50 protein-coding genes and 1 pseudogene (1 of these 51 running past the window's edge) are annotated in these 57,671 nt (G+C 55.2%); 35 read left to right on the forward strand and 16 right to left on the reverse strand.

Annotated features, from left to right (window positions below; genetic code table 11):
* Positions 1 to 153 precede the first annotated feature (153 nt).
* The 5 genes from leuD to leuL all read right to left on the reverse strand — a co-directional run bounded on the left by leuD (position 154) and on the right by leuL (position 5,003).
* Positions 154 to 759, reverse strand: a complete 606-nt coding sequence (gene leuD / locus NR201_RS17480) for a 3-isopropylmalate dehydratase small subunit (protein ID WP_256850033.1) — start codon at positions 757 to 759, stop codon at positions 154 to 156.
* Between the two features lie 3 nt (positions 760 to 762).
* The gene (gene leuC / locus NR201_RS17485) at positions 763 to 2,169 is read right to left on the reverse strand and encodes a 3-isopropylmalate dehydratase large subunit (RefSeq protein ID WP_010671818.1); all 1,407 of its coding nucleotides are present in this window, start codon (positions 2,167 to 2,169) and stop codon (positions 763 to 765) included.
* 4 nt (positions 2,170 to 2,173) lie between these two features.
* Positions 2,174 to 3,265, reverse strand: coding sequence for a 3-isopropylmalate dehydrogenase (gene leuB, locus NR201_RS17490; RefSeq protein WP_022625403.1), 1,092 nt, complete (start codon positions 3,263 to 3,265; stop codon positions 2,174 to 2,176).
* 2 nt (positions 3,266 to 3,267) lie between these two features.
* On the reverse strand, positions 3,268 to 4,830 hold the full coding sequence (gene leuA, locus NR201_RS17495; RefSeq protein ID WP_256850034.1) for a 2-isopropylmalate synthase: 1,563 nt from the start codon (positions 4,828 to 4,830) through the stop codon (positions 3,268 to 3,270).
* 89 nt (positions 4,831 to 4,919) lie between these two features.
* Positions 4,920 to 5,003, reverse strand: coding sequence for a leu operon leader peptide (leuL, locus tag NR201_RS22765; RefSeq protein WP_099257765.1), 84 nt, complete (start codon positions 5,001 to 5,003; stop codon positions 4,920 to 4,922).
* Positions 5,004 to 5,734: 731 nt separating this feature from the next.
* On the opposite strand from leuL, the gene ilvI reads away from it, so the two are divergent.
* The 22 genes from ilvI to mutT all read left to right on the forward strand — a co-directional run bounded on the left by ilvI (position 5,735) and on the right by mutT (position 31,585).
* Positions 5,735 to 7,456: an acetolactate synthase 3 large subunit gene (ilvI, locus tag NR201_RS17500; protein ID WP_031594410.1), complete on the forward strand. Its 1,722-nt coding sequence runs from the start codon at positions 5,735 to 5,737 to the stop codon at positions 7,454 to 7,456.
* Positions 7,457 to 7,458: 2 nt separating this feature from the next.
* A complete protein-coding gene (gene ilvN / locus NR201_RS17505; protein WP_003854770.1) occupies positions 7,459 to 7,950 on the forward strand; it encodes an acetolactate synthase small subunit in 492 nt (163 codons plus the stop codon).
* Between the two features lie 196 nt (positions 7,951 to 8,146).
* The gene (gene cra / locus NR201_RS17510) at positions 8,147 to 9,157 is read left to right on the forward strand and encodes a catabolite repressor/activator (RefSeq protein ID WP_010253851.1); all 1,011 of its coding nucleotides are present in this window, start codon (positions 8,147 to 8,149) and stop codon (positions 9,155 to 9,157) included.
* 494 nt (positions 9,158 to 9,651) lie between these two features.
* Positions 9,652 to 10,110, forward strand: a complete 459-nt coding sequence (gene mraZ / locus NR201_RS17515; protein ID WP_009092149.1) for a division/cell wall cluster transcriptional repressor MraZ — start codon at positions 9,652 to 9,654, stop codon at positions 10,108 to 10,110.
* A 2-nt stretch (positions 10,111 to 10,112) separates the two neighbouring features.
* Positions 10,113 to 11,054 carry a 16S rRNA (cytosine(1402)-N(4))-methyltransferase RsmH gene (rsmH, locus tag NR201_RS17520; protein ID WP_010253859.1) on the forward strand — a complete coding sequence of 314 codons (942 nt, stop codon included), beginning with the start codon at positions 10,113 to 10,115 and terminating at the stop codon, positions 11,052 to 11,054.
* The gene (ftsL, locus tag NR201_RS17525) at positions 11,051 to 11,371 is read left to right on the forward strand and encodes a cell division protein FtsL (protein ID WP_003854764.1); all 321 of its coding nucleotides are present in this window, start codon (positions 11,051 to 11,053) and stop codon (positions 11,369 to 11,371) included. The genes rsmH and ftsL overlap by 4 nt, the downstream gene beginning before the upstream one ends.
* 16 nt (positions 11,372 to 11,387) lie before the next feature.
* Positions 11,388 to 13,154 carry a peptidoglycan glycosyltransferase FtsI gene (locus tag NR201_RS17530; RefSeq protein WP_010671821.1) on the forward strand — a complete coding sequence of 589 codons (1,767 nt, stop codon included), beginning with the start codon at positions 11,388 to 11,390 and terminating at the stop codon, positions 13,152 to 13,154.
* On the forward strand, positions 13,141 to 14,628 hold the full coding sequence (gene murE / locus NR201_RS17535; RefSeq protein ID WP_010253868.1) for a UDP-N-acetylmuramoyl-L-alanyl-D-glutamate--2,6-diaminopimelate ligase: 1,488 nt from the start codon (positions 13,141 to 13,143) through the stop codon (positions 14,626 to 14,628). Before NR201_RS17530 ends, murE begins: the two co-directional genes overlap by 14 nt.
* Positions 14,625 to 15,983 carry a UDP-N-acetylmuramoyl-tripeptide--D-alanyl-D-alanine ligase gene (gene murF / locus NR201_RS17540; protein ID WP_010671823.1) on the forward strand — a complete coding sequence of 453 codons (1,359 nt, stop codon included), beginning with the start codon at positions 14,625 to 14,627 and terminating at the stop codon, positions 15,981 to 15,983. The genes murE and murF overlap by 4 nt, the downstream gene beginning before the upstream one ends.
* A complete protein-coding gene (mraY, locus tag NR201_RS17545) occupies positions 15,977 to 17,059 on the forward strand; it encodes a phospho-N-acetylmuramoyl-pentapeptide-transferase (RefSeq protein WP_003854755.1) in 1,083 nt (360 codons plus the stop codon). The genes murF and mraY overlap by 7 nt, the downstream gene beginning before the upstream one ends.
* A 2-nt stretch (positions 17,060 to 17,061) precedes the next feature.
* Positions 17,062 to 18,378, forward strand: a complete 1,317-nt coding sequence (murD, locus tag NR201_RS17550; protein ID WP_010253876.1) for a UDP-N-acetylmuramoyl-L-alanine--D-glutamate ligase — start codon at positions 17,062 to 17,064, stop codon at positions 18,376 to 18,378.
* Positions 18,378 to 19,592 (forward strand): cell division protein FtsW, encoded by a 1,215-nt coding sequence (gene ftsW, locus NR201_RS17555; RefSeq protein WP_010253879.1) that lies wholly within the window; start codon positions 18,378 to 18,380, stop codon positions 19,590 to 19,592. The genes murD and ftsW overlap by 1 nt, the downstream gene beginning before the upstream one ends.
* On the forward strand, positions 19,589 to 20,647 hold the full coding sequence (gene murG, locus NR201_RS17560) for an undecaprenyldiphospho-muramoylpentapeptide beta-N-acetylglucosaminyltransferase (protein ID WP_256850035.1): 1,059 nt from the start codon (positions 19,589 to 19,591) through the stop codon (positions 20,645 to 20,647). The genes ftsW and murG overlap by 4 nt, the downstream gene beginning before the upstream one ends.
* Positions 20,648 to 20,717: 70 nt before the next feature.
* Complete coding sequence (gene murC, locus NR201_RS17565) at positions 20,718 to 22,196, forward strand: UDP-N-acetylmuramate--L-alanine ligase (RefSeq protein ID WP_010253883.1); 1,479 nt, start codon at positions 20,718 to 20,720, stop codon at positions 22,194 to 22,196.
* Positions 22,186 to 23,106, forward strand: coding sequence for a D-alanine--D-alanine ligase (locus NR201_RS17570; RefSeq protein ID WP_010671826.1), 921 nt, complete (start codon positions 22,186 to 22,188; stop codon positions 23,104 to 23,106). The genes murC and NR201_RS17570 overlap by 11 nt, the downstream gene beginning before the upstream one ends.
* A gap of 1 nt (position 23,107) precedes the next feature.
* Positions 23,108 to 23,947 (forward strand): cell division protein FtsQ, encoded by an 840-nt coding sequence (gene ftsQ, locus NR201_RS17575; protein WP_010253887.1) that lies wholly within the window; start codon positions 23,108 to 23,110, stop codon positions 23,945 to 23,947.
* Positions 23,944 to 25,200 carry a cell division protein FtsA gene (gene ftsA / locus NR201_RS17580; RefSeq protein WP_010253890.1) on the forward strand — a complete coding sequence of 419 codons (1,257 nt, stop codon included), beginning with the start codon at positions 23,944 to 23,946 and terminating at the stop codon, positions 25,198 to 25,200. The genes ftsQ and ftsA overlap by 4 nt, the downstream gene beginning before the upstream one ends.
* 71 nt (positions 25,201 to 25,271) lie before the next feature.
* Positions 25,272 to 26,426: a cell division protein FtsZ gene (gene ftsZ, locus NR201_RS17585; RefSeq protein WP_010253892.1), complete on the forward strand. Its 1,155-nt coding sequence runs from the start codon at positions 25,272 to 25,274 to the stop codon at positions 26,424 to 26,426.
* Between the two features lie 101 nt (positions 26,427 to 26,527).
* Complete coding sequence (gene lpxC, locus NR201_RS17590) at positions 26,528 to 27,445, forward strand: UDP-3-O-acyl-N-acetylglucosamine deacetylase (protein WP_010253894.1); 918 nt, start codon at positions 26,528 to 26,530, stop codon at positions 27,443 to 27,445.
* A 300-nt stretch (positions 27,446 to 27,745) separates the two neighbouring features.
* Entirely contained in the window at positions 27,746 to 28,252 is a 507-nt protein-coding gene (gene secM, locus NR201_RS17595; protein WP_231113919.1) for a secA translation cis-regulator SecM, read from the forward strand.
* A gap of 74 nt (positions 28,253 to 28,326) precedes the next feature.
* Entirely contained in the window at positions 28,327 to 31,035 is a 2,709-nt protein-coding gene (gene secA, locus NR201_RS17600) for a preprotein translocase subunit SecA (RefSeq protein ID WP_010671827.1), read from the forward strand.
* A 154-nt stretch (positions 31,036 to 31,189) separates the two neighbouring features.
* Positions 31,190 to 31,585, forward strand: coding sequence for an 8-oxo-dGTP diphosphatase MutT (gene mutT / locus NR201_RS17605; protein WP_010253900.1), 396 nt, complete (start codon positions 31,190 to 31,192; stop codon positions 31,583 to 31,585).
* Between the two features lie 35 nt (positions 31,586 to 31,620).
* On the opposite strand, the gene yacG is transcribed toward mutT, so the two are convergent.
* Genes yacG through coaE form a run of 3 tightly spaced genes read right to left on the reverse strand, consistent with a single transcriptional unit; the run spans position 31,621 to position 33,183 of the window.
* Positions 31,621 to 31,818: a DNA gyrase inhibitor YacG gene (gene yacG / locus NR201_RS17610; protein WP_010253903.1), complete on the reverse strand. Its 198-nt coding sequence runs from the start codon at positions 31,816 to 31,818 to the stop codon at positions 31,621 to 31,623.
* Between the two features lie 8 nt (positions 31,819 to 31,826).
* Positions 31,827 to 32,570, reverse strand: coding sequence for a cell division protein ZapD (zapD, locus tag NR201_RS17615; protein ID WP_033756556.1), 744 nt, complete (start codon positions 32,568 to 32,570; stop codon positions 31,827 to 31,829).
* Between the two features lie 4 nt (positions 32,571 to 32,574).
* Positions 32,575 to 33,183 (reverse strand): dephospho-CoA kinase, encoded by a 609-nt coding sequence (coaE, locus tag NR201_RS17620; protein ID WP_172608967.1) that lies wholly within the window; start codon positions 33,181 to 33,183, stop codon positions 32,575 to 32,577.
* Between the two features lie 234 nt (positions 33,184 to 33,417).
* Here coaE and NR201_RS17625 point away from each other — a divergent pair, with 234 nt between their 5' ends.
* Positions 33,418 to 34,458: a GMP reductase gene (locus tag NR201_RS17625; RefSeq protein ID WP_256850036.1), complete on the forward strand. Its 1,041-nt coding sequence runs from the start codon at positions 33,418 to 33,420 to the stop codon at positions 34,456 to 34,458.
* Positions 34,459 to 34,483: 25 nt separating this feature from the next.
* On the opposite strand, the gene hofC is transcribed toward NR201_RS17625, so the two are convergent.
* The 4 genes from hofC to nadC form a co-directional block, all read right to left on the reverse strand.
* Entirely contained in the window at positions 34,484 to 35,683 is a 1,200-nt protein-coding gene (hofC, locus tag NR201_RS17630; RefSeq protein ID WP_256850037.1) for a protein transport protein HofC, read from the reverse strand.
* Positions 35,676 to 37,061: a type II secretion system protein GspE gene (gene gspE / locus NR201_RS17635; RefSeq protein ID WP_010253919.1), complete on the reverse strand. Its 1,386-nt coding sequence runs from the start codon at positions 37,059 to 37,061 to the stop codon at positions 35,676 to 35,678. The genes hofC and gspE overlap by 8 nt, the downstream gene beginning before the upstream one ends.
* Complete coding sequence (gene ppdD, locus NR201_RS17640; protein ID WP_033767922.1) at positions 37,048 to 37,503, reverse strand: prepilin peptidase-dependent pilin; 456 nt, start codon at positions 37,501 to 37,503, stop codon at positions 37,048 to 37,050. The genes gspE and ppdD overlap by 14 nt, the downstream gene beginning before the upstream one ends.
* Before the next feature lie 174 nt (positions 37,504 to 37,677).
* Positions 37,678 to 38,574, reverse strand: a complete 897-nt coding sequence (gene nadC, locus NR201_RS17645; RefSeq protein WP_256850038.1) for a carboxylating nicotinate-nucleotide diphosphorylase — start codon at positions 38,572 to 38,574, stop codon at positions 37,678 to 37,680.
* Positions 38,575 to 38,772: 198 nt separating this feature from the next.
* Here nadC and ampD point away from each other — a divergent pair, with 198 nt between their 5' ends.
* Positions 38,773 to 39,324 carry a 1,6-anhydro-N-acetylmuramyl-L-alanine amidase AmpD gene (ampD, locus tag NR201_RS17650; RefSeq protein ID WP_256850039.1) on the forward strand — a complete coding sequence of 184 codons (552 nt, stop codon included), beginning with the start codon at positions 38,773 to 38,775 and terminating at the stop codon, positions 39,322 to 39,324.
* 16 nt (positions 39,325 to 39,340) lie between these two features.
* Positions 39,341 to 40,195, forward strand: a complete 855-nt coding sequence (gene ampE, locus NR201_RS17655) for a beta-lactamase regulator AmpE (protein WP_022625416.1) — start codon at positions 39,341 to 39,343, stop codon at positions 40,193 to 40,195.
* Here the strand turns inward: ampE and NR201_RS17660 are convergent.
* The 3 genes from NR201_RS17660 to aroP form a co-directional block, all read right to left on the reverse strand.
* Positions 40,177 to 41,136 (reverse strand): family 43 glycosylhydrolase, encoded by a 960-nt coding sequence (locus NR201_RS17660; RefSeq protein WP_033756565.1) that lies wholly within the window; start codon positions 41,134 to 41,136, stop codon positions 40,177 to 40,179. The genes ampE and NR201_RS17660 overlap by 19 nt on opposite strands.
* Complete coding sequence (locus NR201_RS17665; RefSeq protein WP_154209893.1) at positions 41,133 to 42,545, reverse strand: glycoside-pentoside-hexuronide (GPH):cation symporter; 1,413 nt, start codon at positions 42,543 to 42,545, stop codon at positions 41,133 to 41,135. The genes NR201_RS17660 and NR201_RS17665 overlap by 4 nt, the downstream gene beginning before the upstream one ends.
* Positions 42,546 to 42,743: 198 nt before the next feature.
* Positions 42,744 to 44,099 carry an aromatic amino acid transporter AroP gene (aroP, locus tag NR201_RS17670; RefSeq protein ID WP_033756570.1) on the reverse strand — a complete coding sequence of 452 codons (1,356 nt, stop codon included), beginning with the start codon at positions 44,097 to 44,099 and terminating at the stop codon, positions 42,744 to 42,746.
* Between the two features lie 515 nt (positions 44,100 to 44,614).
* Here aroP and pdhR point away from each other — a divergent pair.
* From pdhR to NR201_RS17710, 8 genes and pseudogenes are all read left to right on the forward strand, one after another.
* Positions 44,615 to 45,379 carry a pyruvate dehydrogenase complex transcriptional repressor PdhR gene (pdhR, locus tag NR201_RS17675; protein WP_010253942.1) on the forward strand — a complete coding sequence of 255 codons (765 nt, stop codon included), beginning with the start codon at positions 44,615 to 44,617 and terminating at the stop codon, positions 45,377 to 45,379.
* Positions 45,380 to 45,480: 101 nt separating this feature from the next.
* Complete coding sequence (gene aceE / locus NR201_RS17680) at positions 45,481 to 48,147, forward strand: pyruvate dehydrogenase (acetyl-transferring), homodimeric type (protein ID WP_010253944.1); 2,667 nt, start codon at positions 45,481 to 45,483, stop codon at positions 48,145 to 48,147.
* Positions 48,148 to 48,161: 14 nt separating this feature from the next.
* Positions 48,162 to 50,075, forward strand: coding sequence for a pyruvate dehydrogenase complex dihydrolipoyllysine-residue acetyltransferase (gene aceF, locus NR201_RS17685; RefSeq protein WP_256850040.1), 1,914 nt, complete (start codon positions 48,162 to 48,164; stop codon positions 50,073 to 50,075).
* Between the two features lie 160 nt (positions 50,076 to 50,235).
* A complete protein-coding gene (lpdA, locus tag NR201_RS17690) occupies positions 50,236 to 51,660 on the forward strand; it encodes a dihydrolipoyl dehydrogenase (protein WP_010253950.1) in 1,425 nt (474 codons plus the stop codon).
* Positions 51,661 to 51,842: 182 nt separating this feature from the next.
* Entirely contained in the window at positions 51,843 to 52,022 is a 180-nt protein-coding gene (locus NR201_RS17695) for a type II toxin-antitoxin system HicA family toxin (RefSeq protein WP_010253953.1), read from the forward strand.
* A gap of 26 nt (positions 52,023 to 52,048) precedes the next feature.
* Positions 52,049 to 52,474, forward strand: coding sequence for a type II toxin-antitoxin system HicB family antitoxin (locus NR201_RS17700; protein WP_010253955.1), 426 nt, complete (start codon positions 52,049 to 52,051; stop codon positions 52,472 to 52,474).
* A gap of 81 nt (positions 52,475 to 52,555) precedes the next feature.
* Positions 52,556 to 52,645: pseudogene (locus tag NR201_RS17705) on the forward strand (CRISPR-associated protein Cas1); the annotation flags it as partial.
* A 236-nt stretch (positions 52,646 to 52,881) separates the two neighbouring features.
* On the forward strand, positions 52,882 to 53,811 hold the full coding sequence (locus tag NR201_RS17710; RefSeq protein ID WP_256850041.1) for an Rpn family recombination-promoting nuclease/putative transposase: 930 nt from the start codon (positions 52,882 to 52,884) through the stop codon (positions 53,809 to 53,811).
* A gap of 427 nt (positions 53,812 to 54,238) precedes the next feature.
* Here the strand turns inward: NR201_RS17710 and NR201_RS17715 are convergent, their stop codons facing one another.
* On the reverse strand, positions 54,239 to 55,138 hold the full coding sequence (locus NR201_RS17715) for a LysR family transcriptional regulator (RefSeq protein WP_122459250.1): 900 nt from the start codon (positions 55,136 to 55,138) through the stop codon (positions 54,239 to 54,241).
* 105 nt (positions 55,139 to 55,243) lie between these two features.
* Here NR201_RS17715 and NR201_RS17720 point away from each other — a divergent pair, with 105 nt between their 5' ends.
* Together NR201_RS17720 and acnB are read left to right on the forward strand one after the other, a co-directional pair.
* Positions 55,244 to 55,753, forward strand: coding sequence for a phenolic acid decarboxylase (locus NR201_RS17720; RefSeq protein WP_010253965.1), 510 nt, complete (start codon positions 55,244 to 55,246; stop codon positions 55,751 to 55,753).
* 553 nt (positions 55,754 to 56,306) lie between these two features.
* Positions 56,307 to 57,671: the 5' portion of a bifunctional aconitate hydratase 2/2-methylisocitrate dehydratase gene (gene acnB / locus NR201_RS17725; protein ID WP_256850042.1), read on the forward strand. The gene runs 1,233 nt beyond the window's last position; only the first 1,365 of its 2,598 coding nucleotides appear in the window; its start codon is at positions 56,307 to 56,309; the stop codon falls past the right edge of the window.

Genomic DNA, 57,671 nt, shown 5'->3' on the forward strand with positions numbered 1-57,671 from the left:
GCGAGGACGGCCCGGCAGCAGCAGAGGTGCGCTGGCCCGCACTGCGGCTCGCTCGCCCGGAAAAAAAGCTGCCACGTTTGACCGTGACAGCCTTTACAAATCTAATCTTAACTGATCAGCATTACGACCCGATGTCGCCCTGCTTTAACTCAATCAGCGCAGGAAGGCGGGCTGATTCTGCTCAAACTGCGAAATGGAGGCTTCGTGCTGCAGCGTCAGACCGATGCTGTCCAGGCCGTTAATCATGCAGTGGCGGCGGAAGCTGTCGAGCTCGAACGAATAGACTTTATCGCCAGCGGTGACCGTCTGCGCTTCCAGGTCTACCGTAAAGCTGATGCCGGGCTGGTCCGCAACCAGTCTGAACAGCTCATCCACTTCCTCTTCGCTTAACTTCACCGGCAGCAGCTGGTTGTTGAAGCTGTTGCCATAAAAGATATCCGCGAAGCTCGGCGCAATCACCACGTGAAAACCAAAATCGGTCAGTGCCCAGGGCGCATGCTCACGTGAAGAGCCGCAGCCAAAGTTTTCACGCGCCAGCAGGATACTGGTGCCTTTGAACTCAGGCTTGTTCAGCACAAAGCCGGGCGTTGGCACGGTGCCCGCGTCATCTTCAAAACGCCAGTCGTGGAACAGATGCTGTCCAAAACCGGTGCGCGTAACCTTCTGCAAAAACTGCTTGGGAATGATCGCGTCGGTATCGACGTTCGCGGCATCCAGCGGCGCAACAATGCCGGTGTGCTGAGTAAATTTATTCGCCATGACTTAAGCTCCTGTCGTCAGTTCACGGATGTCGGCAAAGTGGCCGGTTACGGCAGCCGCCGCGGCCATTGCCGGGCTGACCAGATGAGTACGTCCACCACGGCCCTGACGGCCTTCAAAGTTACGGTTGCTGGTTGACGCGCAACGCTCGCCCGGATTCAGGCGGTCATTGTTCATCGCCAGACACATTGAGCAGCCTGGCAGACGCCATTCAAAGCCCGCTTCAAGGAAGATTTTGTCCAGACCTTCCGCTTCGGCCTGCGCTTTCACCGGGCCGGAACCCGGCACCACCATGGCGACCACGCCAGGCGCGACTTTGCGGCCTTTGGCGATGGCGGCGGCGGCACGCAGATCTTCAATACGTGAGTTGGTGCAGGAGCCGATAAACACTTTATCAATCGCCACATCGGTCAGTTTGATGCCTGGCTGCAGGTTCATGTAGGCCAGGGCTTTTTCGGCTGAGGCGCGCTCAACCGGATCGGCGAACGAGGCCGGATTTGGGATCACCTGATCAACGGCAATAACCTGACCCGGATTGGTGCCCCAGGTGACCTGCGGTGCAATCTCTTCAGCATGCAGCGTTACTACCGCATCATATTTCGCGCCTTCGTCAGACTTCAGGGTGCGCCAGTAATCAACGGCCTGCTCCCATTTCTCACCCTGCGGCGAGAACTGACGACCTTTCAGATAGTTGAAGGTGGTCTCATCCGGTGCCACCAGGCCCGCTTTCGCACCCATCTCAATCGCCATGTTGCACAGGGTCATACGACCTTCCATGCTCAGCGCCTGAATCGCCGGACCGCAGAATTCGACCACATAGCCGGTTCCGCCTGCGCTGCCGGTTTTGCCAATGATCGCCAGCACGATATCTTTAGCCGTAATGCCGGTTGACGCCTGGCCCAGCACTTCAATCTTCATGGTTTTTGCCCGACCCTGCTTCAGGGTCTGGGTAGCAAACACATGTTCAACTTCAGAGGTGCCGATACCAAAGGCCAGCGAGCCAAACGCACCGTGCGTGGCGGTGTGCGAGTCGCCGCACACAATCGTCATACCCGGCAGCGTCATGCCCTGCTCAGGACCGATAACGTGGACGATGCCCTGGAACGGATGATTCAGGTCATACAGCTGTACGCCAAACTCAGCGCAGTTTTTCATCAGCTCCTGCATCTGAATACGCGCCATCTCGCCCGATGCATTGATATCTTTGGTCTGCGTAGAAACGTTGTGATCCATAGTGGCAAAGGTTTTGCCCGGCTGACGGACTTTACGTCCGTGGGCGCGCAGACCATCAAAGGCCTGGGGCGAGGTCACCTCATGGATCAGATGGCGATCAATGTAGAGTAACGGCGTTTCTTCTGGCGTTTCGTGGACGACATGTGCATCAAATAACTTCTGGTATAAGGTTTTCATTTTTTTATTTTTCCTCGGCGATAAAGCGGGCAATGATGCTGCCCATCTCATCTGTGCTGACCGCTGGACCATCACCGGCTAAATCTTTGGTGCGGTAGCCCTGTTCCAGCGCACGGCTGATGGCACGTTCGATACTGTCGGCAGCCTCATCGGCATTCAGGCTGTAACGCAGCAGCAGCGACAGTGACAGGATCTGGGCGACCGGGTTGGCAATATTCTGACCGGCGATATCCGGCGCCGAGCCACCCGCGGGTTCGAACAGGCCAAAGCCCGCTTCATTCAGGCTGGCGGAAGGCAGCATCCCCATCGAGCCGGTAATCATGGCGCACTCATCAGAGAGAATATCGCCGAACAGGTTGGAGCAGAGCAGCACGTCAAACTGCGACGGGTCTTTGATCAACTGCATGGTGGCGTTGTCGATATAGATGTGGCTCAGCTGCACGTCCGGATACTCTTTGGCCACTTCGTTGACGATTTCACGCCACATCACGGAGGTCTGCAGCACGTTGGCTTTATCAACCGAGGTGACTTTGTTACGGCGTTTGCGCGCCGATTCAAACGCGATGCGGGCAATACGCTCAATTTCGAAACGGTGATAAACCTCGGTATCAAATGCACGCTCTTCCGGGCCGCTGCCTTCACGTCCTTTCGGCTGACCAAAGTAGATGCCGCCGGTCAGTTCACGCACGCACAGAATGTCGAAGCCTTTGGCAGCAATGTCGGCGCGCAGTGGGCAAAATGCCTCCAGTCCGCTGTAGAGCGCAGCCGGACGCAGGTTACTGAACAGCTTAAAATGTTTGCGCAGCGGCAGCAGCGCACCGCGCTCCGGTTGCGATGCCGGCGGTAAGTGCTCCCACTTCGGGCCGCCAACGGAACCAAACAGGATCGCGTCGGCCTGCTCGCAGCCTGCAACCGTTGCGGGTGGCAGGGGTTCGCCATGCTGATCGATAGCAATGCCGCCGACCGCATACTCCTGGGTGGTGATCTGCATATCAAAGCGCTGACGAATGGCATCCAGCACTTTCATAGCCTGCGCCATCACTTCCGGGCCGATACCATCACCGGGTAAAACTGCGATATGAGATGAGCTGGACATGGTTATACGGTTTCCTTCTGATCTTTAAATTTGCGCTGCAATTCTTGTTCAACCTGACGGGCACGCCAGATATTGTTCAGAGCGTTGACCATCGCTTTGGCGGAGGACTCCACAATATCGGTCGCCAGACCAATGCCGTGGAACTTGCGGCCGTTGTAGCTCACGACGATATCGACCTGACCCAGCGCATTCTCGCCGTGGCCTTTCGCGGTCAGCTTGTAGTTAACCAGCTCAGCGTCGAACTGGGTGATACGGTTAATCGCCTGGTAGACCGCGTCAACCGGGCCGTTACCGGTGGCTGCATCCGATTTAGCGACATCGCCGCAGCCCAGATTGACAGAGGCGGTGGCGGTGATGCTGGAACCGGTCTGGACGTTAAATTCGTGCAGCTGGAAATGTTCCGGCTCTTCATTCTGCTTGTTGATAAAGGCCAGCGCTTCCAGGTCGTAATCGAAAACCTGACCTTTTTTATCGGCCAGTTTCAGGAAGGCGTCATACAGCGTATCCAGATTGTAATCCTGCTCGGCATAGCCCATCTCTTCCATACGATGTTTTACCGCCGCGCGGCCAGAACGTGAGGTCAGGTTCAGCTGGATTTTGTGTAAGCCGATCGATTCCGGCGTCAGGATTTCATAGTTCTCGCGGTTCTTCAGCACGCCATCCTGATGGATACCCGAGGAGTGAGCGAAGGCGTTAGAGCCGACCACTGCCTTGTTCGCCGGGATCGGCATGTTGCAGATCTGGCTGACCATCTGGCTGGTACGGTAGATTTCCAGATGATTGATATTGGTATGCACGTTCATGATCTGCTGGCGGGTTTTAATCGCCATGATCACCTCTTCCAGCGCACAGTTACCGGCACGTTCACCCAGGCCATTCATCGTTCCTTCCACCTGACGCGCGCCCGCCTGTACGGCAGCCAGGGCGTTGCCCGTTGCCATACCCAGGTCATCGTGGGTGTGAACAGAGATAATTGCTTTGTCGATGTTAGGAACGCGATTCATCAGCTCGCCGATGATGTGGGCATACTCGCCTGGCAGGGTGTAGCCAACGGTATCCGGGATGTTGATGGTGGTGGCACCGGCGTTAATCGTGGCTTCTACCATCCGGCACAGGTCATCAATCGGGGTACGGCCGCCATCTTCGCAGGAGAACTCAACGTCGCTGGTGTAATTGCGCGCACGCTTCACCATATGCACCGCACGCTCAATCACTTCCGGCAGCGTGCTGCGCAGTTTGGTGGCGATGTGCATCGGCGAGGTGGCGATAAAGGTATGAATACGGAAGGCTTCGGCAACGCGCAGTGATTCGTACGCCGCATCAATATCTTTTTCCACACAGCGTGCCAGACCGCAGACCCGACTGTTTTTAATGGTGCGCGCAATGGTCTGCACAGACTCAAAGTCGCCCGGTGAGGAGACCGGGAAACCGACTTCCATCACATCCACGCCCATGCGCTCCAGCGCTAAAGCAATCTGCAATTTTTCTTTCACACTCAGGCTGGCCTGTAATGCCTGCTCACCGTCGCGCAGAGTGGTATCGAAAATAATGACTTGCTGGCTCATCGTAATCATCCTTATGCTTTTTCTGGCCTGGCAACGAGCATAAAAAAACCCGCGACAGGCGCGGGTTTTTAACTTTCAGCAGGTTTGAATCAGTGTTTGATTCCGCCCACAAGTCTACCGCGCAAGCTGAGTGCGTTTAGTAGTAGACCGAGAAGGCGAACAGAACGAAACATGGATTCAAACCTTATAAAATGTTGTGCTATACATATTGGTACTGGAATCACTCAGGGATGTCAACCTTCAATGCAGGGGTATTCTTAGTGGTGCCAGAGGAAGATATTCTGTTATTTAACGGTCAGGCAGCGTAATGAACAGCGCCGTAGTGGCTGCGGAGGCAATCGACCCGGGAATGAGCACTGATTCTGCGGGTCTTTGATTTTATTATGTTGAAAATTAAAGACTTTATCGGAAGGGTGCCGCACGAGGATACAGGATATATCACCTGCTCTTTAGCATAATCGAATGCGCTTCAGCGATTTACTGGTTAATTACGCCAGAAAAGAAAAGTGTCAGGCGATTGTGGGCCAGGGCAGCCGGGTAATAAGTTTTCGTTATTTCTTAGATCACGCTGAAAATAATTTCTTAATCAGCATTTTCCTCTGCGGTTCTGCCGCGTAATTAGTTTAATCCGCGCAGCCAATTCTTATCGGGCAGAGCCTTTACGCCCCTGCCTTTTAATTTACGTGGGTTTGCGGTTTGCCTGCCCGGTTAACTGCGGTTATGGTAATCGACCTACTCTCAGAAAAATAAACTCAACAGATTTCTCTGTAACCGGACAGCGGCAGTTGTTTCCGCTGTCATGCATAAACATAAGATTTTGATTGGCAAAGCAGGCACCGGGGCTTTGTGGTACGCGCTAACGAGCGTATTAACAGAGCCGGGTCCGCAAGCCTGGAGGCAGAAGATGGAGATGTTGTCAGGAGCCGAAATGGTCGTCCGTTCGTTAATCGATCAGGGCGTTAAGCAGGTATTCGGTTATCCGGGTGGCGCAGTGTTGGATATCTATGATGCGCTGCAAACCGTCGGGGGTATCGATCACATTCTGGTGCGTCATGAGCAGGGTGCGGTGCACATGGCTGACGGCCTGGCGCGCGCCACCGGTGAAGTCGGCGTGGTGCTCGTCACCTCCGGACCCGGCGCAACCAATGCGATTACCGGTATCGCCACCGCCTATATGGACTCGATTCCGCTGGTGATCCTCTCGGGTCAGGTTCCCTCGTCGCTGATTGGCTATGACGCCTTTCAGGAGTGCGACATGGTCGGCATCTCTCGTCCGGTAGTGAAGCACAGCTTCCTGGTGAAAAGTACCGAAGAGATCCCAACCGTGTTGAAAAAGGCGTTCTGGCTGGCTTCCACCGGACGTCCGGGGCCGGTGGTGATCGATCTGCCGAAAGATATTCTGAATCCGGCCAACAAGTTGCCTTATCACTGGCCGGATACGGTGAGCATGCGCTCCTACAATCCGACTATTCAGGGCCATAAAGGCCAGATTAAGCGTGCGCTGACCACATTGCTGGCCGCGAAGAAGCCGGTGATCTACGCCGGTGGTGGTGCCATTACCGCCGGCTGCGAAGCGGAACTGTTAAAGCTGGCCGAAAGCCTGAATATTCCGGTGACGACCTCGCTGATGGGCCTGGGCGCGTTCCCTGGCACTCATCGTCAGTGCGTTGGCATGCTCGGTATGCACGGCACATACGAAGCCAACATGACGATGCACAACACCGACCTGATTTTTGGTATCGGTGTGCGCTTTGATGACCGCACCACCAACAACCTGGCGAAGTATTGTCCCAACGCCACGGTGATGCATATCGATATCGACCCGACCTCTATCTCTAAGACGGTGGCGGCGGATATCCCGATTGTCGGTGATGCGAAGCAGGTGCTGCAGCAGATGCTGGAGTTACTGGCACAAAGCGAAAGCCAGCGCGCTGAGAGCCTGCACGACTGGTGGCAGGAGATTGAGGGCTGGCGCAGTCGTCACTGCCTGGAATTTGATCGCACCAGCGACAAAATCAAGCCGCAGGCGGTGATTGAAACCATCAGCCGTCTGACCAAAGGCGATGCGTATGTGACCTCGGATGTGGGCCAGCACCAGATGTTTGCTGCGCTCTATTATCCTTTCGATAAACCGCGCCGCTGGATCAATTCCGGCGGTCTGGGCACCATGGGCTTTGGCCTGCCTGCTGCGCTGGGTGTGAAGATGGCGCTGCCGGACGAAACAGTCATCTGCGTAACGGGCGATGGCAGTATCCAGATGAACATTCAGGAGCTTTCCACCGCGCTGCAGTACGATCTGCCGGTGCTGGTGCTGAACCTGAATAACCGGGTGCTGGGCATGGTGAAGCAGTGGCAGGATATGATCTACTCCGGTCGTCACTCCCAGTCTTATATGGAGTCACTGCCTGACTTCGTGCGTCTGGCGGAAGCTTACGGCCACGTCGGGATCGCGATTGAGCATCCGGCTGAGCTGGAAGAGAAGCTGACGCTGGCGCTGGAAACCCTGGCGAAGGGACGTCTGGTATTTGTGGATGTCACCGTTGACGGTAGCGAGCATGTTTACCCGATGCAGATTCGCGGTGGCAGCATGGATGAGATGTGGTTGAGCAAAACGGAGAGGACATAATTATGCGTCGTATTTTATCAGTTCTGCTGGAGAACGAATCCGGCGCATTATCCCGTGTCGTCGGCCTGTTCTCGCAGCGCGGCTATAACATTGAGAGCCTGACCGTGGCGCCAACGGATGATCCTACGCTGTCGCGGATGACCATTCAGACGGTGGGCGATCAGAAGGTGCTGGAGCAGATTGAAAAGCAGCTGCACAAGCTGGTAGATGTGCTGCGCGTTACCGAGCTGGGGCAGGGCGCCTATGTTGAGCGCGAAATCATGCTGGTGAAGATTCAGGCGAGCGGTTATGGCCGCGAAGAGGTGAAGCGTAACGCCGAGATCTTCCGTGGTCAGATCATCGACGTAACGCCGACGCTGTACACGGTTCAGCTGGCAGGCACCAGTGACAAACTGGATGCCTTCCTGAGTACCGTTCGCGATGTGGCTGAAATTGTTGAAGTGGCACGCTCCGGTATCGTCGGCGTTTCACGCGGCGATCGTATCATGCGTTAATCACGCAGCGTCATCATCAATCCTCACCTAACCCGGCGAAATGCCGGGTTTTTTTATTTTTTATGCGCCAGGCGAGTTACATTCAGAAAAGCGGTTGCTCCGCGCACTTTTCTGCTGTTAGATGATAGCCATGAGTTATCCATAGCTTAACTGCGGCTATTTCTGCCGTAAAAGCGGATTTGATGGTGGGGTTATCGTGAAACTGGATGAAATTGCGCGTTTGGCAGGCGTGTCGCGCACCACGGCCAGTTATGTGATCAATGGCAAAGCGCGGCAGTATCGTGTCAGCGACAAAACCGTTGAGAAAGTCATGGCGGTGGTACGTGAGCATAATTATCACCCCAATGCGGTGGCTGCCGGGCTGCGCGCCGGGCGTACGCGCTCAATTGGGTTAGTGATCCCCGATCTGGAAAATACCAGTTATACCCGTATTGCGAACTATCTTGAGCGGCAGGCCCGTCAGCGCGGCTATCAGCTGCTGATCGCCTGTTCTGAAGATCAGCCCGATAACGAGATGCGCTGCATTGAGCATCTGTTACAGCGCCAGGTCGATGCGATCATCGTTTCTACCTCGTTACCGCCAGAGCATCCCTTTTATCAGCGCTGGATCAACGATCCCCTGCCGATTATTGCGTTAGATCGCGCGCTGGATCGTGAACATTTCACCAGCGTAGTGGGTGCCGATCAGGACGATGCCCATATGCTGGCGGCTGAACTGCGTCAGCTTGAGGTCAAAAATGTGCTGTTCCTCGGTGCGTTACCCGAGCTGTCGGTAAGTTTCCTGCGCGAGCTGGGTTTCCGCGATGCATGGAAAGACGATCCCCGGCCGATTGACTACATCTACTGCAATAGCTTCGAACGCACAGCCGCCGCGGCACTGTTTGAACAATACCTTGAAGATCACCCGATGCCGGAGGCGCTTTTTACCACCTCATTTGGTCTGCTGCAGGGTGTGATGGATGTGACGCTGAAACGAGACGGACGGCTTCCGACCGAGCTGGCCATCGCCACCTTTGGCGACCACGAATTACTGGACTTTCTTGAGTGTCCGGTGCTGGCGGTGGGTCAGCGTCATCGCGACGTGGCAGAGCGCGTGCTGGAATTAGTTTTAGCCTCGCTGGATGAACCCAGAAAACCAAAACCCGGGTTAACCCGCATTCGCCGTAATTTATACCGTCGCGGACAATTAAGCCGAAAAGTTAAATGAGTCACGGGCAGTATTACGCTGCCCGCCCATTTTATTTAACGATTTAACTGATTAAATAAACAGGTCGACGTAAAAAAGCGTAAATTCTGCTCATCAAATCTAACAAAGCAGAAAGGGTTATTTTTATTATCTGCTTACAACTTCAACAAACTTACTTTCCCGTCTGGCCTGAAGCCGCTGGGCTTCCTTTCGGAAATCCCCTAAAATGCCGCCGCTGTCTCAGAAACCACGATTAATATTTAGCCCTTTACATTGTTTCATTTTTAGTCGTTTTTTTCCGGGCAGTTTTTTTTATTCAGGTATTCATCGGCTTAATTTTTACTTTCCCCTTTTATTCGTTTATATCGTCGCCAGAGATTAATTCTTCACTCTGTAAATAGTGATATTCACCTGCCGCTCCGGCTTGACAAGGATTTCATGGGATCCTTAAACTCGTTTCGTGGTAAAAAGTGGGATAAAGTGGCGTAAATGGGTGATGAGGAGAAGAGACTGGCATGTTCCGCGGAGCAACGTTAGTCAATCTCGACAGCAAAGGGCGGCTCGCCGTACCCACGCGATATCGCGATTTGCTGATTGGGGAGTCTCAGGGGCAGATGGTCTGTACCATCGACCTCCACCAGCCATGCCTGTTGCTTTATACCCTGCCCGAATGGGAAATCATTGAAAAAAAGCTGGCACGCCTTTCCAGTATGAATCCACTTGAGCGCCGCGTGCAGCGTTTGCTGCTGGGGCATGCCAGTGAATGTCAGATGGATAATGCAGGCCGCCTGCTGCTGGCGAATACGCTTCGGCAGCACGCAAAATTAACCAAAGAAGTGATGCTGGTTGGACAGTTCAATAAGTTTGAGCTGTGGGATGAACAGACCTGGTATCAACAAGTCAGGGACGATATTGACGCAGAACAGTCGGCTCAGGAGCCTTTATCTGAGCGGTTGCAGGACTTGTCGCTATAGCTATGCAGGAAAATTTCAAACATACCACCGTGCTGTTGGATGAGGCGGTTAACGGCCTCAATATCAGGGAAGACGGTATTTACATCGACGGCACTTTTGGTCGTGGTGGCCATTCACGCCTGATTCTTTCGCAGCTGGGAGAGAAGGGAAAGCTGATCGCCATCGATCGTGATCCGCAAGCTATCGCCGCTGCCGCAGAGATCACCGACCCGCGTTTTTCAATTATTCATGGCCCTTTTTCTGCGCTGGCAGAGTATGTCTCTGAACGGGATCTGGTCGGAAAGATTGACGGCATTTTGCTGGACCTGGGGGTTTCATCACCGCAGCTGGATGACGCCGAACGTGGCTTCTCCTTTATGCGTGACGGACCGCTGGATATGCGAATGGACCCGTCGCGCGGGCACTCCGCCGCAGAATGGTTGCTGCACGCAGAAGAGGCGGATATCGCGTTTGTCCTGAAGACATACGGTGAAGAGCGATTCGCCAAACGCATCGCCCGGGCCATTGTCGAGCGTAATCGTGAACAGCCGATGACCCGGACCCGGGAACTGGCTGAGGTGATCTCAATTGCCATGCCGGTAAAAGATAAGTTTAAGCATCCGGCCACGCGCAGCTTCCAGGCGATTCGTATCTGGATTAACAGCGAACTGGAAGAGATCGATATTGCCCTGAAAGGCGCTGTTGAAGTGCTGGCCCCGCAGGGCCGCCTCTCTGTTATCAGCTTCCATTCACTGGAAGATCGGCTGGTGAAGCGCTTTATGCGCGATCAGAGTCGCGGACCGCAGGTGCCGCCTGGGATTCCCATGACTGAACATCAGCTGCGTGCCCTGGGTGGGCGTGAACTGAAGTTGCTCGGCAAAATGTCGCCGGGTGACGCTGAAGTCTCTGAAAACCCACGTGCGCGCAGCTCGGTATTACGTATCGCGGAGAAAACCGACGCATGATCGGTAATGAGCGTCACAGTCTGCCTGCCGTTATCGGCGGGGATCTGCTGCGAAAAGGCAAGATTCCGGTGCTGTTGCTGATCGCTGTGGTGGTTTCTGCCGTGCTGGTGGTGACTACCACCCATAAAACACGACTGTTAACCGCGCAGCGCGAACAGCTGGTGCTGGAGCGTGACGCACTCGATATCGAGTGGCGCAACCTGATCCTGGAAGAGAATGCACTGGGCGATCACAGCCGTGTTGAACGCATCGCCACCGAGAAGCTGCAACTGCAGCACGTTGATCCTTCACAAGAAAATATCGTGGTGCAGAAATAAGGACCTCAGATAGCGAATGAGCGGCACAGGCAGAACGCTGAAATTGAAGAAACCGGAAGATAAAGCCAGCTTTGTAAGCTGGCGTTTTGCGTTGCTGTGCGGCTGTATTTTACTGGCGCTGGGTGGATTGCTGTCACGTGTGGCCTGGCTGCAGGTGATTAATCCTGGCAAGCTGGTAAAAGAGGGCGATCTGCGCTCGCTGCGTGTTCAGGCGGTGCCCACCTCACGCGGCATGATCAGCGATCGCGCCGGACGCCCGCTGGCAGTCAGCGTGCCGGTCAACGCTATCTGGGCCGATCCCAAAGAGCTGCACGCCGGTGGCGGCGTGACGCTGGACAGCCGCTGGAAGGCGCTTTCCGATGCGCTCTCTATTCCCCTTGATCAGCTGGCCGCCCGCGTGAATGCCAATCCCAAAGGCCGCTTTGTCTATCTGGCGCGCCAGGTCAATCCGGCTATCGGTGACTACGTTAAAAAACTCAAACTTCCCGGTATTCATCTGCGCGAAGAGTCGCGCCGTTACTATCCTGCCGGGCAGGTCACCTCCCATCTCATTGGCTTTACCAACATCGACGGGCAGGGCATTGAAGGCATCGAGAAGAGCTTTGATAAGTGGCTGACCGGTGCACCCGGCGAGCGGACGGTGCGCAAAGATCGGTACGGTCGGGTCATCGAGGATATCTCTTCGGTGGACAGCCGGGCCGCTCATAACCTGACGCTGAGCATTGATGAGCGGTTACAGGCGCTGGTTTACCGTGAACTGAATAACGCCGTTGCCTTTAACAAAGCGGAATCGGGTACGGCGGTGCTGGTGGATGTCAATACCGGTGAAGTGCTGGCGATGGCCAACAGCCCGGCTTACAACCCGAACAATCTCGGCAACACGCCAAAAGATCTGATGCGTAACCGCGCCATCACCGACATTTTCGAACCTGGCTCTACCGTGAAGCCGATGGTGGTGATGACGGCGTTGCAGCGTGGTGTGGTGAGAGAGAACAGCGTCCTGAATACCGTGCCGTACCGCGTCAATGGTCATGAGATCAAAGATGTGGCGCGCTACAACGAATTGACCCTGACAGGGGTTTTACAGAAGTCGAGTAACGTCGGTGTTTCACGTCTGGCGTTAGCGATGCCTTCCTCAGCGCTGGTAGAAACTTACGCGCGCTTTGGACTGGGCAAACCGACCAATTTGGGGCTGGTCGGGGAAAGCAGTGGCTTATACCCTAAAAAACAACGGTGGTCTGACATAGAGAGGGCCACCTTCTCTTTCGGCTACGGGCTAATGGTAACGCCGTTACAGTTAGCGCGAGTCTACGCAACGATTGGCAGCTATGGCATTAATCGCCCGCTGTCGATCACCAAAGTGGATCCGCCCGTCGCGGGACAACGCGTTTTCGATGAGTCACTGGTGAAAACCGTGATGCACATGATGGAAAGCGTGGCGCTGCCCGGTGGTGGTGGCGTCAAAGCGGCAATCAAGGGTTATCGCATTGCGATAAAAACCGGTACGGCGAAAAAGGTCGGGCCGGACGGACGCTACGTCAATAAATACATTGCCTACACCGCAGGCGTCGCGCCTGCCAGTCATCCCCGATTCGCGCTGGTGGTGGTGATCAACGATCCCCAGGCCGGCAAGTATTACGGCGGTGCGGTCTCTGCACCGGTATTTGGAGCCATCATGGGTGGCGTACTGCGTACCATGAACATCGAGCCGGACGCGTTACCGACCAATGACAAGAATGAGCTGGTGACTAACAGAAGTGAGGAATCAAGTGACAGATCGTAACCTGCGCGATTTACTCGGCCCCTGGGTGCCAGGCGCGCCGGCGCGCCCACTGCGTGACATGACCCTGGATAGCCGCATTGCGGCTTCTGGCGATCTGTTTGTCGCTGTTGCAGGCCATCAGGTTGATGGACGCCGTTTCATTCCGCAGGCAATTGCGCAGGGCGTTGCCGCTGTGGTGGCGGAAGCTGAGGGTGAAGCGGTCGACGGCGAAATCCGTGAAATGCACGGCGTACCGGTTATCTATCTGGCGCAGCTGCATCAGCGCCTTTCGGCCCTGGCAGGCCGTTTTTATCAGCAGCCGGGCGAAAAACAGAAGCTGATTGGCGTCACCGGCACCAACGGTAAAACCACCACCACCCAGCTGCTGGCGCAGTGGGCGACGCTACTGGGTGAGACCAGCGCGGTGATGGGCACCGTCGGTAATGGGCTGGTAGGTCACTTAGCGGCGGCAGAAAATACCACGGGTTCAGCGGTTGATGTTCAGCATCTGCTGCACGATCTGGCTGAAAAAGGGGCGACCCTGACCGCAATGGAAATCTCGTCACACGGATTGGTTCAGCATCGTGTCGCTGCGCTGCCGTTTGCCGCGGCGGTCTTCACCAATCTCAGTCGCGATCACCTCGATTACCACGGTGATATGCAGAGCTATGAGTCAGCTAAATGGCTGCTCTTTTCTGAGCATCAGGTTGGGCAGGCGATTCTTAACGCGGATGACGAAGTCGGTCGTCGCTGGCTGGCGCGCTTACCTGATGCCGTTGCGGTCACCATGGAGGATAACCTCCAGCCGGGCTGCCACGGGCGCTGGCTTAAAGCCGATGCGGTGGATTACCACGATAACGGCGCACATATTCGTTTCAGCTCCAGCTGGGGCAACGGCGAAATCGACAGTCCGCTGATGGGTGCCTTCAACGTCAGCAATCTGATGCTGGCGCTGGCGACGCTGCTGTCACTGGATTATCCGCTGGCGACGCTAATCAGCGTTGCACCGCAGTTGCAGCCGGTCAACGGGCGTATGGAAGTGTTCAGCGCCGCAGGAAAACCGACGGTTGTCGTGGATTATGCCCACACCCCGGATGCGCTGGAAAAAGCGCTGGAAGCGGCACGTCTGCACTGCAAAGGAAAACTCTGGTGCCTGTTTGGCTGCGGCGGTGACCGTGACAAAGGCAAACGCCCGTTAATGGGCGCGATTGCTGAGCAATATGCGGATGTGGTGGTGATTACGGATGACAATCCGCGCAGCGAAGATCCGCAGGCGATTGTAAAAGATATTCTGACCGGTTTGCTGGACCCAGGCCGCGCCCGCGTGGTCTCTGGTCGTGCGCAGGCGGTCACTAACACCATTATGCAGGCGCAGCCCGACGATATCGTACTGGTGGCTGGCAAAGGCCATGAAGATTATCAGATCATTGGCAACCGCCGTCTCGACTACTCCGATCGTGCCACCGTTGCGGCACTGCTGGGAGGCGTTGCATGATTCCGGTTTCATTAAAAACCCTGGCAGAGATCACCGGCGGCACGCTGCACGGCAGCGATTTAACGCTGAGTGACGTGACCACCGATACCCGCAAAGTGACGGCGGGCAGCCTGTTTGTTGCGCTGGTGGGCGAACGCTTTGATGCGCACGACTTCGCCGGCGATGCCATTGCGAATGGCGCACAGGCGCTGCTGGTAAGTAAGCATTTACCTGTCGCTGTGCCACAGGTGGTGGTTGAAGATACCCGTCTCGCCTTTGGCAGGCTGGGCGCATGGGTTCGTCAGCAGTCGAACGCCCGTGTAGTGGCGCTGACCGGCTCCTCCGGCAAAACCTCGGTTAAAGAGATGACGGCGGCGATTCTGCGTGAGTGTGGCGAAACGCTCTACACCGCAGGCAATCTCAACAACGATTATGGCGTACCGATGACGCTGCTGCGGCTGACCGCAGAACATCAGTATGCGGTCATCGAACTCGGTGCGAATCATCAGGGCGAAATCGCCTACACCACCGGACTGGTTCAACCGGAAAGCGCGCTGGTGAATAACCTGGCCGCGGCGCATCTGGAAGGCTTTGGTTCGCTGGCCGGTGTTGCTAAAGCCAAGGGCGAGATTTTCCAGGGCTTACCGGCTCACGGCATTGCGATTCTGAACGCAGAGAGCAATGACTGGCCCAACTGGCAGCGCACGCTGCAGGATAAAACCGTGTGGCGTTTCTCACCGCAGGCGGCAGAGTGTGAATTCTCCGCCCGTGATATCCGCATTGCTCAGGATGGTACTCATTTTGTGATGATAACGCCGCATGGCGAAGCTGAGATCGTGCTGCCATTGCCGGGTCGGCATAACATCGCCAACGCCCTGGCGGCGGCGGCACTGGCTCTGTCAGTGGATGCACCGCTTAGCGCCGTTCAGCAGGGGCTGAAAAACCTGCAGTCGGTGCCAGGTCGTTTGTTCCCGGTTCGCCTCTCTGCGCATCAGCTGCTGCTGGATGACAGCTACAACGCTAACGTCGGTTCGATGACAGCAGCTGTTCAGGTCCTGTCAGAGATGCCGGGTTACCGGGTGCTGGTCACGGGTGATATGGCGGAACTGGGTGAAGAGACCGAAAGTTGTCACCGCGAAGTGGGGCAAGCGGCACGTGACGCAGGCATTGATCGCGTGCTGAGCACCGGAAAATTCAGCCATTTCATCAGTGAAAGCAGTGAAGTTGGCGAACATTTCAGCGATAAGACTGCGCTGACTGAACGTTTGCGTCAATTGTTGTCCGAACACTCAGAAATTACCGTCCTGATAAAAGGTTCACGTAGTGCCGCCATGGAGCAGGTAGTACAGAGCTTAAAGGAGAAAGGAACATGTTAGTTTGGCTGGCCGAGCATCTGGTCGCTTTTTATTCGGGATTTAACGTCTTTTCCTATCTGACGTTTCGCGCCATTGTCAGCCTGCTGACCGCGTTATTCATCTCTCTCTGGATGGGGCCGCGCCTGATCGCCTGGCTGCAGAAATTACAGATTGGCCAGGTCGTCCGTAACGATGGCCCGGAATCGCATTTCAGTAAGCGCGGCACGCCGACCATGGGCGGCATCATGATTCTGACCTCCATCACCATTTCGGTGCTGATGTGGGCCTATCCGTCGAATCCTTATGTCTGGTGCGTGCTGTTCGTGTTAATCGGCTTTGGCATCATCGGCTTTGTCGATGACTACCGCAAAGTGGTACGCAAAGACACCAAAGGCCTGATCGCCCGCTGGAAATATTTCTGGATGTCGGTGATTTCGCTGGGCGTCGCGTTCGGGCTCTATGCGGCGGGTAAAGATACCCCCGCGACCCAACTGGTCGTGCCCTTTTTCAAAGACATCATGCCGCAGCTAGGTCTGTTTTATGTGCTGCTGGCTTACTTTGTGATTGTCGGAACGGGTAATGCGGTCAATCTGACCGATGGCCTGGATGGGCTGGCGATTATGCCAACCGTCTTTGTCGCCGCGGGCTTTGCGCTGGTTGCCTGGGCCACCGGTAACGTGAAGTTTGCTGAATATCTGCACATTCCCTATCTGCGTCACGCCGGTGAGCTGGTGATTGTCTGTACCGCCATTGTCGGGGCAGGGCTGGGCTTCCTGTGGTTCAACACCTATCCGGCTCAGGTCTTTATGGGCGACGTGGGTTCGCTGGCGCTGGGCGGCGCGCTGGGCACCATTGCGGTGTTGCTGCGTCAGGAATTTTTACTGGTGATCATGGGCGGCGTGTTTGTGGTTGAAACGCTGTCGGTGATCCTGCAGGTGGGATCGTTTAAGTTGCGCGGCCAGCGTATTTTCCGCATGGCGCCGATCCATCACCACTATGAACTTAAGGGCTGGCCGGAACCGCGCGTCATTGTGCGCTTCTGGATTATTTCGCTAATGCTGGTGCTGATTGGCCTGGCCACGCTGAAGGTGCGTTAATCATGGCTGACTATCGGGGTAGAAAAGTCGTCATCATCGGGCTGGGCCTCACCGGGCTCTCCTGTGTTGATTTCTTTTTAGCGCAGGGCGTAACGCCTCGCGTGATGGACACCCGTGTCTCGCCGCCGGGGCTGGATAAATTGCCCGGGCAGGTTGAACGCCATCTGGGCGGCATCAACGGCGACTGGCTGCTGGCGGCCGATCTGATTGTTGCCAGCCCTGGCGTCGCGCTGGCGCATCCGATTCTCAGCGAAGCCGTCGAAGCCGGCATCGAAATTGTCGGTGACATTGAGCTCTTTTGCCGCGAGGCGCAGGCGCCGATCGTGGCGATCACCGGCTCCAACGGTAAAAGCACGGTCACGACGCTGGTGGGTGAAATGGCGAAAGCTGCGGGCTGGCAGGTGGGCGTCGGTGGCAATATTGGTCTGCCCGCGCTGAGTCTGCTGCAGTCACCGGCGCAACTCTATGTACTGGAACTCTCGAGTTTTCAGCTGGAGACCACGCACAGTCTGAAAGCTGCGGCGGCAACCATACTTAACGTCAGCGAAGATCATATGGATCGCTATCCGCTGGGTATGCAGCAGTATCGCGCCGCTAAGCTGCGGGTCTATGAGAATGCACAGGTCTGCATCGTTAACGCCGATGATGCCCTGACGATGCCGGTACGCGGCGCGGACACCCGCTGCGTCAGCTTTGGTGTCGATTTCGGGGACTACCACCTTAACAAGCAGCAGGGCAGTATCTGGCTGCGGGTGAAAGGCGAGAAGGTCCTGAACACGGCTGAAATGAAGATGGTGGGACAGCACAACTACACCAATGCGCTGGCTGCGCTGGCGCTGGCCGATGCGGTGGGTCTGCCACGCGCCTCCAGTCTGGCCGCCTTAACGCACTTTAACGGTCTGGCGCATCGCTTCCAGCTGGTTCATGAGCATCAGGGCGTGCGCTGGATCAATGACTCCAAAGCCACCAACGTCGGCAGCACCGAAGCAGCGCTGAATGGCCTGCAGGTGAAGGGAACGCTGTGGCTGCTGATGGGCGGTGATGGCAAGTCGGCCGACTTTACGCCGCTGATCCCCTGGCTGCAGGGCGACAATGTGCGCCTTTACTGCTTTGGTCGCGATGGCGATGCGCTGGCAGCGCTGCGTCCGGAGATCGCCGTGCGCACTGAGACCATGCGCCAGGCGATGGAGCAGATTGCGCCGCAGGTTAAAGCAGGCGATATGGTTCTGCTGTCGCCAGCCTGCGCCAGCCTTGACCAGTTCCGTAACTTTGAGCAGCGCGGTGAGCAGTTCGCGCAACTGGCGAAGGAGCTGAGCTGATGCGTATTCCTGGCGCCGGACTGGCGGGATATTTCTCAGGACGCCTGAAAGACTGGGTCATGGGCGCACGCGAAAGTGATGACTCTTCGCTGGTGCTCTATGACCGCACACTGCTATGGCTGACGCTGGGCCTGGCGGTGATTGGTTTCGTGATGGTGACGTCGGCTTCAATGCCGGTGGGTCAGCGTCTGAATGACGATCTCTTTTATTTTGCCAAGCGCGATGCCTTCTACATCGTGCTGGCTGTATGTATGGCGCTGGTCACGCTGCGGGTGCCGATGGATTTCTGGCAGCGCTACAGCAACGTGATGCTGATGGTCACGGTCGCGATGCTGCTGATTGTTCTGGTAGTCGGTAGCTCGGTTAACGGTGCATCGCGCTGGATCGCGCTGGGTCCGCTGCGTATTCAGCCTGCAGAGCTGTCGAAGCTCTCTCTGTTCTGCTATCTCGCCAGTTATCTGGTGCGCAAAGTGGAAGAGGTGCGTAACAACTTCTGGGGCTTCTGTAAGCCGATGGGCGTGATGGTGGTGCTGGCCGTGTTACTGCTGGCGCAGCCGGATCTCGGTACGGTGGTTGTGCTGTTTGTGACGACCCTGGCGATGCTGTTCCTGGCGGGCGCCAAACTGTGGCAGTTCCTGGCAATCATCGGTTCCGGCATCTTTGCGGTGATCCTGCTGATCATTGCAGAACCCTACCGTATGCGCCGTGTGACCTCGTTCTGGAACCCGTGGGAAGATCCCTTTGGCAGCGGCTACCAGCTGACCCAGTCACTGATGGCATTTGGTCGCGGGGAATTCTGGGGCCAGGGGCTCGGTAACTCCGTGCAAAAGCTGGAATATCTGCCCGAAGCGCATACCGACTTTATTTTCGCCATCATCGGGGAAGAACTCGGCTACGTCGGTGTGGTAATGGCACTTTTAATGGTATTCTTCGTCGCTTTTCGTGCGATGTCGATTGGCCGTCGTGCTCTGGAACTGGATCAGCGTTTTTCCGGCTTTTTAGCCTGTTCAATCGGAGTCTGGTTCAGCTTCCAGGCGCTGGTTAACGTCGGTGCGGCAGCCGGTATGTTACCGACCAAAGGTCTGACCTTACCGCTGATCAGTTACGGTGGGTCAAGTCTGATCATTATGTCGACTGCCATCGTCTTTTTATTACGCATAGATTATGAAACGCGCCTGGCGAAAGCGCAGGCGTTTACCCGAGGTGGTCGATGAGCGGTAAGCGATTGATGGTGATGGCAGGCGGAACCGGCGGACATGTTTTTCCCGGTCTGGCTGTCGCCCATCATCTGATGGAACAGGGCTGGCAGGTCCGCTGGTTAGGCACTGCCGACCGTATGGAAGCCGATCTGGTGCCAAAGCACGGCATCGACATCGACTTCATCCGCATCAGCGGATTACGTGGTAAAGGCATGAAGGCGTTGCTGCTGGCACCGCTGCGCATCTTTAATGCATGGCGTCAGGCCCGTCGCATCATGAAGGCCTGGCAGCCGGATGTCGTGCTGGGCATGGGTGGCTACGTTTCCGGTCCTGGCGGCTTAGCGGCCTGGAGTTGCGGTATTCCGGTGGTGCTGCATGAGCAGAACGGTATTGCCGGGCTGACCAACAAATGGCTGGCGAAAATCGCCACGAAAGTATTGCAGGCGTTCCCGGGCGCGTTTCCCGCCGCCGATGTGGTGGGAAATCCGGTTCGCACTGATGTACTGGCACTGCCTTTACCCATGCAACGTCTCGCGAATCGTCATGGCCCGATACGGGTGCTGGTGATCGGTGGCAGTCAGGGTGCGCGGATACTGAACCAGACGCTGCCGCAGGTTGCCGCGCTGGTGGGTGATGAGATCACCCTGTGGCATCAGACCGGTAAAGGGTCGTTGCCCGAAACAGAGAAAGCTTATCAGCAGGTCGGGCAGACGCAGCACAAGGTGACCGAGTTTATTGATGACATGGCTGCCGCCTACGCCTGGGCTGATGTGGTGGTGTGCCGCTCCGGCGCGTTAACCGTGAGCGAAGTCGCTGCCGCTGGGTTACCGGCGATTTTCGTGCCATTTCAGCATAAAGATCGCCAGCAATACTGGAACGCGCTGCCGCTGGAGAAAGCGGGCGCCGCCAGAATTTTTGAGCAGCCGCAATTTACTGCGGAGGCTGTAGCGGATCAGCTACGCCACTGGGATCGCGCAACACTGCTGACGATGGCTGAGCAGGCCCGTCAGGTGGCGATCCCTGATGCGACTGAACGGGTCGCTCAGGAAGTGGCTCGCGCCGCAAAGTAATCATTCCGGTCAGCGTGTCTGGCCTGTACCCGGACTGGGTACAAACTGAAATAGCAGGTAACTGAGAGCGATGAATACACAACAATTGGCAAAACTGCGTTCTATCGTGCCCGAGATGCGTCGCGTCCGGCACATCCACTTTGTCGGCATCGGCGGTGCTGGCATGGGCGGTATTGCCGAAGTGTTAGCAAATGAAGGCTACCATATCAGCGGTTCAGATCTGGCCCCTAACCCGGTGACGCAGAACCTGATTGCGCTGGGTGCCACCATTTATTTTAACCATCGCCCCGAAAACGTGACCGATGCCAGCGTCGTGGTGGTTTCCAGCGCCGTTTCGCAGGATAACCCAGAACTGGTGGCGGCACGTGAACAGCGTATCCCGGTGATCCGTCGTGCGGAGATGCTGGCTGAGCTGATGCGTTTTCGTCACGGCATCGCCGTTGCGGGTACCCATGGCAAAACGACCACCACGGCGATGGTGTCGAGTATTTATGCGGAAGCGGGTCTCGATCCGACTTTTGTTAACGGCGGACTGGTCAAAGCAGCAGGCACCCATGCCCGTCTGGGTCACAGCCGGTATCTGATTGCTGAAGCGGATGAGAGTGATGCGTCGTTCCTGCATCTGCAGCCGATGGTGGCGATTGTGACTAACATCGAAGCTGATCATATGGACACTTATCAGGGCGATTTTGAGAACCTGAAGCAGACGTTTATTAACTTCCTGCACAACCTGCCGTTTTACGGTCGTGCGGTGATGTGTGTGGATGATGCGGTTATTCGTGACCTGATCCCACGCGTGGGACGCCATATCACCACGTACGGTTTCAGTGATGATGCTGACCTGCGCATTGAAAATTATGAACAGAGTGGCGCGCAGGGGCATTTCACCTTGATCCGTCAGGATAAAGCACCGCTGCAGATTACGCTGAACGCGCCGGGTCGCCACAACGCCCTGAATGCGGCAGCCGCCGTCGCCGTCGCCAGTGAAGAGGGCATTGAAGACAATGCTATCCTGGCTGCGCTGGAGAGTTTCCAGGGCACGGGCCGTCGCTTTGATCTGCTGGGTGAATTCCCGACAGAGCCGGTCAACGGACAGCCGGGCACCGCGATGCTGGTTGATGATTACGGTCATCATCCCACCGAAGTGGACGCGACAATTAAAGCCGCGCGTGCAGGCTGGCCGGATAAAAAACTGGTGATGGTGTTTCAGCCGCACCGTTACAGCCGTACCCGCGATCTGTTTGATGATTTCGCCAACGTACTGTCGCATGTGGATGTGTTGCTGATGCTGGATGTTTACTCTGCCGGTGAAACCGCTATTCCGGGTGCTGACAGCCGTTCGCTGTGCCGTGCGATTCGTAATCGCGGCAAGGTGGATCCGATTCTGGTGCCGGAACATGACGCGCTGCCAGAGATGCTGGCACCGCTACTGTCAGGCAATGACCTGATTCTGGTGCAGGGAGCCGGTAACGTCGGCAAGGTTGCCCGCAAGCTGGCTGACACTAAGCTCCAGCCGGAACGCAAAGCGGAGGATCGTCATGGCGGATAAAGTTGCAGTATTAATGGGTGGCACCTCGGCAGAGCGCGAGGTTTCGCTGAACTCAGGTCAGGCCGTCCTCGCCGGATTACGGGAAATGGGCATTGATGCGCATGGCATCGATACCCGTGATGTCTCTGTGCTGACGCTGAAAGAGCAGGGCTTTACCAAAGCCTTTATCGCACTGCATGGCCGGGGCGGAGAAGATGGCACGCTGCAGGCGGTGCTGGAGTTCCTGCAACTGCCGTACACCGGCAGCGGCGTGATGGCATCGGCCGTGACTATGGATAAGCTGCGCACCAAGCTGCTGTGGCAGGGACGCGGTTTACCGTCAGGAAAGTTTGTCTGGCTGACGCGTCAGCAGTTTGATGCCGGTCTGGACGCAGAAAACAACGCGGCAATTGCGGCGCTTGGCCTGCCACTATTTGTGAAGCCAGCCTGTGAAGGCTCCAGCGTAGGCATCAGTCGGGTTAACGATCTGAGCGCGCTGCCGGCGGCACTGGACATGGCGTTTAAGCACGACAATGACGTGCTGGTCGAAGCGTTTCTCAGCGGCGCGGAGTACACCGTCGCGATTGTGGGCGATCGTATTCTGCCCTCGATTGAAATAAAGAGCGCCAGCGAGTTCTATGACTATGAAGCTAAATACATTTCTGACGATACTCAGTACGTCTGTCCGGCCGATATAAGCGCTGAACGTGAAGCGGAATTACAGCAGTTGGTACTGGCGGCCTGGCGTGCGCTGGGATGTCGCGGCTGGGGACGGGTTGATGTGATGACCGACGGGGAAGGGCGCTTTCAGTTACTGGAAGCCAATACCTCACCGGGCATGACCAGCCACAGTCTGGTGCCAATGGCAGCGAAACAGGCGGGCATGAGCTTCCCGCAGCTGGTTGCCCATATTCTGGAGCTGGCCGACTGATATGTCACAGGCGGCGATGAGAGTTCGAAACCGTGAACCGCAGGAGCGTATTCGCACCGGGCGCAGTAACGGTGCCCGACTGTTCGGCATTATTTTTCTGCTGATCGTCATCGGGATTATGGTTGCCGGCGGGCTGGTGGTACTGAAGTGGATGAACGATGCGTCCCGGCTGCCATTGTCAAAACTGGTGGTGACAGGACAGACGCACTACACCACACACGATGATATTCGTCAGGCGATTTTGTCGCTGGGTCCGCCTGGTACGTTTATGTCTCAGGACGTGGACATCCTGCAGCAGCAGATTGAGCGGCTGCCCTGGATTAAGCAGGTCAGCGTACGTAAGCAGTGGCCGGACGAACTGAAGATCCACCTTGTGGAGTACACACCGGTGGCGCGCTGGAACGATTTGCACATGGTGGATGCTGAGGGTGTCTCCTTCAGCGTACCCGCCAGTCATGTCGGCAAAGAGACAATGCCGATGTTGTACGGGCCGGAAGGGAGTGAGAAAGAGGTCCTGGCGGGCTATCACAGCATGGATGATGTGCTGAAAGCCCGGAAGTTTACTCTGAAGGTGGCGTCGATGACGGCGCGGCGTTCATGGCAGCTGGTCACCAGCGACGATGTTCGTATCGAACTGGGCCGCAGCGACACCATGAAACGACTGAATCGCTTTATTGAGCTCTACCCGGTGCTGCAACAGCAAGGTCAGAACGAGAGCAAACGTATCAGCTACGTGGATTTACGATACGACTCTGGCGCTTCTGTTGGCTGGACACCGATCGTGATGGAGCCACAGGACAGTAATCAGCAACAGAACCAGGCACAGGCTAAACAACAATGATCAAGGCAACGGACAGAAAACTGGTAGTTGGACTCGAAATCGGCACTGCGAAGGTTGCCGCCCTGGTTGGGGAAGTTCTGCCCGATGGTATGGTCAACATTATTGGGGTGGGCAGCTGCCCTTCCCGCGGTATGGATAAAGGTGGCGTAAACGACCTTGAGTCGGTGGTGAAATGCGTTCAGCGCGCCATCGATCAGGCTGAGCTGATGGCAGACTGCCAGATCTCCTCCGTCTACCTTGCTTTATCGGGCAAACATATTAGTTGTCAGAACGAAATCGGGATGGTTCCGATTTCCGAAGAGGAAGTGACTCAGGATGATGTAGAGAACGTCGTACATACCGCCAAATCGGTGAGAGTACGTGACGAGCATCGCATCCTGCACGTCATTCCTCAGGAATACGCCATCGACTATCAGGAAGGGATTAAAAATCCGGTCGGGCTTTCCGGCGTGCGTATGCAGGCGAAAGTGCATCTGATCACCTGCCACAACGATATGGCGAAGAACATCGTTAAAGCCGTTGAACGTTGCGGGCTGAAAGTGGATCAGCTGATTTTTGCCGGTCTCGCCTCCAGTTTTGCCGTTCTGACTGAAGACGAACGTGAGCTGGGCGTGTGTGTTGTCGATATTGGTGGCGGTACAATGGACATAGCCGTATATACCGGCGGCGCTTTACGGCACACTAAGGTTATTCCGTATGCAGGCAACGTCGTTACCAGCGACATCGCCTATGCGTTTGGCACACCACCAACGGATGCTGAGGCGATCAAAGTGCGCCATGGTTGCGCGCTGGGCTCGATTGTCGGCAAAGACGAGAACGTTGAGGTGCCGAGTGTGGGCGGACGTCCACCACGTAGCCTGCAACGTCAGACGCTGGCTGAAGTGATTGAGCCGCGTTACACCGAACTTTTGAATCTGGTCAATGACGAGATTCTGCAGTTACAGGAACAACTGCGTCAGCAGGGCGTGAAGCATCACTTAGCCGCAGGCATTGTCCTGACCGGTGGTGCAGCGCAAATCGAAGGACTGGCGGCCTGTGCGCAACGCGTATTCCATACGCAGGTGCGTATCGGACAGCCGCTGAATATTACCGGCCTGACTGACTATGCGCAGGAATCGTACTACTCCACTGCCGTGGGACTGTTGCATTACGGCAAAGAGTCGCACATGAACGGTGATGCAGAGACCGAAAAACGGGTCTCAGTAGGTAACTGGTTCAAGCGTATTAACAGTTGGTTAAAAAAAGAGTTTTAATTTTTGTGAAAGGGGATCATGCTGTTTTCTTTAGTGATCTCCAGGCGACAGGCACATAACGGAGAGAAATCATGTTTGAACCTATGGAATTAACCAACGACGCGGTGATTAAAGTCATCGGCGTCGGTGGCGGCGGCGGTAACGCCGTAGAGCACATGGTACGCGAGCGTATCGAAGGTGTGGAATTCTTTGCTGTGAATACCGACGCGCAAGCGCTGCGTAAAACAGCTGTCGGCCAGACCATTCAGATCGGTAATAACATTACCAAAGGTCTGGGTGCGGGTGCGAACCCGGAAGTGGGCCGTAACTCTGCAGAAGAAGATCGCGAAGCACTGCGTTCTGCGCTGGAAGGGGCAGACATGGTCTTCATCGCAGCAGGTATGGGCGGCGGTACCGGTACCGGTGCAGCGCCTGTCGTGGCTGAAGTGGCTAAGGAGCTGGGTATCCTGACGGTGGCGGTTGTCACCAAGCCGTTCAACTTCGAAGGCAAAAAGCGCATGGCGTTTGCCGAGCAGGGGATCGCCGAACTCTCTAAGCATGTCGATTCACTGATCACCATTCCAAACGACAAGCTGCTGAAAGTGCTGGGCCGTGGTATCTCTCTGCTGGATGCGTTTGGTGCAGCTAATGACGTGCTGAAAGGCGCCGTTCAGGGTATCGCTGAGCTGATTACCCGTCCTGGCCTGATGAACGTCGACTTTGCTGACGTGCGTACCGTCATGTCCGAAATGGGCTATGCGATGATGGGTTCAGGCGTCGCGTGCGGTGAAGATCGTGCGGAAGAAGCGGCTGAAATGGCGATCTCCAGCCCACTGCTGGAAGATATCGACCTTTCTGGTGCGCGTGGCGTGCTGGTCAACATTACGGCGGGCTTCGACCTGCGTCTGGATGAGTTCGAGACCGTGGGTAACACTATCCGCGCCTTCGCCTCTGACAACGCGACCGTCGTGATCGGTACTTCACTGGATCCGGAAATGAATGACGAACTGCGCGTCACCGTGGTGGCAACCGGTATCGGCATGGACAAGCGTCCTGAAATCACCCTGGTAACCAACAAGCCAGCCAGTCAGCCAGTGATGGATCATCGCTATCAGCAGCACGGTATGTCACCGCTGCCGCAGGAGCAGAAACCTGCTGCCAAAGTCGTTAACGACCAGGCTGCGCAGTCGAACAAAGAGCCCGATTATCTTGATATTCCGGCCTTTTTACGTAAGCAGGCCGATTAGGATTAACCCTATAATTGGGATTCTCCGCTCTTTGTGCTAAAGTCTCTGTCCGCTGGTAAAGTATACTGGCGGTCGGACAGGTGATATTGCGAGATAATACGATGATCAAACAAAGGACATTAAAACGTATTGTTCAGGCGACTGGTGTCGGTTTACATACCGGCAAAAAAGTCACCCTGACATTACGCCCTGCGTCGGCTAATACCGGGGTCATCTATCGTCGCACCGACTTGAATCCACCGGTAGATTTTCCGGCTGATGCAAAATACGTGCGCGACACCATGCTGAGTACCTGCCTGGTGAATGATGAAGGCGTGCGTATTTCCACGGTTGAACACCTCAATGCCGCCCTGGCGGGTCTGGGTATCGACAACATTATTGTTGAAGTCGATGCGCCAGAAATCCCGATCATGGATGGCAGCGCAGCACCGTTTATCTATCTGCTGATGGATGCGGGTATTGAGCAGCTCAACAGCGCGAAGAAATTTGTGCGTGTTAAGCAGACCGTGCGTGTGGAAGAGGGTGACAAATGGGCCGAGATCAAACCGTTTAACGGCTTCTCACTCGATTTCACCATCGACTTCAAACACCCGGCTATCGATTCCAGCTCACAGCGTTATGCGATGAACTTCTCTGCTGACGCCTTTGTTCGTCAAATCAGCCGGGCGCGTACATTTGGCTTTATGCGTGAAATCGAATATCTGCAGTCTAAAGGCCTGTGCCTGGGCGGTAGCTTAGATTGTGCGATAGGTCTGGATGATTTCCGCGTACTGAATGAAGAAGGCCTGCGTTTTGAGGACGAGTTTGTCCGTCACAAAATGCTGGACGCGATTGGCGACTTGTTTATGTGTGGTCACAACATCATTGGCGCATTCACTGCGTTCAAATCGGGCCACGCGCTGAACAACAAGCTGCTGCAAGCGGTTCTGGCTAAGCAGGAAGCCTGGGAATGGGCAACCTTCGAAGACGAAGCTGAACTGCCGCTGGCATTCAAAGCACCGAATCTGGTTCTGGCTTAATTACCCCGGAACGTGAAACGGCTGGTTATGCTGACACCCTCTCCGGTCAGCGGCGCCAGCCGTTTTTTATTGCCTCTCATCACACGCCTGATGACTGCGACCTCGCTCGCAAAGCGTTGTCTGTTCTGCTGATTTGCTGAACAATCACACGCGTTTTCTCTCGCCATCACTTTAATCCCAGGTGTGGATGCCCCACATTAATGATACTATCTGTGGCGCTTTTACAGGCCGAAATCCGTTGCGGCTCGCGGCGGGTACCAGAAAACAAGAGCGCAACAGAGCATGCGCGATGGAAAGGTTGTGATCGGGATTCTTCTGCGCTGGCGACAATTAGGTAGACGCTACTTCTGGCCTCATCTCCTGTTAGGGATGGTAGCGGCCAGCTTTGGCCTGCCAGCCTGTGCGCAAAGCTCCGAACTCAACGCCTCGTCTGAATCTCCGGCCAGCAGTCTCTTTCTTGGCAATGCCACACGCTTTGATCACCTGATCCGGCTGCAGGAAGCGTCCCGACGCCCGAGCTTCAGCGTGGATTACTGGCATCAGCACGCCATCCGTACCGTTATTCGTCATCTTTCTTTCACGCTGGCGCCCCAGGCGCAGGCGGAGCAACAGGCATTACCGCTGGCGGCACAAAAGCTGGCGCTGATCGACTCACTGCATAGTTTACTGACATCACATTCTGCGCTGCACACTGCACCGCAGCAGATCTCTACGCCGCCTCTTTTCACGGCCGTTACCCGTTCATGGGTAGAGTGGCATGCCAGCGTGCATGGCATTCGCGCCGGACCTGCCCGATTGTTCTGCTAATATTTTTGGTTTTATTCACTCTGTTAAGATTTCGCAGTCCGGAATGCTCCGGCTGAATTGAGAATATATTTACTATGTTAAGCAAAATTTTAACCAAGGTTTTTGGTAGCAGTAACGATCGTACCCTGCGTCGTATGCGTAAAGTGGTGGACGTCATCAATAAGATGGAGCCCGATTTTGAGAAGCTCTCTGATGATGAACTGAAAGCGAAAACTGACCTGTTCCGCGAACGCCTGAAAAAAGGTGAATCGCTGGAAAGCCTGATCCCGGAAGCGTTCGCAACCGTGCGTGAAGCGAGTAAACGCGTGTTCGGGATGCGTCACTTCGACGTGCAGCTGATCGGCGGTATGGTGCTGAACGATCGCTGCATTGCTGAGATGCGAACCGGTGAAGGTAAAACGCTGACCGCAACGCTGCCAGCCTACCTGAACGCGCTGTCCGGCAAAGGCGTTCACGTGGTTACCGTCAACGACTATCTGGCACAGCGTGATGCGGAAAATAACCGTCCGCTGTTTGAGTTCCTGGGTTTAACTATTGGTATCAACATGTCGGGCCTGCCGGCGGTGGCAAAGCGTGAAGCTTACGCAGCAGACATCACCTACGGCACCAACAACGAATATGGCTTCGACTACCTGCGCGACAACATGGCTTTCAGCCCGGAAGAGCGTGTACAGCGTAAACTGCACTATGCGCTGGTGGATGAGGTCGACTCCATCCTGATCGATGAAGCGCGTACACCGCTGATCATCTCTGGTCCGGCAGAAGACAGTTCTGAGCTTTACACCAAAGTGAACAAGATCATCCCTCATCTGGTTCGCCAGGATAAAGAAGATACCGAAACCCATCAGGGTGAAGGCGACTTCTGGGTCGATGAAAAAGCGCGTCAGGCTCACATGTCTGAGCGCGGTCTGGTCAAAGTGGAAGAGTTGCTGGTCAGCGAGGGCATCATGGAAGCGGGCGAGTCACTCTACTCTCCGACCAACATCATGCTGATGCACCACGTCACTGCGGCGCTGCGTGCGCACGCACTCTTTACCCGCGATGTTGATTACATCGTGAAAGATGGCGAAGTGGTGATTGTTGATGAACACACCGGCCGTACCATGCAGGGCCGTCGCTGGTCTGATGGTCTGCATCAGGCGATTGAAGCGAAAGAAGGCGTTGAGATCCAGAACGAGAACCAGACGCTGGCCTCTATCACCTTCCAGAACTACTTCCGTATTTACGAGAAGCTGGCCGGTATGACAGGTACCGCAGATACCGAAGCATTTGAATTCAGCTCCATTTATAAGCTCGACACCATTGTCGTGCCGACCAACCGTCCGATGGTGCGTAAAGATCTGGCTGACCTGGTCTACATGACCGAGAAAGAGAAGATCGATGCCATTATCGAAGATATCCGTGAGCGCACCGCCAATGGTCAGCCGGTGCTGGTGGGAACCATCTCGATTGAGAAATCAGAAGTGGTCTCTAACGAACTGACCCGTGCCGGTATCAAACATAACGTCCTGAACGCCAAATTCCACGCCCGCGAAGCGGATATCGTGGCGCAGGCTGGTCAGCCGGGTGCGGTCACTATCGCCACCAACATGGCCGGACGTGGTACGGATATTATGCTGGGCGGCAGCTGGCACGCTGAAGTGGCTGAACTGGAAGAGCCAACTGAAGCGCAAATCGAAGAGATTAAAGCGGCATGGCAGATTCGTCATGATGCGGTACTGGCGTCAGGTGGCTTGCACATCGTCGGTACAGAGCGTCACGAATCGCGTCGTATCGACAACCAGCTGCGTGGTCGTGCAGGTCGTCAGGGTGACGCCGGTTCTTCTCGCTTCTACCTGTCGATGGAAGATGCGCTGATGCGTATTTTTGCCTCAGACCGCGTCTCGAATATGATGCGTAAACTGGGCATGAAGCCAGGCGAAGCGATTGAGCATCCGTGGGTCACCAAAGCGATTGCCAATGCCCAGCGCAAAGTTGAAAGCCGTAACTTCGATATTCGTAAGCAGCTGCTGGAATATGATGATGTGGCTAATGACCAGCGTCGCGCCATCTACAGTCAGCGTAACGAGCTGCTGGATGTGTCTGACGTTAGCGAAACCATCAACAGCATTCGCCACGACGTCTACAAAGTCACCATCGATACTTACATTCCGCCGCAGTCGCTGGAGGAGATGTGGGACGTGCCAGGCCTGGAAGAGCGTCTGCGCACTGACTTCGATCTGAACCTGCCGATTGCAGAGTGGCTGGATAAAGAGCCTGACCTGCATGAAGAAGTGCTGCGTGAGCGCATCATGACCCATGCTATGGAAAGCTACGCTGAGAAAGAAGAGATCGTTGGCGCAGAGATGATGCGCAACTTCGAAAAAGGCGTGATGCTTCAGACGCTGGATTCGCTGTGGAAAGAGCATCTGGCCGCGATGGACTATCTGCGTCAGGGCATCCATCTGCGCGGCTATGCGCAGAAAGATCCGAAGCAGGAGTACAAGCGTGAATCCTTCGCCATGTTTGCCGCGATGCTTGAATCACTGAAATATGAAGTGATCAGTACGCTGAGCAAAGTGCAGGTGCGCATGCCAGAGGAAGTTGAAGCGATGGAGCAACAACGTCGCGAAGAAGCTGAACGTCTGGCACAGCAACAGCAACTGAGCCATGTTGAAGAGGATCTGCTGGCAGCCGCAGAGCCTGTGGCGGAGCAGAGTGGTGAACGCAAAGTCGGCCGCAACGATCCCTGCCCATGTGGTTCCGGTAAAAAGTACAAGCAGTGTCATGGCCGCATCGCCTGAGACTGAATGCTAATAAAAAAGGAGCCGCTGGCTCCTTTTTTTATGGTCTCTGCCACCCAGGCAACAGCGACTCCGCTGAGCTAAAGCGGTTAACATCCGCTACGGCATGCTCTAAAATCAGGCTTCATTCACCCATTACTACCGGATAGTCTTCATGAAGCACCTGCAGGTTGCAGTTGGCATCATTCGCAATGCCAGTAAACAAATTTTCCTTGCCCAGCGCGCGGCGACCTCTTACATGGCGAACAAGTGGGAGTTTCCTGGCGGTAAGATTGAAGCGGGCGAAAGCGCCGAACAGGGATTGATAAGGGAACTTCAGGAAGAGACCGGGATTGAGGTCACCGAGGCACGCCCGATTGGTCATGCAGACCACAGTTATGACGATCTGCGCGTGACGCTGCATTTCTTTCTGGTTGAAGGGTGGAAAGGAGAGCCGTGGGGCAAAGAGGGTCAGCCGCAGCGTTGGGTTGATCAGCATGCGCTGGTCGCGGAGGAGTTTCCGCCCGCGAATCATCAGCTGATTGCGCGTCTGATCGCCGGCGAACTCTGAGCGGATGGGGCTGCGCGCCCCATCCGGTTCGGCTGTCAGCGATCTTCTTCACTCCAGTTGTCACTGTCGTTCATATCGTCGCGGCTGGGAATGCGTTTCTCTTCTGCGGCCCACTCACCTAAATCAATGAGCTGGCAGCGCTTACTGCAAAAGGGGCGCCACGGGCTGAGTTCATCCCAGATCACATCTTTGCCGCACTGCGGACAGGCAACGGTCATCACTTCTTGCTGCATTTTTACCTCTAACAACAGGCCAGTTGAAAATTAAGGCGGGCCGGAACTTCACCACGCTCACTATCAAGCGGCATAAAACGAATGGCGTAGCGGCTTTTATGTCCGGACACCTGTGGATAGAGCGCATCCTCCAGCGACAACTGCAGTCGCAACAGATCGGCGCCTTCGGCATTATCCTGATAAAAACCATTAAGGCTGGTCTGCACATGAAACGCGCCGGACTGGCGGATCAGATCCAGTATCATCGCCAGCGCATGATGCAGTGGCTCCAGCGTCAGCATCCAGGCTTCGACCTGCGCATCGCGTGCTTCCTGTGGCAGATGGAGCCAGATGTGCAGGCCTGGCAAATCAAAGCTGCAGCATCCACCAGGGATGCTCAGGCGCTGCCGCACCAGGGCAATCAGACGGTCCTCGCGGAGTTGCTGGCCCATACGTGGGGCATTCATTAACTGCGTCGACTGAATTTTGAGTTTATCGCGCAGGGCATTAACCAGCGTCATATCAACACCTGGCACATCAGCCCATGCACGTAACTTTTGCTGCTGACGCTCCAGCTCTTTTAACAATTCAGTACGCATATCGCCACGCTCAAAAATGTCGAGCAGTTCGCTAATCAGGCGAAAAAAGGTCAGCGCATTAACGGTTTTATCCAGTGGGACAATTTCATCTAACTGATTGATCAAAAACTCAACCCGTAACCAGGTTCGCATTTTTTCATTCAGAGGGTGTTCAAACAGAACGGGTGTGCTCATGGTATTAATCCTGTTTCGTTGCCGCCAGCCTGAGATAGCGCTGATGGAGTTCGGCAACCTGCGGCAAGGCGTCGTCGGGCTCGCCACTGTTATCAATAATGTCATCGGCACAGGCGAGGCGCTGCTGGCGCGTCGCCTGTGCGGCAAGAATGCGTTTTGCCTGCGCGACGGAAAGATGATCACGCTGCCGGGTGCGCGCTAACTGCGTTGCCTCATCAACATCCACCACCAGTACCCGATCAGCCTGGTGCTGTAACTGATTTTCCACCAGTAGCGGCACCACCCAGAGCACATAAGGTGTGGTGGCTTCGGCGATCAATTGACGCGTCCGGGCATTAATCAGTGGATGCAGCAGCGCGTTTAACCAGCTTTTCTCTTCCGGCTGCTGAAAAATAATGTCGCGAAGCCGGCTACGATCAAGCTTCCCCTCATCAGTCACTATCGACGAGCCATAGCGCGCCTGAATGGCCTGCAGAGCGGGTGTGCCGGGTTCGACAACTTCACGTGCTATCAGGTCAGCATCAATAATTTCCACGCCAGACGCTGCGAATGCCTGGGCAATCGTACTTTTACCACTGCCGATCCCCCCTGTAAGCGCGACGATATAGGGCATGTTTCTCACCTGACTTCTCTTTTCGACAGGGCTTCAGGGTAATGATCTGTATAAAAAACGCAAAAATGCGCGTCAGATCACACCGATAAACCACAATTAAATTTAACGGATTGTAGCGTAAATAAAGTGAAATTCGCAGTCTTGTCGCGCAGCGAGAGGCGCGTATCATAACGTCACTGGAGCTGTGCTTACTTCGTGAACGACGATTCATTGCCACTTACCAGGACACTGTTTATGCGTATTGAAGAAGATTTAAAACTGGGCTTTAAAGATGTTTTAATCCGCCCCAAACGCTCCACGCTGCAAAGTCGCTCACAGGTTGAGCTGGAACGCAGCTTTACCTTCAGACATTCGGGCCTGAGCTGGAGCGGCGTACCGATTATCGCCGCCAACATGGATACCGTCGGCACATTTTCAATGGCTGAGGCGCTGGCCAGCTTCAATATCCTTACAGCAGTCCATAAGCATTACAGCGTAGATGAGTGGCGCGCATTTATTCAGCGCGTCCCCGCGACGGCATTGAAACATGTGATGGTTTCAACCGGCACCTCGGAGGCCGATCTCAATAAACTGGTCGCGATTATGGCGCTGTCAGACGATCTGCAGTTTATCTGTATCGACGTGGCCAACGGTTACTCTCAGCATTTTGTTGATTTTCTGCAGCGCGCCCGTGAAACCTTCCCGGCTAAAACCATCTGTGCCGGTAACGTGGTAACGGGCGAAATGGTGGAAGAGCTGATTCTCTCTGGCGCGGATATCGTTAAAGTCGGCATTGGCCCGGGTTCGGTCTGTACAACCCGGGTGAAAACCGGCGTGGGCTATCCGCAGCTTTCCGCTGTCATTGAATGTGCCGATGCGGCGCATGGCTTAAGCGGACAGATTGTCAGTGATGGCGGCTGTTCAGTGCCTGGCGATATTGCTAAAGCGTTTGGCGGCGGTGCCGACTTTGTGATGCTGGGTGGCATGCTGGCGGCACATGATGAGTGTGAAGGGCAGGTGGTCGAAGAGAATGGCGAAAGCTTTATGCTGTTTTACGGCATGAGTTCCGAATCGGCGATGAAGCGTCACGTTGGCGGTGTCGCGCAATATCGCGCAGCAGAAGGTAAAACGGTGAAGCTGCCATTGCGTGGCCCGGTTGCTGACACCGCGCGCGATATTCTGGGTGGACTGCGTTCCGCCTGCACCTACGTGGGCGCGGAGCGGCTGAAAGAGCTGACCAAGCGCACCACCTTTATCCGGGTTAATGAGCAGGAAAACCGCGTTTTCAACCGATAGTCATCCGGGGCGCAGCCTGCGCCCCTTAATGCATCGCATCACCCAGCCCGAACACCGGCAGATACATCGCAATCACCAGCGTGCCGACAATGCCGCCGATCACCACCATCATCATCGGTTCCAGCGAAGCAGCCAGTGTGTCAGCGCGCTTTCGGGTTTCTGCCTCATGCCATTCCGCCAGACGAGCCAGCATTAAATCCAGCGCACCCGCCTCTTCGCCGACGCGAACCAGCTGACCGCATAATGGTGTGAACAGCGGATGATGCATCAGCGCCTGATGCAGAGGATTCCCCTGAGCAATGTGCTGCTGCAGTCCGGCCATTGCTTCCCGCCATAGCAATGATGAGAGCGTGACTTCAACGGCTGCCAGTCCCTGTAGCAAAGTTAACCCGGCGCGCTGTGTCAGATTCAGAATGGTATAGATCTGCGTCAGCTGCGTGCCACGCCATAACCCGGAAAGCAGCGGGATGCGCATGAAAATGGCCTGTTCACGGCGCTGCCAGCCCGCAGAGCGTCGTCGTAACTGATGCCAGGCTGCCAGCATCAGCGATACGCCGATGGCTAACACCGTTCCCCACTCCTGAAGCGCGGCAGATAACTGCATTACCGCTGCCGTAAAGGCGGGCAGGGGGGCATCAAAGGAGTCATAGACGGCAACGAACTCTGGCAGCACGAACAGCAGCATGCCGCAGGTGACCGCAATCGCCACCAGCAGAATGAACAGAGGATAACGCAGCGCCTTCGCCACCTGATGCCATAACTGCTGCTGCCGGATCTGCTGCCGGGCCAGTTCACTGCAGCAGGTATCCAGCTGACCGGTCAGTTCGCCCACCTCCATCAGGGCCGGATAGAGTGCCGGAAAAATCTGCGGCCATTCGCGTAAAGCCTGAGAAAAAGGAGCACCGCTGAGTACCCGATGATGCAGGACAAGCATCAGAGCACGCCAGCCTGCATGCGGATGGCCCTCAGCCAGCAAAGCCAGACTCTCTGCCAGCGGCAGTCCCGCTTTGAGCAGGGTTGCCAGCTGACGAATCAGATCGGTTTTGTGCTGCCACTTCCACTCCCTCTGACGCCACACTTTTTCTCGTTTCCAGCTTACCGGCAGAAGATCGCGCTGCGCCAGCATCAGCAGCAGGTTATCACTGTCGATAGCCAGTAGCTGGCCACTGACTAACTGGCCCTGGCTATCGACCGCCTGCCAGCGAAATAAAGACGCATCAGCCATCGTCCAGCCCAATCACCCGTTGCATCTCTTCCAGCGAGGTATCGCCCCGGCTTACCGCTTCCAGGCCGGACACCAGCAGGGTGCGTAATCCCTGCTGTTTCGCCAGACTGAGCAGATTCTCCAGCGGCATTTCGGCAGCGATCGCATTTTGCAGCCTGGCATTGATCGGCAGCAGTTCAAACAGCGCCAGCCGGCCAAAATAGCCGGAAAAACAGTGGTCGCAGCCGGGAGCTCGCCAGGTTTGCAAGGTACCGGGCCAGAGTTCCGCAGGATAGTGCGCCACCGCCTGAGCGGGCTGACGGCAGTGGGGACAGAGGCGTCGAACCAGGCGCTGAGCAACAATCAGTTTCAGCGCCGACCCCAGAAGATAACCGGGAATACCCATCTGTCGTAGCCGGGTCAGGGTCTCGGCGGTGGAGTTGGTGTGCAGCGTCGACAGCACCAGATGCCCGGTCTGTGCCGCTTTAACCGCAATCTCCGCCGTTTCAGCATCGCGGATCTCCCCGACCATGATTACATCCGGATCCTGTCTCAGCAGCGCCCGCAGCACGCGATTAAAATCGAGGCCATTTTTAGCATGGATCTGCGTCTGGTTAATGCCGGGCAGGGGGATCTCAATCGGATCTTCAACGCTGCACAGATTTTTTTCCGGCGTATTCAGGGCACTGAGTCCGCTATAGAGCGTAAACGTCTTGCCGCTGCCGGTTGGCCCGGTGACCAGAATCAGCCCTTGCGGCTGCGCCAGCGCGGCGCAGAACAGGCGCAACTGCGCGGCGGGTAAGCCGAGCTTATCCAGCGACAGCGCCGCGCTTTCACTCTGCAACAGCCGGACCACCGCTTTCTCACCACCGTAGATGGGTAAGGTGGCCAGGCGAAAAGAGGCGGGTTTACCAGCGATCTCCAGACTGAACTGACCATCCTGCGGTAACCGGCGTTCGGCGATATCCAGTCCGCCGAGGATCTTCAGTCGCGCCAGCAGCGCAGCAGGCTGGGTGACGGGCAGGGAAGATAGAGGGTGCAATACGCCATCGATACGCAAACGCACCCGCAGGCCATCACGGCCGGGTTCGATATGGACATCAGAGGCGCGACGCTCCAGCGCCTGACGCAGGATCAGCTGTGTCGCTTCGATCGCTGATTCTGCTGGTGCCTCTTCGCGCGCTACAAGCGGTGTGCCAGCGTGCTGAAGCTGGTCGAGCCGGGCCTGCGGCCAGCACTCGATTTCAATCTGACACTGGCTGGCAAAATGGAGGGCTTCAGCCAGCCCTGGTGGCACGCTCTCCGCGACGGCAACACGCAGCTGGCTGGCATCATGGTGCAAAACCAGGGCACGATAGCGCTGACATAATGCCGCGATCGCCTCATCAGGCTTGCTCATCGCTGGCTCCTTTATCCGCAAAGCGGAACTGCTGCAGGCAATTGTCACGCAGGCTATTGTTGCTGCTGGTGCAGCTGCGTTGCCAGCTGATGCCGCCCTCGGTGCTGTCCCAGAGCGGCAGCATTTCAACGCTCAGCCCATTCAGGCTCTCCTGGCCGGTCAGCGTAATGACCCCGTTGGTCACGCTCAGTGCCGAGACATAGCGCGATCCCCTGGCAGCAGGAATACCCGCTTCTCCGGCCTGGCACTGCATCGGGCCGCCGCGCTCCATGGCGCAAAGCTCAACAGCGGTTTTATAGGGCACCATGGTTTGCAGCATGTCAGTAAGGGCAGCACGCTGCAGATAATTTTGATAAGCGGGCAGGCCGATGGCACTTAAGATTGCCACAATACCTACCACAATCATCAGTTCAACCAGCGTAAATCCACGTTGATAATTCATCACATCGTCTCCGTATTAAGAAGGCGACAGGTTAAAAATCGGGGGCAGTAAAAGACAGGCAGAGATGGGCAAACTGGAAAGCGTGATGTGAACAGATTTCAGACTTACAGCGCAGTCGAAACTGCGCCGGAAGCAGGCTCGCAAAATCGCCGTGCTGAGTGACGGCGAGGCAGGCTATTTTTGTTTAAAGCGCATCGAGAGATCCAGCGCCCGCACATGCTTGGTCAGCGCGCCAACCGAAACATAGTCCACGCCGGTCAGGGCGATCTGTGGCAGGGTAGTTTCGGTGACGTTACCGGAGACCTCCAGCAACGCCCGACCCTGATTAAGTTCGACGGCGGCACGCATCGCTTCCAGGCTGAAGTTATCCAGCATCACGATATCGGCTTCCGCTTCCAGCGCCTGACGTAACTCCTCCAGCGATTCCACCTCAACTTCAACCGGCACATCGGGCTGCAACCATTGCGCTCTTTCCACTGCCTGCCGAATCGAACCGCTGGCAATAATATGGTTCTCTTTGATGAGATAAGCGTCAGAGAGGCCCAGCCGATGGTTGCTGCCACCGCCGCACAACACGGCATATTTCAGCGCAGTCCGCAGTCCGGGCAGGGTTTTACGCGTGTCCAGCAGTTGCGTCTGGCTTCCCACCAGCAGCGCGACATAGCGGCTGACTTCGGTAGCAACGCCTGAGAGCGTCTGCACAAAATTAAGCGCCGTTCGCTCGGCGGTCAGCAGCAGCCGGGCAGGCCCCTCGATTTCAAACAGCAGCTGGTCAGCCTCGATCTGATCACCATCTTCGACATGCCAGATCAGGATCGCGTGTGAGCCGAGCTGAATGAACACCTCTTCAACCCAGCGTTTACCACAGAAAACACCGGCTTCGCGGGTGATGACCTGCGCATCGGCCTGGGTATCGGCGGGTAACAGCTGCGCGGTGATATCGCGGTCAGCGTCGATCTCGCCCCCGAGATCCTCTTTTAACGCCAGCGCAACGCTATCCGGAATGTCACTTTCAATGCGTTTAATCAGCGCCTGACGACGGCTGTCGGGATCATAACCACGGGATGACATAGGCGTTTTACTCCTGAAAGGGGAAATGACAGAGGCGGTCACAATAGCCTGAACCGCCATTCGGTTCCAGCAACTGATAGTATTTTGTTTAGTATCCTTAACACGCAGTGCGTGAATGTCATCAGACCGGCACACTAAGAAGCAAGAATCCTTTATTATTCATGCTATTCTCAGCCAGGTGAAATAAGGAAAACCGCTATGAAAATCAAACAGGGCTGGCTGACCTGCGTGCGTCATGTGCCGTCGCCGCATTGCAACGAACGCCCTGATAATGAGGCACCTTCACTGCTGGTGATCCACAATATCAGCCTGCCACCCGGTGAATTTGGCGGGCCATGGATCGATAAACTGTTTACCGGCACCTTACCGCCCGATGCCCATCCCTATTTTGCGGATATCGCCGCGCTGAAAGTGGCGGCACACTGCCTGATTCGCCGTGACGGGGAGATCGTGCAGTATGTCCCCTTTGATAAACGCGCCTGGCATGCAGGCATTTCGCAGTTCGAAGGACGTGAGAACTGCAACGACTTCTCCATAGGCATCGAACTGGAAGGGACAGACAGTGAGCCTTATAGCGAGGCGCAATATCGGGCCTTGCAGCAGGTGACGCAATTACTGCTGCAACACTACCCGTTAACGCCTGCACGTATCACGGGGCACAGTGACATCGCACCGGTACGCAAAACCGATCCCGGACCTGCTTTTGACTGGGACTACTTCAAACAGCTGTTAACGCAGCAAAAATCCTGATTTTTGCGGAGTCAGTATGACGTTGTTTACCTTGTTGTTGGTTTTAGGCTGGGAGCGCCTGTTTAAACTGGGCGAGCACTGGCAGCTCGAACACCGGCTGGAGCCGATCTTTCGCCAGCGCCACCATTTCTCAATGATGCGTACCCTGCTGATGACCGTGCTGGCGATGGCGCTGACCGCGCTGGTGATCTGGAGTCTGAAAGGGCTGCTGTTTGGCGTGCTGCAACTGCTCTTCTGGATTGTTGCCGGACTGCTCTGTATCGGTGCGGGGTCGGTGCGACAGCACTACCACAGCTACCTGAAAGCGGCCAGTCATGATGACGACGCTGCGCATCAGGCGATGGCGGCTGAACTGACGCTGATTCATGGCGTGCCGGTGGAATGCAGCGAGCGCGAGTTCCTGCGTGAGCTGCAGAATGCCCTGATCTGGATAAACTTCCGTTTCTACCTTGCGCCAATGTTCTGGCTGGTGGTAGGCGGTCCGTGGGGGCCGGTGCTGCTGGTGGGTTACGCTTTTCTGCGGGCCTGGCAAGGCTGGCTGGCAAAGCACGGAACACCGATGGCGCGTTCACAATCTGGCGTGGATGCCATTCTGCATCTTCTCGACTGGATCCCTGCGCGGCTGGCGGGTGTGGCTTACGCCCTGCTGGGTCATGGCGAAAAAGCGCTGCCCGCCTGGTTTGCTTCGCTGACCGATCGGCATCGTTCTCAGTATCAGGTGCTGACGACCCTGGCGCAGTTCTCACTGTCACGCGATCCGCACACCGATAAAGTCGAAACGCCACGGGTTGCCGTGGCGTTAGCGAAACGTACCTCACTGGTACTGGTTGTCGCTGTCGCGTTGCTGACGATTTACGGCACGCTGGTGTAATCGGCAGGCGGCACGCCGAAATCAGGCGTGCCATCTTCCCGCCAGCTGAAATATTTCAGTCGGGTATGGCGGTTCGGATCCCATAACGGATCGCCTTCAATTTCAGTGTAGTTACGCGCGTGGTATACCAGCACGTCGCGTCCCGCCTCATCCTGGGTAAAACTGTTGTGACCCGGTCCATACTGATGGTTGTCCCAGCTGGAGACAAATACCGGCCGTGCAGACTTTTGCCATGCGGCGACATCAAGCGGGTCGGCATCAACGTCAATCGACAGTATCCCCAGACAGTAATTCTCATCGGTGGCGCTGGCAGAGTAGGTCACAAACAGCCGATCCCCGTGACGGATAACCGCCGGTCCTTCATTAACGCTAAAGCCTGCGCACTCCCACTCATATTCTGGCCGGCTCAGCATCACCGGCGTGCCTTTCAGCGTCCAGGGATTAAGCAACTCAGCCAGATAGAGGTTAGAGTTGCCGGGAATCAATGGATCTTTCTGCGCCCAGAGATACCAGTTTTTACCCTGATGCACGAAGTGGGTAGCATCCAGTGAGAAGCTGTCGAACTGGCTGAAGACCCGGCGGCAGGGCTGCCAATCGCCCTGCAGCGGATCTTCCGCCTCACACACCAGCGCATACATCCGGTGCTGAAACAGTCCCTCTTTGATTTCACGCGTCGGTGCTGCCGCGAAATAGATGACCCACTGTCCGTCAATGTAGTGCAGCTCAGGTGCCCAGATTAACTCGCTAAAGGGGCCGCTCTCGGGCTTGCGCCAGACGACTACCGGCTCGGCGCTGCGCAGGCCAGCCAGCGTCGTGGCGCGACGGATCTCCAGCCGGTCATACTCCGGCACCGATGCCACAAAGTAATAGTACTGTTCATGGCGCAGGATAAAGGGGTCGGCGCGCTGCTCGATAAAAGGATTCGGCCAGTCTGGGGTCATTTTACATCTCCTGTTTGCGGGGCAGCACCGTCGCGCAGGCGGACAGTGTGTAACTCATGGAAGTTTTCGCGGCGCAGCGCGAGATCCTGCTGGATGGTAATCATCATTTTGCGGTCGACCTTCATCAGTCGTACCACACCGGCGGTAATCAGATAGCCGACACCCGGAATAATGGTGAACAGCAGCATGATGCCGTTAATTGCCTCAGGTGACTGCTGCTTAGCGCCCGCATTGTAGCCATAGATCGACAGCAGAAAGCCGACCATCGCACCGGCAACCGCCAGTCCCACCTTGAGGAAGAACAGGTTGCCGGAGAAGCTGATGCCGGTGATGCGTTTGCCGGTTTTCCATTCGCCGTAGTCATCCACATCGGCCATCAGTGACCAGTGCAGCGGAGAGGGGATCTGATGCAGGATATTCAGCACAAAGTAGGCGATCACGACCATCACGGTGGCGTGGGGATCGATCCAGTAGAAACCGCTGGAGAAGAGTGCCAGCGCGATATTGGTCCAGAAGAAGACTTTGAGTTTGCACCAGCGATCGGTGAGCAGTTTCGCCAGCGTGCTGCCGACCATCATGCCAATCACACCCAGGCTGATAAACAGCGTGGCGAAGTGCGTCGACTGGCCCATGACCCAGGTCACGTAATACATGGTGGCCGCCATGCGGATGAAGCCGGGACAGACGTTACAGAAGGTCAGCAGCAGAATGCGTACCCACTGGTCATTCTTCCAGACGTCACGCAGATCTTTTTTCAGGTCATCATTACTCGGCACGGCAGGGCGGATACGTTCACGTACCGTGGCAAAGCAGAACAGAAACATCGCCAGGCCAATGGTTGCCAGTACCGCCATCGCCATCTGGTAGCCGCGCGCTTTGTCTTCGCCACCGAACCACTCTGCCATCGGCAGCAGGGACAGAGAGAGTATCAGCGTAGCGATGCCGACCATGACAAAGCGGTATGACTGGCAGGAGACGCGCTCACCGGGATCGTTAGTAATCACGCCGCCCAGAGAGCAGTAAGGAATGTTAATCGCCGTGTAGGTCAGCGACATCAGGAAGTAGGTGACGAAGGCCCAGATCACCTTGTTGTGATAGGTCCAGTCTGGCGTGGTGAACATCAAAACGCTGAACACCACATAAGGTACGGAAACCCACAGCAGCCAGGGACGAAAACGACCCCAGCGACTCTGGGTGCGATCGGCGATCGCGCCCATAATCGGATCGGTTACTGCATCGAGCACTCTGACCGAGAGCAGCAGGGTTCCCACCAGCGCCGGGGCCAGGCCGAAAACGTCGGTATAGAAGTAGTTCAGGAACAGCATGATGGCACCGCCAATCATGTTGCATCCGGCATCGCCCATGCCATATCCCAGTTTTTCCCGAAACGGGAGGGCTGTACCTTTCATGGTTTTCTCCTGCGCATCCAGTGTGAACAGGAATTATTGGCAGGAAATCAGCGAGATGAACGGGAGTAATTCGTTATGAAGATGGACAAAACAGTTGCGGGAAGAGAAGTGTGAACTGGATCGGGGCAGTTGAGACGGGCAGGAGGGCGTGAGTGACGTGCTGCAACCCCGCAGGAGGTCGCAGCACATGGTAAAGCATCAGGCTTTCTGTGTCTGGTTCTTGATAAAGTAACCCACGCCCAGAATCACCAGCCAGACCGGAATCAGCCAGACAGAGATCGCCATGCCCGGCGTGGTCGCCATCAGTACCAGAATCGCCGCCAGGAAAATCAGGCAAATCCAGTTACCGGCCGGATAGAGCAGCGCTTTAAAGCGGGTGGTTACGCCCTGCTTATCTTTCTTACGACGGAACTTAAGGTGCGCCAGGCTGATCATCGCCCAGTTGATCACCAGCGCAGAGACGACCAGCGACATCAGCAGACCAAACGCTTCACCCGGCATCAGATAGTTGATCAGCACACAGAGCGCAGTGGCGACAGCAGAGACCAGAATCGTTAACACCGGCACACCGCGACGATCGACTTTCAGCAGCGCTTTTGGCGCATTACCCTGCTGTGCCAGACCAAACAGCATACGGCTGTTACAGTAAACGCAGCTGTTATAGACCGACAGCGCCGCTGTCAGGATGACCACGTTGAGCGCATTCGCCACCATGGCATCGCCCAGCTCGTGGAAGATAAAGACAAACGGGCTGACTTCTGACGTGACACGCGTCCACGGCATCAGTGACAGCAGCACCGCCAGCGAACCAATGTAGAAAATCAGAATACGCCACAGCACCTGGTTGGTCGCTTTTGGAATGCTCACTTCCGGGTTATCCGCTTCAGCGGCGGTGATACCCACCAGCTCCAGGCCACCAAACGAGAACATGATAATCGCCATGACCATCACCAGACCGCCGATGCCATGCGGGAAAAATCCGCCCTGTTCCCACAGGTTGCGCACGGTAGCCTGCGGACCCGCGTGACCGCTGAACAGCAACCAGCCTCCGAACAGGATCATGCCAATCACCGCAACCACTTTAACGATGGCGAACCAGAACTCCATCTCACCAAACACTTTCACGTTGGTCAGGTTGATAGCGTTAATCATCACGAAGAAGATGGCAGCCGAAGCCCAGGTCGGAAAGTCTGGCCACCAGAACTGGACATATTTGCCAACGGCGGTGAGTTCCGCCATGGCGACCAGCACATAGAGCACCCAGTAGTTCCAGCCTGAGGCGAAGCCTGCAAAGTTGCCCCAGTATTTATACGCGAAGTGGCTGAAGCTGCCGGCGACCGGCTCTTCCACGACCATTTCGCCTAACTGACGCATGATTAAAAAGGCAATAAAACCGGCAATCGCATAGCCCAGAATTACGGCCGGTCCGGCGGATTCAATGACCGATGCACTGCCCAGAAACAGGCCGGTTCCCACTGCACCACCCAGCGCGATGAGCTGAATATGGCGGTTCTTGAGACCACGTTTCAGCGCTTCGCCTTGCTGTTGTTCCATACAAACCTCGTGATGTTTTTATTCTTCGTTCGCAGCGCAGGACGCTGTAATGAAGTAGTTACAATAACGTATTGATTATTTTACGGTATCTGGCGTGCTGAATAGTGCCATCTGCTACCCTGGCGACAAGAATAGTGATAAGCGAATCGCTTTGCACCTGCTTTCGCCTTTCGTGCTGAGAGTTGACTGAAAAAACGCCGTCCTGGTCACGTCTGCCCACAGCAACTTCTGCCATGAAATTCCGTTAATGACGAATAGCTTTCACTTATGTCTGCCGCTGCGCTAACGCGCTAAGCGGGTGTAAGGTTTGGTAAAAGTGAAATTATTTAACATTTGCGGTAACGCGAATTTTTCATTTTTTTAACCGCAAGTTAGCGCCAGCACAGGCTTTGGGGGCAGGTGAATGTCGCAGACACCATATAGACACAAGGTGAATACTTTGTTACTTTACCGGCACCTCTTTTCAATTGGTATTACCAATTTACTCCGGACGATTGGCTTAATAAGAAGGGACGATGGCTTACAGTAAGATTCGCCAACCTAAACTCTCCGACGCTATCGAGCAACAGCTCGAATCGCTGATTATGGAAGGGACCCTGCGTCCGGGAGAGAAGCTGCTGCCTGAGCGCGAACTCGCCAAACAATTCGATGTCTCACGTCCGTCTCTCCGCGAAGCGATCCAGCGCTTAGAAGCCAAAGGATTATTGCTGCGCCGACAGGGTGGCGGAACGTTCGTGCAGGAGAATCTCTGGCAAAGCTTAAGCGATCCACTCGTTGAGCTTCTCGCCGACCATCCGGAATCACAGTTTGATCTGCTGGAAACGCGCCATGCCTTAGAAGGCATCGCCGCCTATTACGCGGCGCTGCGCGGCACAGAGGAAGACCTGCTGCGCATTCGCGACTGCCATGTGAATATCCAGCAGGCGCAGGACAGCGGCGATTTAGACGCCGAAGCGGACGCAGTGATGCAGTATCAGATCGCTGTCACAGAAGCGGCCCATAATGTTGTGCTTTTACATTTGCTACGCTCAATGGGCCCTATGCTGGAACAAAACGTTCGCCAGAATTTCGAATTGCTCTACTCGCGCCGGGAAATGCTGGCAAAAGTGAGCGGTCACCGCGCCAGAATCTTTGAGGCGATTGTGGCTCGTGAGCCAGAAAAAGCGCGCGAGGCTTCACACCGTCACCTGGCGTTCATAGAGGAAATCTTGCTGGACAGAAGTCGGGAGCAGAGCCGTCGAGAACGCTCCCTGCGTCGTTTACAGCAACGTAAGGAATAACGTGCGACAAAGATCGTACGGACATCAGACGAGCCTGCCTGCATCTGCTTTAACAGGCTCCCGATTATTCAACGTATTAGACACAGATAAGGAACACACCCATGTCAGAACGTTTACACAATGACGTGGATCCGATTGAAACTCGTGACTGGCTACAGGCGATCGAATCGGTCATCCGTGAAGAAGGTGTTGAACGTGCACAGTATCTGATTGATCAGGTACTGGGTGCAGCCCGCAAAGGCGGCGTAAACGTGGCTGCAGGATCTTCTGCAATCAGCAACTACATCAACTCTATTGCCGTTGAAGATGAACCCGATTATCCGGGCAATACCTCTCTTGAACGTCGTATCCGTTCCGCAATTCGCTGGAACGCCATCATGTCGGTGCTGCGCGCATCGAAGAAAGATCTGGAACTCGGCGGCCACATGTCCTCCTTCCAGTCTTCTGCGACGATTTATGAAGTGTGCTTCAACCACTTCTTCCGCGCGCGCAGTGAGAAGGATGGCGGCGATCTGGTCTATTTCCAGGGCCACATCTCTCCCGGCATCTATGCCCGTGCGTTCCTTGAAGGCCGCCTGACCGAAGACCAGATGAATAACTTCCGTCAGGAAGTTGACGGTAAAGGCCTCTCTTCTTATCCGCACCCGAAATTAATGCCGGAATTCTGGCAGTTCCCGACCGTATCAATGGGTCTGGGTCCGCTGTCGGCTATCTACCAGGCGAAGTTCCTGAAGTATCTGGAACACCGTGGACTGAAAGATACTTCTGCTCAGACCGTTTACGCCTTCCTGGGTGACGGTGAGATGGATGAGCCAGAATCCAAAGGCGCGATCACCATCGCGACCCGTGAAAAACTGGATAACCTGGTCTTCATCATCAACTGCAATCTGCAGCGTCTGGATGGCCCGGTGACCGGTAATGGCAAGATCATCAACGAGCTGGAAGGCATCTTTGCCGGCGCTGGCTGGGAAGTGATCAAGGTCATCTGGGGCGGTCGCTGGGATGAGCTGCTGCGCAAAGATACCAGCGGCAAGCTGATTCAGCTGATGAACGAAACCGTCGACGGCGATTACCAGACCTTCAAATCCCGTGATGGTGCCTATGTGCGTGAGCACTTCTTTGGTAAATATCCGGAAACCGCCGCGCTGGTTAAAGATCTGTCCGATGATGAAATCTGGGCATTGAACCGTGGCGGCCACGATCCGAAGAAAATCTACGCGGCACTGAAAAAAGCGCAGGACACCAAAGGCAAGCCAGTACTGATCCTGGCGCATACCATCAAAGGTTATGGTATGGGCGACACCGCGGAAGGCAAAAACATTGCCCACCAGGTGAAGAAGATGAACATGGATGGCGTGCGCTATATCCGTGATCGCTTCAACGTGCCAGTTGCAGATGACAAAATTGAATCACTGCCGTACGTGACCTTTGAAAAGGGCTCTGAAGAGCACACGTATCTGCACGGTCAGCGTGAGAAGTTAGGCGGCTACCTGCCAACACGTCAGCCGAAGTTCACTGAAAAGCTGGAAATGCCAGCACTCGAAGAGTTCAGTGCGCTGCTGGATGAGCAGAACAAAGAGATCTCAACCACCATCGCCTTTGTACGTGCCCTGAACGTGATGCTGAAGAACAAGTCGATCAAAGATCGCCTGGTTCCGATCCTCGCCGATGAAGCGCGCACCTTTGGTATGGAAGGCCTGTTCCGTCAGATTGGTATCTACAGCCCGAACGGTCAGCAGTACACCCCGCAGGACCGCGAGCAGGTTGCTTACTACAAAGAAGACGAGAAAGGCCAGATTCTGCAGGAAGGGATCAACGAGCTGGGCGCAGGTTCATCCTGGCTGGCTGCGGCGACCTCTTACAGCACCAACAACCTGCCGATGATCCCGTTCTACATCTATTACTCGATGTTCGGCTTCCAGCGTATCGGCGATCTGATGTGGCTGGCGGGCGACCAACAGGCGCGCGGCTTCCTGGTCGGCGGCACCTCAGGTCGTACTACCCTGAACGGCGAAGGTCTGCAGCATGAAGATGGTCACAGCCACATTCAGTCGCTGACTATCCCGAACTGTATCTCCTACGATCCTTCTTACGCCTATGAAGTGGCTGTCATCATGCATGACGGTCTGGTGCGTATGTATGGCGAAGCGCAGGAGAACGTTTACTACTACATCACCACGCTGAACGAAAACTACCATATGCCAGCAATGCCCGCTGGTGCAGAAGAGGGTATCCGTAAGGGTATCTACAAACTGGAAACGGTAGACGGCAGCAAAGGCAAAGTGCAGCTGCTGGGCTCAGGTTCTATCCTGCGTCATGTGCGTGAAGCTGCGCAGATCCTGGCGAAAGATTACGGTATCGGCTCTGATGTCTACAGCGTCACCTCGTTCACTGAACTGGCACGTGATGGCCAGGATTGTGAGCGCTGGAACATGCTGCATCCGACAGAAGAAGCGCGCGTACCTTACATCGCTCAGGTGATGAACGACGCACCTGCTGTCGCCTCAACCGACTACATGAAACTGTTCGCTGAGCAGGTTCGTAGCTATGTCCCGGCCAGCGATTATCGCGTGCTGGGTACCGATGGCTTTGGTCGCTCTGACAGCCGTGAGAACCTGCGTCATCACTTTGAAGTTGATGCATCTTATGTGGTGGTTGCCGCGCTGGGTGAGCTGGCTAAACGCGGCGAGATCGAGAAGAAAGTGGTGGCCGACGCGATCACCCGATTCAATATCGATGCCGATAAAGTTAACCCGCGTCTGGCTTAAGAGGTAATAGAGTAATGGCTATCGAAATTAAGGTACCGGATATCGGGTCTGACGAAGTTGAAGTCACCGAGATTCTGGTGAAAGTTGGCGACAAGGTGGAAGCCGAGCAGTCGCTGATCACCGTGGAAGGCGACAAAGCCTCAATGGAAGTGCCGTCGCCGCAGGCTGGCGTAGTGAAAGAGATCAAAATCTCTACCGGTGACAAAGTTGAAACCGGCTCACTGATCATGGTGTTTGATGCTGAAGGCGCTGCGGAAGCAGCACCTGCCGCCGCCGAAGAGAAAAAAGCGGACGCGGCGCCAGCCGCTGCTGCGGCGCCAGCCGCTGCTGCGGCCACAGCCAGCAAAGAAGTGGCTGTGCCGGATATCGGCGGTGACGAAGTTGAAGTCACTGAGATCCTGGTTAAGGTTGGCGACAAAGTCGAAGCCGAGCAGTCACTGATTGTTGTGGAAGGCGATAAAGCGTCGATGGAAGTCCCGGCTCCGTTCGCGGGCGTGGTCAAAGAGATCACTATTTCCACCGGCGACAAAGTCAGCACCGGTTCAGCCATCATGGTCTTTGAAGCAGAAGGCGCAGCACCGGCCTCTGACGCGAAGCCAGAAGTGAAAGAAGAAGCGGCATCGGCACCTGCCGCGGCTGCAGGCGCAAAAGACGTTAACGTCCCGGATATCGGCGGTGATGAAGTTGAAGTTACCGAGATTCTGGTCAAAATTGGCGACAAAGTTGAAGCTGAGCAGTCACTGATTGTGGTTGAAGGCGACAAAGCCTCTATGGAAGTGCCTGCGCCGTTTGCAGGTACCGTCAAAGAGCTGAAAGTGGCGACCGGCGATAAAGTCAGCACCGGCTCACTGATCATGGTGTTCGAAGTCGAAGGTGCTGCTCCGGCTGCCCCTGCGGCCGCGAAACAGGAAGCCGCACCGGCTCCTGCTGCCAAATCTGAAGCTAAAGCCGCGGCACCCGCTCCAGCTAAAGCGGATAGCAAAGGTGAGTTCGCAGAGAACGACGCTTACGTTCACGCTACCCCGGTGATCCGTCGCCTGGCGCGCGAGTTCGGTGTTAACCTGGCGAAAGTCAAAGGCACCGGCCGTAAAGGTCGCATTCTGAAAGAAGACGTGCAGACTTACGTGAAAGAGGCCGTGAAACGCGCTGAAGCGGCACCAGCTGCAGCCAGCGGCGGCGGTCTGCCTGGCATGCTGCCATGGCCGAAAGTTGATTTCAGTAAGTTTGGCGAAATCGAAGAAGTCGAACTGGGGCGTATCCAGAAAATTTCTGGCGCGAACCTGAGCCGTAACTGGGTAATGATCCCGCACGTTACGCATTTCGACAAAACCGATATCACCGATCTGGAAGCTTTCCGTAAGCAGCAGAATGCTGAAGCAGAGAAGCGTAAGCTGGATGTGAAGTACACCCCGGTGGTGTTCATCATGAAAGCGGTCGCGGCGGCGCTTGAGCAGATGCCACGCTTCAACAGCTCGCTGTCTGAAGATGCGCAGAAACTGACGCTGAAAAAATATATCAACATCGGTGTGGCGGTTGATACGCCAAATGGCCTGGTAGTTCCGGTCTTTAAAGACGTGAACAAGAAAGGCATCACCGAGCTGTCGCGTGAACTGATGGCGATTTCGAAGAAAGCGCGTGACGGTAAGCTGACAGCGGGCGACATGCAGGGCGGATGTTTCACCATCTCCAGCCTGGGCGGCCTGGGCACCACGCACTTCGCGCCGATCGTGAACGCGCCGGAAGTGGCTATCCTGGGTGTCTCTAAATCGGCGATGGAGCCGGTGTGGAACGGTAAAGAGTTTACTCCGCGTCTGATGATGCCGATTTCTCTCTCCTTCGACCACCGCGTAATCGACGGTGCTGATGGTGCACGATTCATCACCATTATCGGCAATATGTTGTCTGACATTCGTCGTTTAGTTATGTAAATGTAAAGAAGGCCGGCGGAAGCCGGCCTTCCTGTAACGATTCGTCGCGCCGCGGTTGGCAGTTTGTTAACAATTCTGTAAACTCTTGCGGTGAAAGTCCCGGTGGAACAAGGGCATTATAAGAAAGTCTGACCCGCCGGATATCAATTAAGAGGTCATGATGAGTACAGAGATTAAAACCCAGGTCGTAGTACTTGGGGCAGGTCCTGCAGGTTACTCTGCAGCCTTCCGTTGTGCGGATTTAGGTCTGGAAACCGTACTGGTAGAGCGTTACAGCACCCTGGGCGGTGTTTGTCTGAACGTCGGTTGTATCCCATCTAAAGCGCTGCTGCACGTTGCTAAAGTGATTGAAGAGGCGAAAGCCCTTGAAGAGCACGGCATTGTGTTTGGCCAGCCATCTACTGATATCAACAAGATTCGCAGCTGGAAAGAGAAGGTTATCAACCAGTTGACTGGCGGCCTGTCAGGAATGGCAAAAGGTCGTAAAGTCACCGTGGTTAACGGCCTTGGCAAATTCACCGGTGCTAACACCCTGGTGGTTGAAGGAGAAGGCGGCGCGACCACCATCAACTTCGATAATGCCATTATCGCTGCGGGTTCACGTCCAATCGAACTGCCATTCATTCCACATGAAGATCCACGTGTCTGGGACTCTACCGATGCGCTGGAACTGAAAGAAGTGCCGAAGCGCTTGCTGGTCATGGGCGGCGGCATCATCGGTCTGGAAATGGCGACGGTTTATCATGCGCTGGGTTCAGAGATTGATGTGGTTGAGATGTTCGACCAGGTTATCCCGGCTGCGGATAAAGACGTGGTGAAAGTCTTTACCAAGAAAATCAGCAAGAAATTTAACCTGATGCTGGAAACCAAAGTGACCGCCGTTGAAGCAAAAGACGATGGCATTTACGTTTCAATGGAAGGTAAAAAAGCACCAGGCGAAGCGCAGCGTTACGACGCAGTGCTGGTGGCGATCGGCCGTGTGCCGAACGGTAAAGGTCTGGATGCTGGTAAAGCGGGCGTGGAAGTGGACGATCGCGGCTTCATTCGCGTCGACAAGCAGATGCGCACCAACGTGCCACACATCTATGCTATCGGCGACATCGTCGGTCAGCCAATGCTGGCGCATAAAGGCGTGCACGAAGGCCACGTGGCGGCAGAAGTGATCTCCGGTCTGAAGCACTACTTCGATCCGAAAGTGATCCCTTCAATTGCCTATACTGAGCCAGAAGTTGCCTGGGTCGGTCTGACCGAGAAAGAAGCGAAAGAGAAGGGCATCAGCTACGAGACCTCCACCTTCCCGTGGGCAGCCTCAGGCCGTGCTATCGCTTCTGATTGTGCAGACGGTATGACCAAACTGATTTTCGACAAAGAGACGCACCGGATTATTGGTGGCGCGATTGTCGGTACTAACGGCGGCGAGCTGTTAGGCGAAATCGGTCTGGCGATTGAGATGGGTTGTGATGCGGAAGATATTGCGCTGACCATCCACGCTCACCCGACCCTGCATGAGTCAGTCGGTCTGGCGGCAGAAATCTTCGAAGGCAGCATCACCGATCTGCCTAACGCGAAAGCGAAGAAGAAATAAGTTTCTGCTACTAAAGAAGAAAGCTCCCGTTATGGGGGCTTTTTTTTCGCCTGGATTCTGGTGCTGTATGGCAAGAATCGATTTGGGTTAAGACTAAAGGTAACCCCAACAACCCTGAAAACGTTGCCTGTGAGAGTTATTAGAGTTATCGTGCTTTCATCGGGACGCGACAGGACACAGGGATGGATAGCAGCACGTTAATTTCCGAAATGAAGGCTGATGGCTGGGTTCTGACAGGGATAAACGGTAGCCATCACCATTTCACACATCCGACAAAACCGGGGCTGGTTACAGTACCCCATCCTAAAAAAGACTTACCGATCGGTACGGTAAAGAGCATCAGGAAACAAGCGAGAATTTAATCCCGCTTGCCCGTAGAGGTATGAATATGTTTTATCCAATCGCGATTGAAGCGGGTGATCACGAACACGCATACGGCGTAATCGTTCCCGATTTACCAGGGTGTTTCTCTGCCGGGGATACTCTTGATGAAGCCATTAAAAACGCCAAAGAGGCTATCACAGGGCATATCGAATTATGTGTAGAACTCGGTCATGAGATCCCTGCCGTGTCCACCATTGAGACTCTGGCCACGAATCCTGACTATCAGGGTTATATCTGGGCATTGGTTGATGTAGATGTCATTCGCTTGCTGGGCGGCTCTGAAAAAATCAATGTCACTTTACCCAGGTCGTTAATTGATCGGATTGATCGTTGTGTGGCTTCACACCCCGAATACAAAAGTCGCTCGGGCTTTCTGGCTCAGGTAGCGCTTGAGCGTATTACTGCTCCGATTAACAGGCCTCAAAAGTAAGTCCGCGTGATAGCTAAATTTATTGGTGGCAGAGGAATCAAAAGGCACCGTTTATGAGTTTTTACCCCTTAAGCCGTTGCCATGATCTTTCTCACGTATGGTCAGGTTGATGTCTTTGATGATGCTTTTATCCAGATTGATAAAACCGGCGTAAGAATGCATATTCCGGTGAATCTGGATGGACTGCAGCTGATTCTCTTCCTGACTCTTACAAATCAGTGAGTTACTGATCTTTAAATACGTGAATTTAGTGGTGATTTTTTTGTGAGGGTAAAATCATCATATTTTACAGCCACATACATTAAGAGTGTTCCCCGCTCAAGCGGGGATAAACCGCATTGATGATGGAGGTGGCCAGACATCTGGCCTGTAATCCCCTACGAATGTGAATATCAGAGTCAGGCCCGATGAAAAAAAAGAACAGCACTCCCACACCTCACGATGCCACTTTCCGGCAGTTTCTCTCACAGCCGGACATTGCCCGCGACTTCATGGAACTGCATCTGCCCGCCGAACTGCGCGCTATATGCGACCTCAGCACCCTGAAACTTGAATCCGGTTCGTTCGTTGAAGACGATCTTCGCCAGTATTTCAGCGATATCCTCTACAGCCTGAAGACCAGTAACGGGGATGGGTACATACACGTCCTGGTTGAGCATCAGTCTACGCCGGACAGGCATATGGCATTCAGGCTGATGCGATACGCTGTGGCGGCTATGCACCGCCACCTTGAAGCGGGCCATGAGCAGCTGCCGCTGGTTATACCGGTACTGTTCTATACCGGCAAACGCAGCCCTTATCCGTATTCAACACGCTGGCTCGACGAATTTGAAGACCCTTCGCTGGCGGAAAACCTCTATGGCAGTACCTTTCCACTGGTGGATGTCACGGTGATCCCGGATGAGGAAATCATGGGGCACCGCAGCATGGCGGCGTTGACGCTGTTACAGAAGCACATACATCAGCGTGACATCGCGACTCTCACCGATCGGCTGGCCACGTTACTGATGGCTGATTATCTTTCTTCACCCCAGGTAACAGCGCTGATACACTATTTACTGCAGGCAGGCGAGTCGGCTGACTCCGAAGCCTTCGTGCGCGAACTGGCACAGCGAGTGCCGCAACACGGAGACGCACTTATGACCATCGCACAGCAGCTGGAGCAGAAGGGCATCGAGAAAGGTATTCAGCTTGGTGAACAGCGTGGAATCGAGAAAGGCCGAAATGAAGGCAAAGTCGAAGTTGCCCGCACTATGCTGCAGAACGGCATTGACCGTAACACCGTCATGAAAATGACCGGTCTCTCAGAAGATGATCTTTCACAGATTCGTCACTGATTTTGATGTCAGAAAACGGCTCGGCAACGTAAAGCCCTGCACTACAGGGCTTAACAAATTTAATGAAACGCAGGCGCTGCTCATCAGTCAGTGCGCTGACACAGTCTCCCGGGTTAACTGACTATAATTACGAGCGTGCTTTTCTGCCATCCCCGAAACTCATCACAAAGCAATTCGACTGTTATGACAAAATTACCGGGGCTCCTGGCTTAAACATCAGGATAGGTGACGTTCCTGGGAGGAAGCGAAGAGGGCTGCAGATCAGCAGGGCATAACCTTCCTGGATGCTAAAATTCAGGGGCCGGCTAAGGTCTGGCTTATCCCTTTCACTGTTTCCAGTACACCCGGTAAACACAATATGGGATGCTGGACGGTGGCTCTCTGACAGTCAAATTCTCAGAAGATTAGGCAGCAAGCTAACCTTCATCTAACCACGCATCTCCCATGCAGCCACTCGTTCAATAAACATCTGCGCCAGGGCAGTAATGGCGCTGTTGCCGGGTAGTCTCTCTTCATTGATATACATCACCAGCGAACTACTGCGTCGGCGGCCCTGCAGCAGCGGCAGGGGACGGAGCTCACCGCTTTCTAACAGCGCGGCGATATTCTGTTCCGGCAGCCAGCCATAACCTAACTGATGCTGGACCGCTTCAATGGCTGCCGACAGCGTCGTGAATGACCAGTTCTCCGCCTGATCGCCATTGACCTCCGACTGCTGCTGTTGCTGACGATCCAGAATGGTAATGCAGGGCCAGCGTGCCAGCGTAGCAGCACTAAGCGGGGCGGATTCGCGGTGCAGCGGGTGGTCGCGATGGGCGACGGCGACGAAATCGACACTCATCAGGCTTTCGCCTGCTAACGGCGTGTCGCCATATTGTGCCACCAGCCAGAGATCAGCCTGATTTTCCGCCAGTCTGTCAGGCGTTTCGCTTCGGACGATTTCGCTAAACCAGATGCGGACATGCGGATAGCGTTGCTGAAAGGTCTGAAGCACATCGAATAGCAAGGGTTTGGGCAGAGTCGCATCGACCATCAGATCGATGCGCGAACGCTCGCCGCGTTGCAGTGCACTGGCCTGCGCCTCAAGCGCGCCGAATCCCTCCAGCAGCGGACGCACCTGTGCCAGCAACTGATGTCCCTCTGCACTCAGGACAGCGCGGCGGCCCTCCTGCTGAAGCAGGGTCAAACCCAGCCGCTGCTGTAACAGGCTCAGCTGATAACTCAGTGAGGACTGGCTGCGATTGTTCTTCTCCGCTGCCAGCGCAAAACTCCCCTCATTCACTACTGCGTCGAGCAGATACCACTGTTCGAGTGTTGTCTTGTACATGCTCACTCATCTAAAAATTAAATTATTAAGTGCTAAAAATAGCGTTATTCATCGGTTTTGTAACGCGCAATAATCTCCTCAAGGAAAACAAATGAGGAATTAACCATGAGCACTTTCGATAAACATGACCTGTCTGGCATCGTCGGCAAACATCTGGTTTACACCTATGACAACGGCTGGAATTACGAGCTCTACATTAAAAATGCCAGCACCATCGACTATCGCATTCACAGCGGTATGGTCGGTAATCGCTGGGTTAAAAATCAGCATGTCTATGTCGTTCGTCTGGCGCAGGATGTCTATAAAGTTTCCTGGACTGAACCAACCGGAACCGATGTCAGCCTGGCCGTTAATCTGGCTGATAAAATTTTCCACGGCACCATCTTCTTCCCGCGCTGGGTAATGAATAATCCGGAGAAAACCGTCTGCTTCCAGAATGATCATCTGGAAGAGATGGCAAAATTCCGCGAAGCGGGTCCGGCTTATCCAACCGAAGTGATTGATGAGTTCGCGACGCTGACCGTAATCCGCGATGTGGGTGAAAATAACGAAAGCGTGATCGACTGCCCGCCAGACCAGCTGCCAGCGAATTTTCCGGAAAATCTGAAAAATTAAGCATATGCAGAAGAGGTCATGACGACCTCTTCTGAATAGCAGTTTCTGTCTTGTAGCTTCTGACGTGTAACTTGCGAGAATGAAAAAGAGATTTACCGACCAGGGTTTTATCAGTAGTAATCAGCAGGACGAATTCGGTTTCAGTTGCATCAGGCTGATTTCCGGCCTGGTGTTGTTATCCTCCTGAGCTCACCTCCGCTGTACCCCATAAACACGCCGGCTTCTATTCCTGCCAGTTATCTATTTCCCTGAATCACTTCGCTAAAGCCACGGCAAAACTGACATAAACCTGCAGCCATTTGTGTGGAATGCGGTACGCTGCAGAGAGACCCATTCAGCCGACTCAGCTGGCTGATGCAGGGAGTTAAGCGGGCAGAATGGCCGTAGTGGATTATGTTGTATTTTTGTAAACAGATTAACAAACAGACGAAATACTGCTATTCTGCCCTCCGCGAAACCGGGCACCTCAACCTGGACGAGAAAGGGAAGATTGTTCTCCATAAGTGAGCAAGGTGGTCGGAAAGCCCTACATAATGAGAGCGAGGATAACGTCGTGCTAGAAGAATACCGTAAGCACGTTGCCGAGCGTGCTGCCCAGGGAATTGTACCTAAGCCTTTAGAGGCTTCCCAAATGGCCGCGCTGGTTGAACTGCTAAAAAATCCACCTGCGGGTGAAGAAGAATTTTTGATCGATTTATTGGTCAACCGCGTCCCACCTGGCGTCGATGAAGCGGCGTATGTCAAAGCCGGTTTCCTGGCGGCTGTCGCCAAAGGCGAAGCAACCTCTCCTCTGATATCTCCTGAAAAAGCGGTTGAACTGCTTGGCACCATGCAGGGCGGTTACAATATTCATCCGCTGATTGAGGCGCTGGACGATAGCAAACTGGCTCCGATTGCCGCGAAAGCCCTTTCACACACGCTGCTGATGTTCGACAACTTCTATGATGTCGAAGAGAAAGCGAAAGCGGGTAATGAATACGCGAAGCAGGTGATGCAATCCTGGGCAGATGCGGAATGGTATCTGTCACGGCCTGAACTGGCAGAGAAGATCACGGTTACAGTGTTTAAAGTCACTGGCGAAACCAACACCGACGATCTCTCTCCGGCCCAGGATGCCTGGTCACGTCCAGACATTCCTCTGCACGCCCTGGCGATGCTGAAAAATGCCCGTGAAGGCATTGAGCCTGATGACGCGGGCAATATCGGCCCGATCAAACAGATCGAAGCTCTGAAGACCAAAGGTTTCCCGCTGGCGTATGTCGGTGATGTTGTCGGAACCGGTTCTTCACGTAAATCCGCCACCAACTCGGTGCTGTGGTTTATGGGCGACGACATCCCGAACGTGCCAAATAAAAAAGGCGGCGGCGTGGTGCTGGGCAGCAAAATTGCACCCATCTTCTTCAACACCATGGAAGATGCGGGCGCACTGCCCATTGAAGTGGACGTAAACAACCTGAACATGGGCGATGTGATCGACATCTATCCATTCAAAGGCGAAGTCCGCAACCACGAAACCAATGAGCTGCTGGCCAGCTTCGAGCTCAAAACCGAAGTAGTGATTGACGAAGTGCGCGCCGGTGGCCGTATTCCGCTGATCATCGGTCGCGGCCTGACCACCAAAGCGCGCGAGTCGCTGGGTCTGCCGCACAGCACCGTATTCCGTCAGGCGAAAGATGTCGCGGAGAGCACCCGTGGTTTCTCGCTGGCGCAGAAAATGGTTGGCCGCGCCTGTGGCGTGACCGGCGTTCGTCCGGGTGCCTATTGCGAACCTAAGATGACCTCGGTTGGCTCGCAGGATACCACCGGCCCGATGACCCGTGACGAGCTGAAAGATCTGGCTTGCCTGGGCTTTTCGACCGATCTGGTGATGCAGTCGTTCTGTCACACCGCCGCGTATCCGAAGCCGGTGGATGTGAGC

Source organism: Pantoea sp. Fr-CA_6, assembly GCF_024520895.1.
Taxonomy (GTDB): Bacteria; Pseudomonadota; Gammaproteobacteria; order Enterobacterales; family Enterobacteriaceae; genus Pantoea; species Pantoea agglomerans.

What these genes read in the sequence shown, in the direction of transcription:
- leuD (WP_256850033.1), bottom strand. Translation starts at nt 759, where the DNA reads ATGGCGAATAAATTTACTCAGCACACCGGCATTGTTGCGCCGCTGGAT.
- leuC (WP_010671818.1), bottom strand. Translation starts at nt 2,169, where the DNA reads ATGAAAACCTTATACCAGAAGTTATTTGATGCACATGTCGTCCACGAA.
- leuB (WP_022625403.1), bottom strand. Translation starts at nt 3,265, where the DNA reads ATGTCCAGCTCATCTCATATCGCAGTTTTACCCGGTGATGGTATCGGC.
- leuA (WP_256850034.1), bottom strand. Translation starts at nt 4,830, where the DNA reads ATGAGCCAGCAAGTCATTATTTTCGATACCACTCTGCGCGACGGTGAG.
- leuL (WP_099257765.1), bottom strand. Translation starts at nt 5,003, where the DNA reads ATGTTTCGTTCTGTTCGCCTTCTCGGTCTACTACTAAACGCACTCAGC.
- ilvI (WP_031594410.1), top strand. Translation starts at nt 5,735, where the DNA reads ATGGAGATGTTGTCAGGAGCCGAAATGGTCGTCCGTTCGTTAATCGAT.
- ilvN (WP_003854770.1), top strand. Translation starts at nt 7,459, where the DNA reads ATGCGTCGTATTTTATCAGTTCTGCTGGAGAACGAATCCGGCGCATTA.
- mraZ (WP_009092149.1), top strand. Translation starts at nt 9,652, where the DNA reads ATGTTCCGCGGAGCAACGTTAGTCAATCTCGACAGCAAAGGGCGGCTC.
- rsmH (WP_010253859.1), top strand. Translation starts at nt 10,113, where the DNA reads ATGCAGGAAAATTTCAAACATACCACCGTGCTGTTGGATGAGGCGGTT.
- ftsL (WP_003854764.1), top strand. Translation starts at nt 11,051, where the DNA reads ATGATCGGTAATGAGCGTCACAGTCTGCCTGCCGTTATCGGCGGGGAT.
- NR201_RS17530 (WP_010671821.1), top strand. Translation starts at nt 11,388, where the DNA reads ATGAGCGGCACAGGCAGAACGCTGAAATTGAAGAAACCGGAAGATAAA.
- murF (WP_010671823.1), top strand. Translation starts at nt 14,625, where the DNA reads ATGATTCCGGTTTCATTAAAAACCCTGGCAGAGATCACCGGCGGCACG.
- mraY (WP_003854755.1), top strand. Translation starts at nt 15,977, where the DNA reads ATGTTAGTTTGGCTGGCCGAGCATCTGGTCGCTTTTTATTCGGGATTT.
- murD (WP_010253876.1), top strand. Translation starts at nt 17,062, where the DNA reads ATGGCTGACTATCGGGGTAGAAAAGTCGTCATCATCGGGCTGGGCCTC.
- ftsW (WP_010253879.1), top strand. Translation starts at nt 18,378, where the DNA reads ATGCGTATTCCTGGCGCCGGACTGGCGGGATATTTCTCAGGACGCCTG.
- murG (WP_256850035.1), top strand. Translation starts at nt 19,589, where the DNA reads ATGAGCGGTAAGCGATTGATGGTGATGGCAGGCGGAACCGGCGGACAT.
- murC (WP_010253883.1), top strand. Translation starts at nt 20,718, where the DNA reads ATGAATACACAACAATTGGCAAAACTGCGTTCTATCGTGCCCGAGATG.
- NR201_RS17570 (WP_010671826.1), top strand. Translation starts at nt 22,186, where the DNA reads ATGGCGGATAAAGTTGCAGTATTAATGGGTGGCACCTCGGCAGAGCGC.
- ftsQ (WP_010253887.1), top strand. Translation starts at nt 23,108, where the DNA reads ATGTCACAGGCGGCGATGAGAGTTCGAAACCGTGAACCGCAGGAGCGT.
- ftsA (WP_010253890.1), top strand. Translation starts at nt 23,944, where the DNA reads ATGATCAAGGCAACGGACAGAAAACTGGTAGTTGGACTCGAAATCGGC.
- ftsZ (WP_010253892.1), top strand. Translation starts at nt 25,272, where the DNA reads ATGTTTGAACCTATGGAATTAACCAACGACGCGGTGATTAAAGTCATC.
- lpxC (WP_010253894.1), top strand. Translation starts at nt 26,528, where the DNA reads ATGATCAAACAAAGGACATTAAAACGTATTGTTCAGGCGACTGGTGTC.
- secA (WP_010671827.1), top strand. Translation starts at nt 28,327, where the DNA reads ATGTTAAGCAAAATTTTAACCAAGGTTTTTGGTAGCAGTAACGATCGT.
- mutT (WP_010253900.1), top strand. Translation starts at nt 31,190, where the DNA reads ATGAAGCACCTGCAGGTTGCAGTTGGCATCATTCGCAATGCCAGTAAA.
- yacG (WP_010253903.1), bottom strand. Translation starts at nt 31,818, where the DNA reads ATGCAGCAAGAAGTGATGACCGTTGCCTGTCCGCAGTGCGGCAAAGAT.
- zapD (WP_033756556.1), bottom strand. Translation starts at nt 32,570, where the DNA reads ATGAGCACACCCGTTCTGTTTGAACACCCTCTGAATGAAAAAATGCGA.
- coaE (WP_172608967.1), bottom strand. Translation starts at nt 33,183, where the DNA reads ATGCCCTATATCGTCGCGCTTACAGGGGGGATCGGCAGTGGTAAAAGT.
- NR201_RS17625 (WP_256850036.1), top strand. Translation starts at nt 33,418, where the DNA reads ATGCGTATTGAAGAAGATTTAAAACTGGGCTTTAAAGATGTTTTAATC.
- hofC (WP_256850037.1), bottom strand. Translation starts at nt 35,683, where the DNA reads ATGGCTGATGCGTCTTTATTTCGCTGGCAGGCGGTCGATAGCCAGGGC.
- gspE (WP_010253919.1), bottom strand. Translation starts at nt 37,061, where the DNA reads ATGAGCAAGCCTGATGAGGCGATCGCGGCATTATGTCAGCGCTATCGT.
- ppdD (WP_033767922.1), bottom strand. Translation starts at nt 37,503, where the DNA reads ATGAATTATCAACGTGGATTTACGCTGGTTGAACTGATGATTGTGGTA.
- nadC (WP_256850038.1), bottom strand. Translation starts at nt 38,574, where the DNA reads ATGTCATCCCGTGGTTATGATCCCGACAGCCGTCGTCAGGCGCTGATT.
- ampD (WP_256850039.1), top strand. Translation starts at nt 38,773, where the DNA reads ATGAAAATCAAACAGGGCTGGCTGACCTGCGTGCGTCATGTGCCGTCG.
- ampE (WP_022625416.1), top strand. Translation starts at nt 39,341, where the DNA reads ATGACGTTGTTTACCTTGTTGTTGGTTTTAGGCTGGGAGCGCCTGTTT.
- NR201_RS17660 (WP_033756565.1), bottom strand. Translation starts at nt 41,136, where the DNA reads ATGACCCCAGACTGGCCGAATCCTTTTATCGAGCAGCGCGCCGACCCC.
- NR201_RS17665 (WP_154209893.1), bottom strand. Translation starts at nt 42,545, where the DNA reads ATGAAAGGTACAGCCCTCCCGTTTCGGGAAAAACTGGGATATGGCATG.
- aroP (WP_033756570.1), bottom strand. Translation starts at nt 44,099, where the DNA reads ATGGAACAACAGCAAGGCGAAGCGCTGAAACGTGGTCTCAAGAACCGC.
- pdhR (WP_010253942.1), top strand. Translation starts at nt 44,615, where the DNA reads ATGGCTTACAGTAAGATTCGCCAACCTAAACTCTCCGACGCTATCGAG.
- aceE (WP_010253944.1), top strand. Translation starts at nt 45,481, where the DNA reads ATGTCAGAACGTTTACACAATGACGTGGATCCGATTGAAACTCGTGAC.
- aceF (WP_256850040.1), top strand. Translation starts at nt 48,162, where the DNA reads ATGGCTATCGAAATTAAGGTACCGGATATCGGGTCTGACGAAGTTGAA.
- lpdA (WP_010253950.1), top strand. Translation starts at nt 50,236, where the DNA reads ATGAGTACAGAGATTAAAACCCAGGTCGTAGTACTTGGGGCAGGTCCT.
- NR201_RS17695 (WP_010253953.1), top strand. Translation starts at nt 51,843, where the DNA reads ATGGATAGCAGCACGTTAATTTCCGAAATGAAGGCTGATGGCTGGGTT.
- NR201_RS17700 (WP_010253955.1), top strand. Translation starts at nt 52,049, where the DNA reads ATGTTTTATCCAATCGCGATTGAAGCGGGTGATCACGAACACGCATAC.
- NR201_RS17710 (WP_256850041.1), top strand. Translation starts at nt 52,882, where the DNA reads ATGAAAAAAAAGAACAGCACTCCCACACCTCACGATGCCACTTTCCGG.
- NR201_RS17715 (WP_122459250.1), bottom strand. Translation starts at nt 55,138, where the DNA reads ATGTACAAGACAACACTCGAACAGTGGTATCTGCTCGACGCAGTAGTG.
- NR201_RS17720 (WP_010253965.1), top strand. Translation starts at nt 55,244, where the DNA reads ATGAGCACTTTCGATAAACATGACCTGTCTGGCATCGTCGGCAAACAT.